Origin of the sequence: Plantibacter sp. T3, assembly GCF_902506515.1 — a bacterium.
GTDB lineage: Bacteria > Actinomycetota > Actinomycetes > Actinomycetales > Microbacteriaceae > Plantibacter > Plantibacter auratus.
Genome location: NZ_LR733287.1, coordinates 1 through 47,723, shown reverse-complemented (window position 1 = coordinate 47,723; position 47,723 = coordinate 1). Strand labels below are relative to the sequence as shown.

Annotated in this window: 52 protein-coding genes and 1 pseudogene; 26 read left to right on the top strand and 27 right to left on the bottom strand. The window is 66.3% G+C overall.

Translation table 11 applies throughout. The features are described from left to right. The first annotated feature begins 487 nt into the window (after positions 1-487). Together GV015_RS18925 and GV015_RS18920 are read left to right on the top strand one after the other, a co-directional pair. A pseudogene (locus tag GV015_RS18925) lies at positions 488-1,740 on the top strand (DDE-type integrase/transposase/recombinase). 57 nt (positions 1,741-1,797) lie between these two features. After that, entirely contained in the window at positions 1,798-2,097 is a 300-nt protein-coding gene (locus GV015_RS18920) for a hypothetical protein (RefSeq protein ID WP_159880524.1), read from the top strand. Positions 2,098-2,608: 511 nt separating this feature from the next. On the opposite strand, the gene GV015_RS18915 is transcribed toward GV015_RS18920, so the two are convergent. The 11 genes from GV015_RS18915 to GV015_RS18865 all read right to left on the bottom strand — a co-directional run bounded on the left by GV015_RS18915 (position 2,609) and on the right by GV015_RS18865 (position 10,858). Then, the gene (locus GV015_RS18915) at positions 2,609-3,418 is read right to left on the bottom strand and encodes an AAA family ATPase (RefSeq protein WP_159880522.1); all 810 of its coding nucleotides are present in this window, start codon (positions 3,416-3,418) and stop codon (positions 2,609-2,611) included. After that, entirely contained in the window at positions 3,418-4,800 is a 1,383-nt protein-coding gene (locus GV015_RS18910) for a Mu transposase C-terminal domain-containing protein (RefSeq protein WP_159880520.1), read from the bottom strand. Before GV015_RS18910 ends, GV015_RS18915 begins: the two co-directional genes overlap by 1 nt. 6 nt (positions 4,801-4,806) lie before the next feature. Further along, on the bottom strand, positions 4,807-5,403 hold the full coding sequence (locus GV015_RS18905) for a recombinase family protein (protein WP_159880518.1): 597 nt from the start codon (positions 5,401-5,403) through the stop codon (positions 4,807-4,809). Between the two features lie 211 nt (positions 5,404-5,614). Beyond that, positions 5,615-5,806 (bottom strand): hypothetical protein, encoded by a 192-nt coding sequence (locus GV015_RS18900; RefSeq protein WP_159880516.1) that lies wholly within the window; start codon positions 5,804-5,806, stop codon positions 5,615-5,617. Positions 5,807-6,387: 581 nt separating this feature from the next. Continuing rightward, positions 6,388-6,702, bottom strand: coding sequence for a metal-sensitive transcriptional regulator (locus tag GV015_RS18895; protein ID WP_159880514.1), 315 nt, complete (start codon positions 6,700-6,702; stop codon positions 6,388-6,390). Positions 6,703-6,853: 151 nt separating this feature from the next. Continuing rightward, positions 6,854-7,606 carry a sulfite exporter TauE/SafE family protein gene (locus GV015_RS18890; protein WP_159880512.1) on the bottom strand — a complete coding sequence of 251 codons (753 nt, stop codon included), beginning with the start codon at positions 7,604-7,606 and terminating at the stop codon, positions 6,854-6,856. After that, positions 7,603-7,944 carry a co-chaperone YbbN gene (locus GV015_RS18885; protein WP_159880510.1) on the bottom strand — a complete coding sequence of 114 codons (342 nt, stop codon included), beginning with the start codon at positions 7,942-7,944 and terminating at the stop codon, positions 7,603-7,605. The genes GV015_RS18890 and GV015_RS18885 overlap by 4 nt, the downstream gene beginning before the upstream one ends. A gap of 10 nt (positions 7,945-7,954) precedes the next feature. Next, positions 7,955-8,251, bottom strand: coding sequence for a rhodanese-like domain-containing protein (locus GV015_RS18880; protein ID WP_159880508.1), 297 nt, complete (start codon positions 8,249-8,251; stop codon positions 7,955-7,957). Positions 8,252-8,298: 47 nt separating this feature from the next. Continuing rightward, complete coding sequence (locus GV015_RS18875) at positions 8,299-8,628, bottom strand: rhodanese-like domain-containing protein (protein ID WP_159880506.1); 330 nt, start codon at positions 8,626-8,628, stop codon at positions 8,299-8,301. Beyond that, complete coding sequence (locus tag GV015_RS18870; protein ID WP_159880504.1) at positions 8,628-9,221, bottom strand: rhodanese-like domain-containing protein; 594 nt, start codon at positions 9,219-9,221, stop codon at positions 8,628-8,630. The genes GV015_RS18875 and GV015_RS18870 overlap by 1 nt, the downstream gene beginning before the upstream one ends. A 230-nt stretch (positions 9,222-9,451) precedes the next feature. Further along, a complete protein-coding gene (locus GV015_RS18865; RefSeq protein WP_159880502.1) occupies positions 9,452-10,858 on the bottom strand; it encodes a rhodanese-like domain-containing protein in 1,407 nt (468 codons plus the stop codon). A 173-nt stretch (positions 10,859-11,031) separates the two neighbouring features. Here GV015_RS18865 and GV015_RS18860 point away from each other — a divergent pair, with 173 nt between their 5' ends. From GV015_RS18860 to GV015_RS19070, 4 genes are all read left to right on the top strand, one after another. Further along, positions 11,032-11,766 carry a VIT1/CCC1 transporter family protein gene (locus GV015_RS18860; RefSeq protein WP_159880500.1) on the top strand — a complete coding sequence of 245 codons (735 nt, stop codon included), beginning with the start codon at positions 11,032-11,034 and terminating at the stop codon, positions 11,764-11,766. 132 nt (positions 11,767-11,898) lie between these two features. After that, the gene (locus GV015_RS18855) at positions 11,899-12,519 is read left to right on the top strand and encodes a recombinase family protein (RefSeq protein ID WP_159880498.1); all 621 of its coding nucleotides are present in this window, start codon (positions 11,899-11,901) and stop codon (positions 12,517-12,519) included. Between the two features lie 116 nt (positions 12,520-12,635). Then, positions 12,636-13,085, top strand: a complete 450-nt coding sequence (locus GV015_RS18850; RefSeq protein ID WP_159880496.1) for a hypothetical protein — start codon at positions 12,636-12,638, stop codon at positions 13,083-13,085. Positions 13,086-13,570: 485 nt separating this feature from the next. After that, positions 13,571-13,708: a hypothetical protein gene (locus GV015_RS19070; protein WP_201299446.1), complete on the top strand. Its 138-nt coding sequence runs from the start codon at positions 13,571-13,573 to the stop codon at positions 13,706-13,708. A gap of 84 nt (positions 13,709-13,792) precedes the next feature. Here the strand turns inward: GV015_RS19070 and GV015_RS18845 are convergent, their stop codons facing one another. The 10 genes from GV015_RS18845 to GV015_RS18800 all read right to left on the bottom strand — a co-directional run bounded on the left by GV015_RS18845 (position 13,793) and on the right by GV015_RS18800 (position 21,009). After that, entirely contained in the window at positions 13,793-14,005 is a 213-nt protein-coding gene (locus GV015_RS18845; protein WP_159880494.1) for an Lsr2 family protein, read from the bottom strand. 173 nt (positions 14,006-14,178) lie between these two features. Then, positions 14,179-14,574: a ParB family protein gene (locus GV015_RS18840; RefSeq protein ID WP_159880492.1), complete on the bottom strand. Its 396-nt coding sequence runs from the start codon at positions 14,572-14,574 to the stop codon at positions 14,179-14,181. Continuing rightward, positions 14,571-15,383 (bottom strand): ParA family protein, encoded by an 813-nt coding sequence (locus tag GV015_RS18835; protein WP_236555603.1) that lies wholly within the window; start codon positions 15,381-15,383, stop codon positions 14,571-14,573. Before GV015_RS18835 ends, GV015_RS18840 begins: the two co-directional genes overlap by 4 nt. Positions 15,384-15,443: 60 nt before the next feature. Continuing rightward, positions 15,444-15,884, bottom strand: coding sequence for a hypothetical protein (locus tag GV015_RS18830; protein ID WP_159880490.1), 441 nt, complete (start codon positions 15,882-15,884; stop codon positions 15,444-15,446). A 54-nt stretch (positions 15,885-15,938) separates the two neighbouring features. Then, positions 15,939-16,187, bottom strand: a complete 249-nt coding sequence (gene nrdH, locus GV015_RS18825) for a glutaredoxin-like protein NrdH (protein ID WP_159880488.1) — start codon at positions 16,185-16,187, stop codon at positions 15,939-15,941. An 86-nt stretch (positions 16,188-16,273) separates the two neighbouring features. Further along, positions 16,274-16,486 carry a hypothetical protein gene (locus GV015_RS18820; RefSeq protein WP_159880486.1) on the bottom strand — a complete coding sequence of 71 codons (213 nt, stop codon included), beginning with the start codon at positions 16,484-16,486 and terminating at the stop codon, positions 16,274-16,276. 76 nt (positions 16,487-16,562) lie between these two features. Beyond that, a complete protein-coding gene (locus GV015_RS18815) occupies positions 16,563-17,450 on the bottom strand; it encodes an ArdC-like ssDNA-binding domain-containing protein (protein ID WP_159880484.1) in 888 nt (295 codons plus the stop codon). A gap of 331 nt (positions 17,451-17,781) precedes the next feature. Further along, positions 17,782-18,330 (bottom strand): hypothetical protein, encoded by a 549-nt coding sequence (locus tag GV015_RS18810; RefSeq protein ID WP_159880482.1) that lies wholly within the window; start codon positions 18,328-18,330, stop codon positions 17,782-17,784. Positions 18,331-18,495: 165 nt separating this feature from the next. Then, on the bottom strand, positions 18,496-20,526 hold the full coding sequence (locus GV015_RS18805; RefSeq protein ID WP_236555602.1) for a hypothetical protein: 2,031 nt from the start codon (positions 20,524-20,526) through the stop codon (positions 18,496-18,498). A 231-nt stretch (positions 20,527-20,757) separates the two neighbouring features. Next, positions 20,758-21,009 (bottom strand): hypothetical protein, encoded by a 252-nt coding sequence (locus GV015_RS18800; protein ID WP_159880480.1) that lies wholly within the window; start codon positions 21,007-21,009, stop codon positions 20,758-20,760. Between the two features lie 276 nt (positions 21,010-21,285). Between GV015_RS18800 and GV015_RS18795 the strand changes: the two genes are divergently transcribed. Continuing rightward, the gene (locus GV015_RS18795; RefSeq protein WP_159880478.1) at positions 21,286-22,029 is read left to right on the top strand and encodes a hypothetical protein; all 744 of its coding nucleotides are present in this window, start codon (positions 21,286-21,288) and stop codon (positions 22,027-22,029) included. Here GV015_RS18795 and GV015_RS18790 read toward each other — a convergent pair. Together GV015_RS18790 and GV015_RS18785 are read right to left on the bottom strand one after the other, a co-directional pair. Then, complete coding sequence (locus GV015_RS18790) at positions 21,958-22,521, bottom strand: phosphatase PAP2 family protein (RefSeq protein WP_159880476.1); 564 nt, start codon at positions 22,519-22,521, stop codon at positions 21,958-21,960. The genes GV015_RS18795 and GV015_RS18790 overlap by 72 nt on opposite strands. 69 nt (positions 22,522-22,590) lie before the next feature. After that, the gene (locus tag GV015_RS18785) at positions 22,591-22,899 is read right to left on the bottom strand and encodes a helix-turn-helix domain-containing protein (RefSeq protein WP_159880474.1); all 309 of its coding nucleotides are present in this window, start codon (positions 22,897-22,899) and stop codon (positions 22,591-22,593) included. A 354-nt stretch (positions 22,900-23,253) separates the two neighbouring features. Here GV015_RS18785 and GV015_RS18780 point away from each other — a divergent pair, with 354 nt between their 5' ends. The 11 genes from GV015_RS18780 (at position 23,254) to GV015_RS18730 (ending at position 33,969) form a co-directional block, all read left to right on the top strand. Then, entirely contained in the window at positions 23,254-24,426 is a 1,173-nt protein-coding gene (locus GV015_RS18780; RefSeq protein WP_159880472.1) for a ParA family protein, read from the top strand. Between the two features lies 1 nt (position 24,427). Then, positions 24,428-25,099, top strand: coding sequence for a hypothetical protein (locus GV015_RS18775; RefSeq protein ID WP_159880470.1), 672 nt, complete (start codon positions 24,428-24,430; stop codon positions 25,097-25,099). A 95-nt stretch (positions 25,100-25,194) separates the two neighbouring features. Then, entirely contained in the window at positions 25,195-25,401 is a 207-nt protein-coding gene (locus GV015_RS18770; RefSeq protein ID WP_159880468.1) for a hypothetical protein, read from the top strand. Positions 25,402-25,430: 29 nt separating this feature from the next. After that, positions 25,431-26,132: a hypothetical protein gene (locus tag GV015_RS18765; RefSeq protein ID WP_159880466.1), complete on the top strand. Its 702-nt coding sequence runs from the start codon at positions 25,431-25,433 to the stop codon at positions 26,130-26,132. Then, positions 26,125-27,321 (top strand): hypothetical protein, encoded by a 1,197-nt coding sequence (locus GV015_RS18760; protein WP_159880464.1) that lies wholly within the window; start codon positions 26,125-26,127, stop codon positions 27,319-27,321. Before GV015_RS18765 ends, GV015_RS18760 begins: the two co-directional genes overlap by 8 nt. After that, positions 27,314-28,831, top strand: a complete 1,518-nt coding sequence (locus GV015_RS18755; RefSeq protein ID WP_159880462.1) for an SCO6880 family protein — start codon at positions 27,314-27,316, stop codon at positions 28,829-28,831. Before GV015_RS18760 ends, GV015_RS18755 begins: the two co-directional genes overlap by 8 nt. Further along, the gene (locus GV015_RS18750) at positions 28,828-30,390 is read left to right on the top strand and encodes an ATP-binding protein (RefSeq protein ID WP_159880460.1); all 1,563 of its coding nucleotides are present in this window, start codon (positions 28,828-28,830) and stop codon (positions 30,388-30,390) included. The genes GV015_RS18755 and GV015_RS18750 overlap by 4 nt, the downstream gene beginning before the upstream one ends. An 80-nt stretch (positions 30,391-30,470) precedes the next feature. After that, on the top strand, positions 30,471-32,099 hold the full coding sequence (locus GV015_RS18745; protein ID WP_159880458.1) for a type IV secretory system conjugative DNA transfer family protein: 1,629 nt from the start codon (positions 30,471-30,473) through the stop codon (positions 32,097-32,099). Beyond that, the gene (locus tag GV015_RS18740) at positions 32,096-32,335 is read left to right on the top strand and encodes a hypothetical protein (protein ID WP_159880456.1); all 240 of its coding nucleotides are present in this window, start codon (positions 32,096-32,098) and stop codon (positions 32,333-32,335) included. Before GV015_RS18745 ends, GV015_RS18740 begins: the two co-directional genes overlap by 4 nt. Continuing rightward, positions 32,325-32,663 carry a DUF4913 domain-containing protein gene (locus tag GV015_RS18735; protein ID WP_159880454.1) on the top strand — a complete coding sequence of 113 codons (339 nt, stop codon included), beginning with the start codon at positions 32,325-32,327 and terminating at the stop codon, positions 32,661-32,663. Before GV015_RS18740 ends, GV015_RS18735 begins: the two co-directional genes overlap by 11 nt. A 136-nt stretch (positions 32,664-32,799) precedes the next feature. Next, positions 32,800-33,969, top strand: a complete 1,170-nt coding sequence (locus tag GV015_RS18730; protein ID WP_159880452.1) for a hypothetical protein — start codon at positions 32,800-32,802, stop codon at positions 33,967-33,969. On the opposite strand, the gene mobF is transcribed toward GV015_RS18730, so the two are convergent. Next, complete coding sequence (mobF, locus tag GV015_RS18725) at positions 33,966-37,307, bottom strand: MobF family relaxase (protein ID WP_159880450.1); 3,342 nt, start codon at positions 37,305-37,307, stop codon at positions 33,966-33,968. The two genes, GV015_RS18730 and mobF, sit on opposite strands and share 4 nt — an antisense overlap. A 145-nt stretch (positions 37,308-37,452) precedes the next feature. On the opposite strand from mobF, the gene GV015_RS18720 reads away from it, so the two are divergent. The 3 genes from GV015_RS18720 to GV015_RS18710 are packed head-to-tail and all read left to right on the top strand — an operon-like array spanning position 37,453 to position 39,367. Continuing rightward, positions 37,453-37,725 (top strand): hypothetical protein, encoded by a 273-nt coding sequence (locus GV015_RS18720; RefSeq protein WP_159880448.1) that lies wholly within the window; start codon positions 37,453-37,455, stop codon positions 37,723-37,725. After that, positions 37,722-38,246 carry a hypothetical protein gene (locus GV015_RS18715; RefSeq protein ID WP_159880446.1) on the top strand — a complete coding sequence of 175 codons (525 nt, stop codon included), beginning with the start codon at positions 37,722-37,724 and terminating at the stop codon, positions 38,244-38,246. The genes GV015_RS18720 and GV015_RS18715 overlap by 4 nt, the downstream gene beginning before the upstream one ends. After that, on the top strand, positions 38,243-39,367 hold the full coding sequence (locus tag GV015_RS18710) for a hypothetical protein (RefSeq protein WP_159880444.1): 1,125 nt from the start codon (positions 38,243-38,245) through the stop codon (positions 39,365-39,367). Before GV015_RS18715 ends, GV015_RS18710 begins: the two co-directional genes overlap by 4 nt. A 46-nt stretch (positions 39,368-39,413) precedes the next feature. Here the strand turns inward: GV015_RS18710 and GV015_RS18705 are convergent, their stop codons facing one another. The 3 genes from GV015_RS18705 to GV015_RS18695 form a co-directional block, all read right to left on the bottom strand. Next, positions 39,414-40,511, bottom strand: a complete 1,098-nt coding sequence (locus tag GV015_RS18705; protein ID WP_159880442.1) for a hypothetical protein — start codon at positions 40,509-40,511, stop codon at positions 39,414-39,416. Positions 40,512-40,577: 66 nt separating this feature from the next. Further along, the gene (locus tag GV015_RS18700; RefSeq protein WP_159880440.1) at positions 40,578-41,015 is read right to left on the bottom strand and encodes a hypothetical protein; all 438 of its coding nucleotides are present in this window, start codon (positions 41,013-41,015) and stop codon (positions 40,578-40,580) included. An 11-nt stretch (positions 41,016-41,026) separates the two neighbouring features. Further along, positions 41,027-41,236 (bottom strand): type II toxin-antitoxin system HicA family toxin, encoded by a 210-nt coding sequence (locus GV015_RS18695; protein WP_159880438.1) that lies wholly within the window; start codon positions 41,234-41,236, stop codon positions 41,027-41,029. 663 nt (positions 41,237-41,899) lie between these two features. Between GV015_RS18695 and GV015_RS18690 the strand changes: the two genes are divergently transcribed. The 5 genes from GV015_RS18690 (at position 41,900) to GV015_RS18670 (ending at position 47,295) form a co-directional block, all read left to right on the top strand. Further along, on the top strand, positions 41,900-42,109 hold the full coding sequence (locus tag GV015_RS18690; RefSeq protein WP_159880436.1) for a heavy-metal-associated domain-containing protein: 210 nt from the start codon (positions 41,900-41,902) through the stop codon (positions 42,107-42,109). Between the two features lie 32 nt (positions 42,110-42,141). Then, the gene (locus GV015_RS18685) at positions 42,142-44,445 is read left to right on the top strand and encodes a cation-translocating P-type ATPase (protein WP_159880434.1); all 2,304 of its coding nucleotides are present in this window, start codon (positions 42,142-42,144) and stop codon (positions 44,443-44,445) included. Then, positions 44,442-44,693 carry a hypothetical protein gene (locus GV015_RS18680; protein ID WP_159880432.1) on the top strand — a complete coding sequence of 84 codons (252 nt, stop codon included), beginning with the start codon at positions 44,442-44,444 and terminating at the stop codon, positions 44,691-44,693. Before GV015_RS18685 ends, GV015_RS18680 begins: the two co-directional genes overlap by 4 nt. 72 nt (positions 44,694-44,765) lie before the next feature. Next, positions 44,766-46,934 (top strand): heavy metal translocating P-type ATPase, encoded by a 2,169-nt coding sequence (locus tag GV015_RS18675; protein WP_159880430.1) that lies wholly within the window; start codon positions 44,766-44,768, stop codon positions 46,932-46,934. A gap of 16 nt (positions 46,935-46,950) precedes the next feature. Beyond that, complete coding sequence (locus GV015_RS18670) at positions 46,951-47,295, top strand: metal-sensitive transcriptional regulator (RefSeq protein ID WP_159880428.1); 345 nt, start codon at positions 46,951-46,953, stop codon at positions 47,293-47,295. Positions 47,296-47,723 lie beyond the last annotated feature (428 nt).

Below are 47,723 nucleotides of genomic sequence, written 5' to 3'. Positions count from 1 at the left end.
ACCCTCACCGCAATCCGTCCAACTCGTGTGCGCCTGATCCGCTGCCGTTGCGGCCGGAGCCGGGGCATGGGTGTCGGCGTGTGTGGAGTGAGCCGATGCAGTCATCGGAGCAGCACTCGCGCTCGGGCTCCCGGCGTGCATGACAAACACGCCAATGAGGAGCGCTGCAAGCGCGACGAGAGAGAACAGCATCGACCTCAGACGCGGGGAAGGCATCGGACGAACAGGCGTTCGCGAAGTCGGGACCATTTCACCTCCACAGTCACGCAGTCGGACATATACCCCCACAGAGTACCCGAAGGGGTGCCGTTCCTCGCTGAGAGTGCTCTGACTCTGACCTCACCCACACCCGCACCTGGTCGGGGCCGGGGCAAGACGGCAATCGCTGATGACGGAGCATCTGCCACCACCTGCGCGACCGTATTCACCCGTGAAGGCTCGAGTGGTGACTCCCAACGAACCTATCGATCCTCGTGTCCGTCTCGCGATCGCGCAATGGCCCAGCGACGCACCGCGTGGTGCCGTCTCGACGTTCTGTGCCGAGCATGGCATTTCTCGCAAGTCCTTCTACCAACTTCGAAAGCGTGCCCGCGATGAGGGTCCGGCCGCGGTGCTTGAACCCAGGACCAGGCGACCGAGAGCAAGCCCGTCACAGATACCCGACGAGATCAAAGCGCGTTCCGTTCAGGTGCGTGCTTCACTCGAGGCCTCTGGGCTGGACCACGGGCCGATCAGCGTGCACGACAAGATGCGGACGATGGGGTTTGAGGCGGTGCCGTCGATTGCCTCGCTGGCCCGGATTTTCCGCGAGGCCGGTGTGGCCAGGCTGGAGCCGAAGAAGAAACCCCGATCAGCATGGCGGCGCTTCGTCTATCCGGCGCCGAACGCGTGTTGGCAGCTCGACGCCACCGAGTACGTCCTCATCGGTGGGCGCAAATGCGTGATCTTCCAGCTCATCGACGATCACTCCCGCTACGCGGTCGCGTCCCATGTCGCCTGGGGCGAGACCGCTGAGGCGGCTATCACGGTCTTTGACAAGGCGGTCGCCGCCAATGGGGTTCCTCAACGGCTCCTGTCCGACAACGGGGTCGCACTGAATCCCTCACGTCGCGGATTCCCCGGGCAACTCGTGACCCATGTTTCGGCGCTCGGCACCGAGGCGATCACAGGCAAGCCCTACAAGCCAACGACGCAGGGCAAGAACGAACGCTTCCATCAGACCTTGTTCCGCTACCTCGATAAACAGCCACTCGCCGACACCCTGATGACCCTGCAGACCCAAGTCGACGCGTTCGACCGCATCTACAACACCGAGCGCCCACGCCAAGGACTCCCCGGTCGCGTCACCCCCGAGACCGCCTGGAACGCCACCTCGAAGGCTGACCCTCCCCGCCCCAACCCCGAGCCGCAGCTCTTCGCCCGGACAGCCATCCGTCCCGACCTGACGCCGGCCGATCTGCCCACAGAAATCACTCTCAGGAGACTAAACAGCGCCGGCACCTTCACTCTCGCAAGAGTCATCTACATCGTCGGCGGACAGTATCGACTCCAGCAGGTGCTGGTCGTCGTCGACGGTGACAAGATCGCCGTCTCAAATCTCGACGGCGAAATCCTCATCGAACACATCCGCCCACCAGCCGGCGTGACCTACGTAGGAAACGGCCGCCCCCGCGGCCCGAGGCCCAAGAACATCGAAGCGCTACCGATGTCCTGATACACCGACTGTCACGGAAGTCCTGATGCAGATTCGTCACCGATGTCCTGAGACATCACAGTGCCCATCGTTACGCTTTGCGCATGGAACTCCCACGCTCGATCGCCGGCTCATTGTTCGCGGCCGCCGCACTTCTACAGCTCGCTGGCGTCCTCCTGATCCTGTTAGAGATGCAGACGGCGCGCCGCCTCGCAGGTAGCCCGAATCGGAACACGATCGACGGGGGTGGCGCAGACGGTGCATCGACGATGAACGACTCTGCCGGCGACGTAATCGCCTTCCTCCTCGACTCCCGAGCACGCCAACGAGGAGCGGTGATAGTGCTGGTCGCTGGAATCCTGATCGGTACCGCCGGCAACTTCGCTGCCCTCTGGGCTGCCTAATGAAGAAAACGCGGTCGGCCTGGGTTATCACTTGGTCACACACTCAGGGCCACGCCTCTTCAAACTGGCCCACGACGCCTCCCGGTTCGACACTCGCAGTATTCCCCCAGGACACGCCCGCAAAGGTGATCGAGGGGGCACTGCTCGGTCTCTATCAGGCCTTCACGAGCGAGTACCCCAGTGACCTCTTCCCGTACGTCCGCATAAAGGGCCACCCCGCCCCCTACCTGCCTCACTGGAACTGGAACGGGACCCACTGCTCCATCGGTCACGACATCGAAGTGATGGCCCATCGAGTGAAAGACTTCGAGCTGGATCCCGAGGGCGCGGGCGCCCTTCGATGGTCAGTCACCCCCGCTGGCACGCCGCCGGTCATCAACGGGTAGCCATTCCGGTAGCCGATCGTTCACCGGAACACCTAGCCATCGAGTCTTCGACCGCGTGGCGACGTTCTCGTATGTGGAGTTGCCCGCTCGGTGGCGGTGTTCTGTGATCGCTCCATGTCGCTGAGTCAGTTGCCGATGACGAGAACACTGGCGGCGGCTTCGATGACGTCGTCGGTGATCGTCTCGAGCTCGTTGATCTTGAGGACGCGGCTGATCTGAGGGAACAGTCGCTCGAGGAGGCGGAAGTTGCCTCGGGTGATGCGTTCGATGGCAGCGATGGCTTGGGCGTCGGTGAAGTCGTCTGGGTTGAGGGTGCGTCCGAGGTGTTTCCAGTGTCGGTCGAGGACGAAGAGGAGTTCGTCGCGGCCGAGGGCCCGGTAGCGGTGGGAGAAGCCGAGTCGGCTGTAGAGCTGGGGGTAGTGGCGGAAGCGTTGGTCGATGCCGGGCATGCCGATGAGGATCATCGCGAGGTGGGTGCGGTCGTGTTCGTCGCGGAGCAGCTCGAGCGCGGTCGGCGTCAGGCGCTCGGCCTCGTCGAGGATGAGCAGCTCGACCCGTCGGTACGCGTCTCCGTTGTGCACGCCAGCGACTTTCCCGATCGTGCGGAGGTGCTCGTCGATGCAGATGCCGAGGTCGATCTGCCACTTGCCGATCTCCCGCATGAGGTCCTTGGGGCGTGGGAGTACTTCGGGCGTGTAGAAGACGGTGCGGGAGCGGTTGGCGAGTGCGTTGTGTTTCGCGTCGTCTTCGCTGCGCGGGCCCCTTGCGGTGACGTAGGGCTCGAGGACGTCCCAGTTGGCGTAGCGGCGGGCGGAGTTGGTCTTCCCGACGCCGGCGTCGCCGTGGCAGATGCCGATGGTGCGTTCCTTCTTGACGGCGTTCGCGAACTCGGCGAACCGGCGGTGTTCCTTGGTGACGATGAAGCTCTGGCTCATCACTCCTCCTCGTAGGTGCGGAGACGTCTCTTGCGCGGGGTGGGGTCCGTGAGGTGGGGTTCTTCGCGGTGGGCGACGGTGGGGATGCGGTCATGGATCGCGCGGCGGAGTTCCTGGCGGCGGGCGCGTCGGGCGGCTTCGATGTCGCGGAGGCTGAGGCGGATGTTGGGGTGGGCTTCGTCGACGGCGACGCAGAGGAAGGTGTCGTGGTCGTAGACGCGGATCTCGGAGACGTCGCGGGGGTCGTAGCGGATGGTGACGGTGTGTCCGACGAACGGGGCGAGGGTGGGCGCGAGATAGCGCTGGCCCTGAAAGTGGATGCCGTCTCGTTGCACAGTGCGATGGGTCGGGACGGTGAGTAGCAGGCCGTCGAGCTCGTCGAGGGTGTCGGGCATGCGGGGTATCCAGCCGTCCGCGACCCACGCGTCGCGCGGGGAAATACCGAGCTCCTGATGGGTGCGCTGGTTGTAGGTGGCGATGAAGGCGCCGATCGCCCGGTCCACGCCCGGGAGATCGAGCGCGGGCTGCGGGCTGCGGTTCCCGGGGCCGAGGTGGCCGGGGAGGGTCGGGAGGACTTCGGTGTTGATGGTGCCAAAGAAGCGCTCGATCTTGCCGCGCCCCTGGGGTCGGCCGACGGTCGAGAAGATGAGCCGGAGGTGCAGCTCGACGGCGGTGCGTTCGAGGTGGTGGCTGGTGAAGTCGGAGCCGTGGTCGACGTGCAGCACGTCGGGGATCCCGCACATCGCCCACGCGGGGTCGGTCTTCCGCCAGATCGCCTGCCGCAGCGCGAGAGCGGTGTTCAGCGAAGAGGGTGCTCCGGTGAAGAGCATGTAGCCGCAGATCGCGCGGGAGTGATCATCCATGACGGTCGTCAGCCAGGGGCGGTCGGGCTTGCCGTTCGCGCCGACGATGAGGATGTCGAGTTCGGTGTGGTCGGCCTGCCAAATCTGGTTAGGCCGCTCCGCCCGGCGCCGGAACACCAGCTCGTGCCGGTCGCGATAGGAAGCAGGACCCTCCAACGCGAGAGTGACGAGCGCGGGGTCGAGGGCCTGCACGATCTGCCGGACGGTCGCGTAGCTCGGCGCCGGCCTGCCGTCGCGCAGGCACCCCTCGACGGTGAGGCGATGCAACGTCGCGATCGACGGACGAGGCCGAGTCAGGGCGAGCCCCTCTATGGCGGCGACGGTCGCCGGATCCGTGCGCCGACCGCCCTTGTCCGTCCTCGCAGTGTCGTCGAGCCCGGCGAGCCCGTCTCTCTTATAAAGCTGATGCCAGCGCTGCAGCGTCCGCGTGCCGATGCCGCTCTCGCGGGCGAGGGCCGCGAGAGAGACCTGATCTTCGACGTGAAGTCGAAGGATCCGCCACCGCTCGAGGCCGTCCATCAGTCGCTACATCTCTGCACTCTCGCGGGCCGCATGAGCCTGCTGGTGGCGATAGAGCGTCGCGCGACTCCACCCGACTAGACGAGCAGCGTCCTCAGCGGTGCGACCGCGCGCTCGCGCATCTGCGGCGATCGCGAGCTTGTCCGCGATCACGACCGGATCCGACAGAGGCCTACCGAACCGGGTGCCGTTCGCGCGGGCGGCCGCGATGCCGGCGTTGACCCGCTCCACGATGAGCTCTCGCTCGTACTCCGCAAGCGTGGCCAGCATGTTCAACATCAGCCGGCCCGTCGATGTCGATGGGTCGATCCCGTCGGAGATCGACCGCACCTGGACTCCACGCTCACGCAGCAAGTTCACCGTATTGAGAACGTCGATCAGGGAGCGGCCAAGGCGGTCGACTCGCCACACGACCACGGTGTCCCCGTCCTCGGCGTACTCGAGCAGCTTCTTCATCCCGGTCCGCTCGATCGCGGTCTTACTCCCCGAGGTGACGTCCGCGAAGACGTCGCGCTTCTGCACGCCGGCGGCGACGAGCGCGTCGAGCTGCAGCTGCGCGTCCTGACTCGACGTACTCACACGCGTATAACCCAGAAGCCTCACGAGCCCATTCTGACTCGGAAACACCCTTTGCGACCCCTCCTGAGACGAAACACGGCAAGACGGCTTTCCGAGACAGACTCGCGCCCGAGATCTCAGCTCCAGCGGACCTCGAGTCGCATCTTGATCAGGTGTCTCGAAAAGCTACTGTTTATTGAGGCGATAGAGGACAGAGCTCTCCCCTCCGCAGAGGAGGAGTGCTTTTTCGAGTTCGCTACGCCTGAGGCGGGCGACGGAGACGTCTGGCAATCTTCGCGACACGCTTCGCGGGAGCGTCGTTCTTGCCAAGCACGACTTTGTAGACGAGCGGGGCGAAGACGACGATCGCGAACAGCTCGGGGAGCTGCTCCGCGATTGCGGTCAAGAAGGTCACCTCCTCCGGTGTCTCGGGAAGCAGGATCGACATGACGAACCTCTCCGCGGGGACGCGCATGCGCATCCAGATGGCACCGAGCCGGACGACTCGGTTCTACTCCTTACAAGCAGCCATTCGGGCGCTTGCAGGAGAGGAGTGGGCCAGGAGAGCGTGGGCTGCTCAGATCCTGGGCATGAAAAAAGCCGGCTCGAGGCCGGCTGGGCAGGCGACGGATCGAGTGCCCATCATCAACGTACGAGGTGACATCGTTCCGCTGAAAATAGCAGGGCCGCGGCGTGGCACCGCGACTGAGGAGCGTCGAGGGCCTGCTCGAGGCGCGGACCGCCCGTTAACGCAGAAAGCCAGCCGGGTGGCTGGCCTCGGGCGCACGTGTATCCATGCGTTATCAGTATGGCTTGAAACGAGGGGGATGGCAATGTCTGCTCACCGATCGGAGCCACGTCGCGGCCTAGCACGAGCCTACCGATTTCAGTTCTTGTCGGAAGTCAAGGACTCGGCATGGCGTCTAACGCCGATCAGCCGGGTCGGCGCCGCTCGATGAGGATCATGTGGAAGCCGACGCGGCACCGAACGAGCGTTGTGTGTTCACTCCGTCGTGGTGCTGTGCCGCCTCAGGCGAGGGTGAGGAAGAGCTTCTCGAGCTCTTCCACGGTGAGCTTGCGCGGAGGGGCGTCAGCTGCGTCGTCGCCGGCGGAGTCGGTGTCGTCTGTGATGAGGCACTGACGCATGGCGGTGGAGATGATCGCGAAGCCGGCCCGATCAAGAGCGCTGGAGACGGCGGAGAGCTGGGTGACGACGTCTCGGCAGTCGCCGCCGTTCTCGACCGCACTGATTACCGCGGTGAGCTGCCCCTGGGCGCGCTTGAGGCGGTTCGCGATCTTCCGGACGGCGTCCGTGTCGTGGAGTTGGCCGGCGGTGTCGGTCATGCTCGTTCTTCCTGTTCGCGGCGCGAGGTGTGCGTCGAGTGCTCTGATGCTGCGGGTGCGCAGCGGCATGGGGATCAGATTACCCCTGGGGGTATCAGGGTGGAGGGCTGGGGCATGATTCTCGATCGCCCGCCATCTCGTTGCGAGAGGGTCAGCGGGTGAGTAGTCCCGTGATGCTGACGGACGCGACGAACAGGGCGACGAGGAGCACCAGTACGGCGAACACAATTTTGACGGTTCTGTCTGGGAGGCGGGAGGCGTAGCGGGAGGCGATGAGGGACCCGGCGATAGCGGCACCGCTGAACAGGAGGATGACGGGCCAGTCGAGGGTGGCGCCGGGGAGGTGGGCGCTGAGGCCTGCGACGGAGTTGATCACGATGATGACCAGCGAGGTGCCGACCGCGGTGCCGGCGGATAGGCCGAGAAGGAGGATGAGAGCGGGGGTGATGAGGAATCCCCCGCCGATGCCGAGCAGGCCCGTGAGGAATCCGACGACCAGGCCGACTCCGATCGCGCGGAGCGCGTAGAGGCGGACCCGGTGATCGTGTCCGGTAGGTGGGGCGGTGAGCATGCGGATGCCGGCAGCGACCATGAGGGCGGCGAAGAGCAGCATCAGCACGTCCGGGTCGAGGACCTCGTTGACCTGGGAGCCGACCCACGCGGCAGGGATTCCTGCGGCGCCGACGAGAACGGCGGTGCGCCAGTCGATCGCGCGTCGCAGTCGAGGGATCACGGCGGAGAGCGCGGCCAGTCCGACCACGATCAGGGACGCGGGGACGGCCTCGTCGGTCGACAGTCCGACGCCGTAGACGAGGGCGGGGACGGCGATGATCGAGCCGCCGGCGCCGACTAGGCCGAGGACTGCTCCGATGAGGAGGCCGAGAGGGAGGGAGATGAGGCTCATGCGCTCTTCCGGATTGTCGGGTCGGTGAGGGCGCTCTCGGCGAGGTCGGCGAGGGCCGCGGCGGCGAGGACGCCGGAGTGGCGGCGCACCGCCTCGCCGCGGCGCAGGAGGAGGACTGTCGGGATGGACTTGATTCCGGCTGCTCGAGCGAGAAGCGGTTCGGCTTCGATGTCCACGGTGGCGAAGAGGATTGCCGGGTAGTGCTCGGAGAGGCTCTCGAACACGGGCGCGAAGGCGCGACAGGGACCGCACCAGCTCGCCCCGTAGCTGATGAGAGCGACGTCGTGCGCTGTCGTCTCGGTGTCGAACGTGTCAGTGGTGAGGGTGTGGACGGTCATCGATCCGAGGTCAGGTGGTGGGGAGGCCGGCGAGGGTCCAGGCGTCCATCCCGCCGGCCATCGTGTCGGCGGTGAAGCCGGCGCCGGCGAGTGCTGCCGCGGCGGCGGCGCTGCGGCGGCCGCTGCGGCATACGACGATGATCGGCTGGGTGGGCGAGAGCTCGGAGAGGCGCTGCCCCAGCTGTCCCATCGGCACGTGCAGGGCGCCGGGGATCATGCCGGTGGCGACCTCGTCGTTCTCGCGGACGTCGAGGATCTGGCTCGTCGGACGACGACGGTCGGCTTCGGTGACGGTGATCTCGTTCATCGGTTCTCCTTCAAGTGGTGAGCGGGGTGATGCCTCACTGGGAGGGGTCAGCGGAGGGGTTCGCCGGCGGAGCGCCAGGCGGTGATCCCGCCGCGCAGGGAGTGGGTGCTGTAGCCGCGGTTGGCGAGAAGGCGTGCCGCGGATGCGGAGCGGACGCCGGACTGGCACATGAGCACCACGGGACGGTCCTTCCGGATTCCTGCGCTCGTGCTCTGCAGCGTGTCCAGCGGCACGTGCTTCGCTCCTGCGGCGTGGCCGGTGCGCCACTCCTGTGTGGTGCGCACGTCGACCAGGGTGGCGCCGAAGAGCACGAGCTCCTTCGCCTGCGCGACGGAGACAGTGCGGGACGAGCGGAACAGGCGGTCGAGAAGACCCATCAGGCTGCGCTCCGGACCGGGATTTGGGTGATGGCGCCTGTGGCTGTCGGCTCGACGGCGGCCTTGTTCCACGGCAGTCGTCCGAGGACGGAGGCCATCGGGCAGCTGTTCACGGCGGCCGAGAACGTCAGGCCCGCTCCGATCGCGCCGGACAGCAGCCGCAGCGGGGAGGCGATGACGCGTCCGCCGACAAGGCCCAGGAGCACGAGGACGCCGGCGGCGAAGCGGACCTGGCGGTCCATTGCCCATCGCTCAGCGCCGCGGACGACATCGCCGCCGGCGGCGGCGTAGCCGGGCACTCCGTCGGTCAGGACGTAGGCGCCGGTGAGGCCGGTCGCGGCCAGGCGCAGTCGAGCCTGCTCCGCGCGAACTCCGGACTGGCAGGCCAGCACGACGCGGCTTCCGAGGCGCTCGGCGAGCTGGTCGGTGTGCTCGGACAGCAGTGGCAGGGGCACGTTGAAGGAGCCGCGGATGTGCAGCGATTCGAACTCAGCTGCGGAGCGTACGTCGATGACGAGCAGGTCCTCGTGCTCGCTGACCCACTCCTGGAGGGTGCTCGAGTCGACGGTGAGAGGGGAAGAGGTGGTCGTCATGGTTGCCCTTTCGAGAGCGCGGCGACACCGCGAACGGGTGCCGCCGGTGATCGGAAGCGAGGAGATGGCCGCAGTCGGCACGGGTGAGAGACCGAGCGGCGAGGGCCGGCGGCCCGGCGCGAGAAGACTCACGCTCGGGCTGGTGTCCGCCCGCCGCGCCCGAGTTCGGGCGCGTGAGGAGGACGCGCCGGGGTTGGGCGCGGCGGGCGGGTAGCCGTGAGGAGGGTGCGTCAGGCGGTGGGTGCGTCGGCGGTCTGCTGAGCGCGGGAGTAGCCGAGGTAGCTGCCCTCGATCTCGATGACGGGGAACCCGGCTCGGCGCAGCGCCTGGCTGGCGATGATGTTGCGGGCGCCGCTCTGGCAGTAGCTGATGATCGTGCGATCCTTCGGGAGCCGGTCGGTCTCCCACAGCACGCGTCCTGCGCCGATCCGGGTCGCTCCGGGGACGTGGCCGGCGGCGTACTCGCTCGCTTCGCGCACGTCCAGCACGAAGGCGTCCTCGATGTCCTCGACCTTGTCGGGGGCGATGGTGGCGGAGGGGCGCGTCTCGAGCCCGTCGAGGGTGGTGAGGTAGCCGGCGTAGGAGTCGATTCCGACGCGGATCAGGTGATCGCGCACGTGATCGGCCTGCTCCGGCCCATCGACCAAGAGAAGGAGGGGGCGCTTCTCCTGCTCCGGGTCCACTGCCCAGGCACCCCACGCGGCGGTCTTCCCCGTCGCGGGGATCGCCAGGGCACCGGGCACCGAGCCGGCGCGCACGTCGGCCGGGGGGCGGGTGTCCACCAGGACCACGTCGTCGTCACGGAGAAGCTCGGCTGCGTCCTCGGACGTCACCGCCGCCAGCTCGGGCAAGGGTCCGAGCACGGCGGGGCCGTCGCGGTTCTCGCGCTTCATGCGGGCGAAGTAGGCGTGCGCGTCGGGCTGCCCGTCGAGCAGCTCGTGGACGAATCCGTCCCGGTCATCCGCCGCGAGGTAAGGACCCCACCAGGTGTAGAGGCGTTCGTATCCGACGGTGGTCGACGCGATCGCTCCGAGCGCCTTGCCGCAGGCGCTGCCCGAGCCGTGCGCGGGGTGGATCTGCACGTGGTCGGGAAGGGTGAGGAGGACGCGCTTGAGGCTGTCGAAGAGGTCCTGCGCGCCCTGGAATCGCGTGTCCTTCCCGCCCGCCGCTTCATCCAGCAGATCGGGGCGGCCGAGGTCGCCGACGAACACGAAGTCGCCGGAGAGCAGGTAGCCGGGATCGTGAGTGAGGGCGCCGTCGGTGACGAGGAACACGAGGTGCTCCGGAGTGTGACCGGGGGTATGCCGGGTCTGCAGGCGAAGGTTGCCGATGGGGATGACGTCGCCGTCGTGCAGCCGGGTCGCGTCGAAGCCGTACTGCCAGTCGACGCCGCCCTCCCCCGACACGAAGATCTCGGCGTCGGTGGCACGCGCGAGCTCGCGCGTGCCGGAGAGGTAATCGGCGTGGATGTGGGTCTCGGTCACCGCGACGATGCGCATCCCGTTGCGGGCGGCGGTATCGAGGTAGATCTGGACGTCCCGTCGCGGGTCCACGACCACCGCGTCTCCCGTGGCCTGGCAGCCGATGAGGTAGCTCGCCTGGGCGAGATCGTCGTCGTAAAAGCGTTCGAGCAGCATCACTTCCCCTTTCAGTAGGAACAAGCGACAAACTTATACCCCCGGGGGTATTTTGTCGAGTGTGGCCGCCCGGCGGCGTTCCGGACCCTCCGAGCGCGATCAGGGCATGCTGCGTCAGTTGGGCACCCTGTCCTGGCTGGCAATCCGAGGGCCGCGGTGCTTGCATGACCCCCATGTCGACCGCCTCAGCACCTCCGCCCTCCTCTCCCCGCGCGGAGCCGCACGACAGTGCCATCTCGGGGCGACTGAACTGGTTGCGGGCGGGCGTGCTCGGCGCGAACGACGGCATCATCTCGGTCGCCGCTCTCGTCGTGGGTGTCGCCGGAGCGACGACCGCGACGGCGCCGATCCTGACGGCAGGTGTCGCGGGCGTGGTCGGCGGGGCGATCTCGATGGCGCTCGGCGAGTACGTGTCGGTGAGCAGCCAGAGCGACAGCCAACGTGCGCTGATCGCGAAGGAGCGCGTCGAGTTGGCGGAGGATCCTGCCGGGGAGCTCGAGGAGCTCGCCTGGCTGTACCAGGCGCGCGGCCTGACCCCGGAGACAGCGCATCAGGTCGCCCGCGAGCTGACCGAGAACGACGCTCTGACCGCACACCTGGAAGCGGAACTCGGGTTGGACGAGGAAGCGGTCGCCAGTCCGCTCGCCGCCGCCGGCGCCTCAGCGCTGGCGTTCTTCCTCGGCGCCGCGCTGCCGCTGCTGGCGATCCTGCTCCCTCCGCCGGAGCTGAGGGTTCCGGTGACCTTCGTGGTGGTGCTGATCGCTCTCGCCGCGACCGGATACATCAGCGCACGGGTCGGCGGCAGCCCGGCTCTGCGCCCGGTGATCCGCATCCTCGTCGGCGGCGCTCTGGCTCTCGCTGCCACATTCCTGATCGGATCGCTGCTCGGCACCTCTGGCGCCGTGTAGAACCGATTCACGACCACTGCGACGCCAATAAGCGATGCAAAACGCCGCCACGAAGCGCTGTCAATCACAGTTCTCGTATGACCCGTTCCGGTAATACTTCCGGTGATGGTTCCCCAAACGGAAGGTTTCAGTATGCCCGGAGTGCTCGTCGGATACGCTCGCGTGTCCACCGATCGACAGGACGCGACGATGCAGCGGGATGCTCTCGCAGCTGCCGGCGTCGCTCCTGGCGTCCTCTACGTGGACGAGGGGCTGACGGGATCAACACGGGCCCGTCCTGCGCTCAGGGAGGCAATGGCGGCGTGCCGCGCCGGAGACACTCTCATGGTCACCCGCCTCGACCGGTTGGCGCGATCGGTGCCGGATGCACGTGACCTGATCGACGAACTGACACAGAAAGGCGTCCGGCTGCGAATCGGGGACAGCGTGCATGATCCTCAGGATCCGACCGGTCGACTGCTGTTCAACGCGCTGGCGATGGTGGCGGAGTTCGAGGCGGACCTAATCCGCGCTCGTACACGCGAGGGGATGCGGGTCGCGAAGGCGAAGGGCCGGCTTCGCGGACGCGCCCCGAAGCTCACGCCGGCCACAGAAGGCCACCTTGTGGCCGAGTTTCACTCCGGTGACTACTCGGTGCACGAGCTGGCGCGGCGATACGCGGTTGGTGTCGCAACGGTCTATCGAGCGGTTGAGCGAGCGAGGCTGAAGGGCGACCCCATCACACCCGCGCTTCCGACCGTCGACAACACCTGATGTCACGCACTCGCAGCACGCTCCGTCGACTGTTCGGACGGAGGTCGATAGCGTCAGCACCGCGAGAGAACTCCAACACCCTCGAACAGAGCACGGCGCTCGATGAAGCCCTGCGGATGGACATCCCGAAAACTACCGGCGTGCACGTAGTACTCTCGCTGGCCCCCGCGTGGTTGGTCATTGTTGCTCTCTGGCTGGTCAATGCTCTGGCCGGAAACCTCTTCTCGCCCCGCGCCCTCAATGGGATACCAGTGATCGTGACCGCATTCGGGTCGTTTTGGGTCGCCAGCTCCTTGCTCCTCCGGCCTCAGGTCGACAAGCTCCGACGCGTGGTCGACACCGCCGAGTCCTACGGCCGCGCTCTGATCGAACCCCCGCCGAACGCTCTCCCCGCGCGGGAGCGTCGGTACAACCTGAAGGCCGAGAAGGCCACCGACGCGATCAAGTTCTCCAAACGGCAGCTAGGCGAGTGGAAGGCGGCGATCGTCGGGCTCGAACGATCCGGTGCGGCACTGCTTGCGCTCGGCGCGCTCGGCGCATTCGCCGTCTGGCTCCTACTCCCCTAGAGCGCCGAGCGACGCCACGAACGCGTCTGCGGGCGCGTCTCAAATCACTTTGCGGGGAGCAACCTCGACTATGCCCACAAGGAAAACCCTGGTCAAGGCATAAAAAAATCCCAGCCTACAGCCGACGACAAATAACCCCTTGCGCGGGGTGCCGCCACGGGTGTAGACTGGGAGGGTGCAACAACCTGTCCAGGTCGGGCAGGAGGTAACCCAAACGATAACATGTGGTGTGTAGAAGACTATACGAGTTTGACTCTGAACTGTCAACTTTTTCCTCCGTGGATAGGTTGAACGTTCTATCGCAGGGGTTATTACGAAGGCACAGAGAGGCAGGTACCGATGAAGATCATTCGACGTCGGACCATCCGAATTCGGATCCGGCCCCGCCGCTAGACGCGGCGGGTGATCCCCTCCGGTTGGCCACGAGTGTTCTCGTAGCTCGTGGCCAACCACCCCTCGCAACCCCAACGATTGGAATCAGAATCATGGCTCGAAACAGCAAGCAGACCTCCTCGAAGGTCGCCAAGGTCGCCAGCGGCATCCTCCGCAACCCGCGTTCATCCGCGGCAGCAAAGAAGGTCGCCGGCAGCGCGCTCTCGCAGAAGGGCAAGGGCAAGAAGTAGCAGCCGAGAAGTGCGGGGTTGCTCTAGGAGTGGCCCCGCACTTCTGCGTGCCGGAATCTGCTGCGCCGTGGGGCTACTCGCGCCCTACCTGCGGCGACGGGAGCGGACCGCCACACTCCGTCGACCGGCCTCCGTGTACGGCTGCAGCGTCTCACGGAGCGCTGCAGCGTTGTCGGTGCTGAGGTCGATCTCGTATATACGGCCGTCGACACCGAACCGGATAGTCTCGCCAGATCCTCGCTCGAGTTCTGTCCCGTCAAGATCGTCGACGAGCGTGGTGATCGTTCGCTGTGCCATGGCCCCATCGTGCCAGCTGCGCGCAGAACGGCTCCTAGCCAACACGCGGGGGAACTTGCGCGTCGACCAGGAGCCTGCGACAGGAGGGGGGTCCCATCGCCGCCCAGCGTAGCTCTCGCAGAGGACACCGGGCCGCCTGGTGACGCGTGGTTGTGATTCGCGAGCTGAGGGAGCTACTCCCCCATGGGGCGCCCCTGGGGCAGCTCACGCGCTCCAATGGCAGGGAACGGCTGTCCGCCGTTGTACTTCGCTTCAAGTGCGGCGACCTTCTCCATCACGGCATCGTCGATGAACTTCGACAACGACCGTGAACCCTCCTGCACCTGAGTGTGCAGGATCGCACCGCGAACGCGGTCGGTGTCGGCAGGGTCTTGGTAGAAGCTCACCTTGGGGCGGTACTTCTTCCCCTCGACAGGCCCTGCCGCCGGCTTCGATGCAGGCTTGCTCTGCGCCTTCTCCACGAGGGCCGGCGGCGCAGCCACCTCGGCCGGTTCGGTCGCCGCGGCTACAGGTGGGGCGATGGGGTTCGATCCGGTCAGGCTGGACTTGCGGGGCGCTGGGCGGTTCATGAGGACTCTCCTTCGATGCTGGCGAGATGGTCGGCGTAGAGCGTTCCGAGCGCGGTCGCCTCGGCACTCCCCCACTCGTCGAGGCCACGTGAGGCCTCGGTGGCGTCGGAGATTACGACGCGCTTCGGGATCGGCGGGGAGAGCAGCGGCAGGCCGCGAGCCTCGGCCACGCCTTCGAGGTCGGTAAGCCACTGCTGGGCCCCTACCGTGCGCTCTTCGTACTGGTTGACGACGATCCCGGCGACACGCAGTGCGGGGTTGTAGTAGCTCCTGACGCTGTCGATGGTGTCGAGGAGCTGCGACAGCCCATCCAAGCTCCACTTCTTCGCGTGGGTGACCACCACGACGCTCTGAGCGGCCGTCAGGGCGTTAATCGTGAGCTGGTCGAGCGATGGGGCACAATCGATAAGAATCAGGTCGTAGTCGTCCGCGACGGTAGCCAGAGCCTCGCGCAGACGAACCTCTCGACCTGCTCCGGCGATCGTGAGCTCGTCGCGGACAGCGCCGAGTGTGACGCCGCTCGTGGGTACGACGTCGAGGCCAGACCAGACACCCGACACGATCACGTCGCGGAGGGTCTCGGGGGCTCGATTACTGAGTGCATCCGCTAGGCCCGCCTGGTCCCCCTCGACGGGCTCTGCGGTGGCGTTGCTGGTGAGGTTGCCCTGCGGGTCAAGGTCGACGGCGAGGACACGGAGCCCGGCGAGCACGGCGCGGCGCGCATGCTGGAACACAGTCGTGCTCTTGCCGACGCCGCCTTTCTGGTTGCAGTAGGCGCGAATCTGAGCGGTCATGGGTATTGCCTCCAATAGGGTTAATAGTACCGTTAGGGTCGCATTTTGCAAGCGACCCTAACAGTACTATTAGTGTCAATTCGTCAGATGAGGGTGCAGCTCCTCGGCTACTGCTCTGACACTGGCCCAGCGCTGGTCTGCATCGGCTCGGTCTTCGGCGCTGTAGTCGCCATAGCTCGCCTGGTGCTCGAAGTCGGCACGGCCTCGCTCGGCCAGGCGCAGCAACTCCTCCAGGCCCGCCACGGTGTCCTCGTCGAGCACGAGCACACGTCCGTGGTCCGTGGCGACGACAAGCGGGTCGCTGAGGCTGTCGACGTGCAACACGTTGGACTCCCCCTCCCGGGCCATGTATGCCGTGGCGATCGTGCACGAGGCGTCGTCCTCGAAGTCCACACGGCCGTAGTCGTCGGCCGAGGCCGGGCGTGGGCTTTCGTTGCCGGTAATCCCGTCGCGAACCCAGACGAACGGTTCCAGTCGAGCGCCGGTGTCATAGGGGGTTGGTTCGTGGTTTGTCATACTGATTCCCTTCGACTCTGTTAGTACTAATAGTACTATTATCATTATGCCGCGTCAAGTCTGGATCAGCTTGCCGACGCGCTCGATCTGGTCAGGCCGGAAGCCGGACCAGTGGTCCTCGTCGTCGACAACGACAATCGGCGCTTGTTGATAACCCAGCTCCTTGACGTACTCAACGGCAGCCGGGCTCTCGCTCAGATCGACGATGCGATAGGGGATGCCGCCGTTGTCGAGCGCTCGATAGGTGGCCGTGCACTGCACACACCCCGGCTTCGAGTAGACCACCAGCTCCTTGTCGATCATGTCGCCCATTGTGTCCTGACCCCTCCCTATATCCACAGCACTATTGGTACTATAAGTACTATTACCACCGTCGCGATATTGCCCTGTCATCCGAACGCCTCTTCCCAGCAGCTAGGGTGCGTGCCTGAAATCAGCAGCTCGCGGGTGGCTGGCGCGACGTCGGGCAGCACGTCCTGGATCGGCGTGCGAGCCTCAACGGCGGCGGCCTGCTCAGGCGTCAGCTCGACGTCACTCGTCCGGCGGCAGAACATGCACGGACGGGTAGTAATGGTCACGGTCTCGGCGGTGCGGTTCGTCATGGTGGCACCCTTTCTGTGGCTACCCCTAATAGCACTATTACCGCAGCTCGAAAGCAACGGTAATAGTACTATTGAGCTAGGCGGCGGTGGCGTCTTCGTCGGTCTCGGTGAGTGCGTCGGCCAGGGTGTGCGCGGTGCGGAGCACGTTCGAGGCGGTGGCCTTGATGGTCTCGGCTTCGCAGTTACTCCACCCGGCGACGTAGCCCACGCTGTAGTCGCTGGTGTCGAGTCCGAGAATCCCGGCGACGATGTAGGCGACGCTCTCGGCTTCGGTCTCCTTGATGCCGCGGTGCGCTACGTACTCGCCGGGCTCGTCGTCGGAGTGCAGCAACACATGGGCAGCCTCGTGAAGCGCGGTCTTGGCGGCCTGGGTGGGGGAGAGATCCGCGTCGACCACGACGCGCTGCGTCCCGTCCATGACGGTGTAGCCGTTGACGTCTCCGGCGATGGGCTCGCGGTCGACGGTCCAGCCCTTGCCGGTGAGGTAGTCCGTCACGGCGTGGAAGATGCCTGCCGGATCGTCTCCGGCGAGTGTATGGGCGATGTTGCTCGGGTCGCCTTCGTCCTCATCGATCAGGTCGGTCTGTCCCAGCTCGAACACGGAGACCGCGAAGAATCGCACGCGGCGCTGTTCCTCCTCCTCGCCGGTCTTCTCGTTCTCGACCGTCTCGCGGACGTCACGCCCGCCGAAAATGCGGATGCCAGCCTCTCCCTTGCGCACCTGGCGGTTGAGCTTCTGCCATGTCCGGTATCCGGCGACGTAAGACGCTTCGGGGCACTGGGCGAAGATCAGCAGGAGGTTACCCAGGCTGTAGCGGTGGAACGACTGGGCGAACGTCAGGAACCGCGCCCACACCTCGGACTCGCGCAGCTCCTCGACCTGCTCCGCGATAGTGGCTTGCAGCGCCTCGGCCTCGGCGCGACGCTCTTCGGGGCTCTTGGTGTTCTTGACCTTGCGGACCATCTCACTACCTCCAACGGTATTAGTACTATTGGGGCCACCATCCCGACCCCCCTCCACGTTTTTTTGCCGTGAAGGCGGTTTATCCGCCGCTAGGGAGCGCCTGGTGGAGTGCAACCCAAAGGGCGGGGGAGGAGAGAGTTTCTGGCCGAAATAAGGAGCGCAGCGACGCGGCGGGAAAGTCTCGGGGGAGCCGGCGGCGTAGCCGCTTGCATGGAGCCTGGCCGACCGTATGCTGCCGAAGGCTTCACGGTAAAAGAACGAGCGCCGCAGGCGCGACAGGAGCCGGCCGCGCAGCGGCTGTCGAGCACGGCCCTCGGCCGCCCCTGTGCTACTACTTCATCCGTGAGTCAGAGGCCACGAACGGCAAGACTTTCTGAGTGAGGAGCATGTAGATCTTGGCTTGCTGACGACGATTGATGGCGTCCTTGTCACGCTTGTTGAACATCTTCAACAGGAACTCGTAGTCGCCTTCGCCGTCGTGGTTGTTCCATTGATCGGGAGTGAACACGTCCTGAAACCAGAAGTACTCGAGCATCGCTCGTGAGAAGTGGTCGGCGGTGAGTTCGATCGACTTTCCGTCGCGGAGGGTCTTCCGCAGCGCCAACAGGTCGCCGAGAAGGTCAACCTGCCGATTCAGATCGTTGCGGCCGAACTGATTGACGCACGTGCTGCCGATTGGGTAGAGAACTGCCTGGTTGTTGACGTTCTCGATCGTGAACAGTTGGACGAGATTCTGCTGACCACAGACACAGACTCCCCGGCCGGCTGGGTCTTCCTCGACCTCAATGACTTCCCATTCCTGGACCGCCGTGGCCCAGGCGTTGGACACGGACGCATCAGTGACCGCCCGCACTAGCGTGTCGAAACTCTGGGATGTCATCTATGCCCCCTCGGTTGACTGTATCGAACCGGATTGGGCGCTGTCCGTCCCCACTGTGTGCAGGCCAGCCCTGCGATAGCTGGGCTGTGCACATTGGGGGCGGGGAGACCTGATGAGCGGGCTCGGTCACGAAAAGGTGTCAGGGATCTTGCGCATCTTTTTGCGTCAGGCGATCCGTACGGCTCCGAGTAGGTCGCTGAGCATCTGCTCGGTGGCGTCGAGGGGCTCGGTGCGGTCGAACACCGGAGCACGCTGGGCGACCCCTCCGCGTTCGTCCTGGACGACGCGGCGCGCTTCTCGCCAGTCCAACCGACCGTCGCCGCGACGAGGGTGCGGGCCGTAGGCGTTGGTGCCGTCCTCGGGCACGAGGGCGAGCTGTCCGCGGCCTGGTCGACGCTTCGAGCTGGTGCGCCGTGGTGCGCGCATCCAGGTGTCCTCGGCACGCCACCAGGCCCACAGTTCGCGCTCGATGCTGTAGCGCTCGGCTCGCTGGGCCAGGCTGCCGTCGACCCCGGCTCGGACGGCAGCGGCTCGACGCCGGTCGACGGCGGTCCTGCGCCAGCCCTGTGCGGTTCGCACGAGCACGCCGGCCGACGTCAGCCGGTCGAGGGTAAGAGCGGTTCGGGTGAAGCTGGCTCCGGTGGCACGGCTGAGGTCATCGAGGGTCTGAGGTTCGGAGCTGGTTCGGGCGTAGGTGTTCCCGGCGTGGTGGCCAAGGGCAGGACGTCCCAGCGTGAAGAGGTCATGTGCAGCGGCAGTCGTCCGGTCAGTGAGAGTTGCGAGGAGGGACGTACGTTCGGCGGCACCAGTAGTCATCGGGGGGAGTTGATCTTGCGGCCCCGGCCCCTGCGGGGCGCGGGTCCGCTTGTGACCGACGTCTGACTGGGAGTTGGGGATAACCTGCGCGGGGTCGATCGTCCAGTGCGCGCCGTGCGGTCCATCGGCTGCGCGGACGTGAGCGATCCATCCGTCATCAGAGAGACGCAGGAGCGCCGTGCGCGCCGTCTCGCGCCCCACTCCGGCCAACAGGGCCAGGCGGCGGGTGTCGGCCTCCACAGCGGCGCTGAGGGCTTGCAGGGTGATGAGGCAGAGGACGTCGAGGATGCGGCGATCGGCAGGGCCGCCTCCGCGGGTCCAGCGGCCGGCTGAGGCATCAGCGCGGGCTTGCAGCTCGCGCACGTGAGCGGCGATCGCGCCGGCCCGGCGGTCGAATGTGGGATCGTCCCCGATCTGTCGATCGGTCGTGGCCACGAACTTCACGGCCTTGTCCCACTGGCGGCGCAGTACTCGGGCGGCGTCGGTGCGGCCGCGTGTGCGGCGGGTGCCGCCGTCGCGGTAGCTGCGTACGTGCTCCAGGCCGGGCGCGGTGTCGACAAGGGCGGCGACGTCGGCGTGCCGCCACCTGGCGGCCACGGCTCCGATGAGCACCCGCCAAAGGATTGCCGAGGCGTCGCCGTGGGCGGCATCCTCTCGCAGCGCGGCCGCGCTCACGGCCGCGAGCTCACGACGTGGGCCGGGCAGGAACAGCCGGGAGTGATCGTCGAGTGGCAGGGGTTTGTGGGGGTCAATCGTGTGGGCGGGCTCGGCGTCGTCGACGAGGCGTGCGAGGCGCTGCGTGAGGGCGCGAACCTGCGCCACGGTGCCCGTGGGTTCAGTGAGCGTGCGCAGCTCGCCGCTGAGGACGGTGGAGTGACCACCGGCACGGTGCGGCGCCCCTGGCGGCCGTACGCATCCGGTGGCTGCGTTGTTGAGCTGCGACGTGTCGAGGGTCGGGCAGACGTGCTTCGCGAAGCGAGCCAGCTCGGCCGCGGCGCGCTCGTCGACGCCTTCGGCTAGGGCGGCCCAGACATGGCGGCCGCCGGACGGGCCGGAGGCGCAGACGACGGGCTGTAGGCCGACGTCGACGAGGAGGCCAGCGAGCACGTCGGCGTCGCGAGCAGCTGCGGCGGCCGCGCCGGGAGTCTTGGCGTCGAGGTCGAAGCAGAGCAGACGGAACAGCCCATCGCGGCCGGCGAGGTAGACCGCCCACGGGCGGGCGGGCTCGGTCCCGGTGATGCGCTGCCAGCCGGTGTAGGTGTTCAGGACGTCGCCGTAGGCGTCGACGGCAGCCACGCGGACGGTCGGCCGGGGGCTCAGAGCGCCGGTGAGGGTCCACGACTCGGCGGAGGCACCGTGGCGAGTGCTCGGGTTCAGCATTTGCGCACCCTGGCGATGGACACGCCGGGCGCAGGGTTCAGAAAGACGGACACAACCGTGTCCTCGTGCGTTACTATGGCTCCATCACCTCCAGTGGGTGGGTACGGAAAAGCCTCCGGGCGGATCCGGATCTGTTTCTAGGGGATTAGCTCGAACCGAAACTTTGGTCGGTGCAGGTTCTGAGCTACGAATCTTTGAGGGGCCCGGTGCGAAAGCACCGGGCTTCTTCGTTTAAGCGGCGGCTGAGTCGGTGGCCTCCGTCACTTCAAGCGTGGGCGAGAACACGGGCAGGCTCCCGTGTTCAGCTCGGACCAGGGCGAGCAGCTGCTCCAGGTAGAGCGAGCGGGAGACGTTGCCGGACGCTGTGCACACGGCGGACAGCTCCGCATCGGTCGTCGGGTCGAGGTAGACCTTGCGAGTCTTCGCCGTCGTGCCGGTAGCGAGACGGTTACGCTTCACACCTGCGTTGGTCCCCTGAGTCATGGACACATGATCCCGCGTTAAGGGACCGCTTAACAGTCGCCCTCGCGGCGTGTCGGATTCCGTGTTGCGGACGTGCGCGCGGCCGGCGGAGCCGGCGGTCGCCACGATCGTCCCATTCATGCGGGCCACGATACTGGATTCTCTACGTCAATAGTGACGGTCACAGTCAAATCTGACAGCCGGACGAGAAATTGGGATAAGTGATTACCCCCGCAGGGCCGCCTGGGGTGGTGAACCCGTTGTGTACTAGTGAGTACCCACTAGGAGGCCACTCAATTGACGATCATCACTGCGCTGTTCGCCGTGGGCTGCGTTGTGCTCGTGACCAAGCTGCCTCGGCTGCTCCGAGGCGAGGGCACGAACGCGTTCGTCGCGACGCTCTTGCTCACGCTCTCGATCGGCCTCGCGATCCCACAGCCATACCTCGTGATCGACCGGCTGCTGGGTGGCCACAACGTCGCCAACCTGATCTTGCACTTGATGCTGACCGCAGCGTTCTTCTTCATCGGTCTGGGCCTGGCTGACGCCCACCTTGGCGAGCGGGCTCGACGGCTCATCAAGGGCCCGGTGGGCCTGGTGGTTCTTGCTCTCGTGCTCGGGCTCACGATTCTGTTCTTTGCCCTGAGCGACACATCGGACAGTGCGAGCGGCATGTCCGCGGTAGATCGCCAGTGGACGATCACCGCTTACGGCACGATGGGCCGGGTGTACCCGGCTTTCATCGCGTTGGCGATCATTCCACCGATGGCTGCCGCCGTCGCGAATCAGAAGCGTTCTCGGTCGCTGCGCGTCGTTTCGGCGCTACAGGTCGCTGCGTTCTCGATCACGGTGCTGACGCTCCCGATCCAGGCGCTCGAACTGATCCCGGGCGTCAACGTCGGAGGGATCTACACCGTTCCGACGTGGATCGCGGTCGGGTTCTTCCTCGCGGGGGCTGTGGGGCTCGAGCTAGCTCGTTACCAGGGCCAGGATCGGCAGGTAGCAGAGGAAGACGGCAACGCCGCTGCCGTACCCAGCTAGGACCTGGAGGGGAGTGTGTGCGCTCTCCCTGACGCGGGCCCAGCCGACTGCGACTGGGACGAGCAGCAACACGCCCGCGATGAGGGGCGGCAGATAGGTGAACTGCAGGACGCCGACGAACGCGGCTATGGCTGCGTGGATCGAGAGCTTCCACACGAGGTTCACGGCTGTCACAACCAGGAGCCCGAGTATCGAGGCGATCCCGACTGCGAGGAGCTGAGCGCCGGCACCGAGCCAGATCAGCAGCGATACCCCGACGATGACTGACACCAGCACGCAGGCCAGAATCGGCCCGCGCTGGCGTCGTTCGGAGACGAATCGCCCGCTCACCCGGCCCGAACGGGCGAGGAGAATGAGCGCGGCGTAGGGCAGTACGGCGATCAACAGCGATCCGAGCAGCGCGGTCCAGATGCCGCGCGCCCCGGTTTGCGCCCCAGCTTGGACGAGGGCGAACGTCAGGAGGGGTGCCGGCCCGAACATCTCTGACAGCACCTGGGCGACACGGAGGCTACTGCGCGGGCTCGAAGAAGGTTGCACCCAAAGACAGTAGTGCCAGCCGCTCTAGAGGTTGCGGCGAAGCCGGTCGTCTATCTCCTGCGCGTCCGACACGTCGTCAGCCTCCGCGACTGCTGCGCGCTCGATCGCGTCGGAGAGCAGTGCCTCGTGCGGAAGATCCAGACCGCTGCACAGGGCGAGGAACTCGTAGACCGTTGCCGGGCGTCGCCCTCGCAAGATCCGCAGGACGGTCTGCGGGTTGAGACCGACCCGCCGAGCGAGCACGGTCGGAGTGACGTCAGCCGCGGCCGTGTGCGAGCGAAGCACCAGCGCTAGGGCGCGCTGTAAGTAGGTTTCGCTCGGAAATGCGGGCATCTGTCAATCGTAGAGGGAAGGAGCTTCACCTCACGCAGCGCAAACCGGTGATTTCCCTCGTTTGAGCCTCAAATTTGATAGTCTGAATCTGTTTAGAACGTACATATCCAGATTTGACGCCGTCGTGTCGGTTGTTTGGGGGACTAATTGCCCCTCAGGTCGCCTGGTTCCGGCCACCCGTCCGCGGTAACGAGCGCAGAACTAGAGGGGGCCACAGTGTGGCGTGATTTTGTCAGCGAAGCTGACGGCACAGTCCGAGTCGATGGGGAACAGGTACACGCAGCCGACGGGGGCAGTGCATACGGCGCAGCTATTGCCCTGTTCGCCGCAGCAGCGGGGGAGCAGGGCGCTCCTGTGCTCGTGCGCAGCTCTGGTGAGGGCGGGGAGACCTGGTTCACCGTGAGCGCGGAGGGCACGATCGCCGTCGCCGCTCACCCGGACGAAGCGTCGAAGGAAGTACCCACGACGACGGGGGAACGCCCGCGGGCGACGTCGGCCGAATCAAGGGCCACCAGCCACGCCGTGCCGGCCGTGCCGGTCGAGGTTGATACCAACACCCCAGAAACGCGCCGGAAGCCCTCAGCGGCCGATTTTGGGTCGCACAGGGCCGAACGCGCCCCCGGGCCGGCCGAAGAGGGTTGGCGGGGTGTCGTCAACGAGATGAGCGGTCACGCGTTCCGCCTGCCGCCGAGCTGCGCGGAGTTGCAGCGACGCGCCTGGCGTGCGGCCGCGCAGCGGGGACTGTCCGGGCACAAAACGATCGTGTTCGTGAACCTGAAGGGCGGCGCGACGAAGACCACGGCGACGTTCCTGGTCGGCGCGACGCTGGGCCGGGTGCGCGGCGGGAACGTGCTGGCGTGGGACAACAACGAGAACCAGGGCACCCTAGAGCAGCTGTCCATGGCGGCGTCGCACGACAACACCGCGACGGACCTCCTGGCCAACATCGACCGGTTCGCGATCCCGTCGAACTCGCCCGAGTTGACGAACTACATGCGGCCGCAGGGTGAGAACCGGTTCCACGCGCTCGTCTCGCAGAACGAGGCGTCGAACCAGGAAGTGATCGACGGTTCCGCGTTCGTGCAGCTGCACGGGATGCTGCGGCAGTTCTACCACCTGATCCTCGTGGACACCGGCAACGCCGCCACGGCGAGCACCTGGCAGGCTGCGGTGGAAATCGCTGACGAAATCGTGCTCGTCGCGCTGAACAAGCGCGACTCCACGAAGAAGCTCGCCGCGACCGTGGACATTCTGATCGCGCAGGGCTTGGAGTCCAAGCTCGCCCGCGGCGTGCTGATCCTCACCGAGCCGGCCGCGCCGGCACGCAAGGGCAGTAACCGCGACAAAGCAAGCGACGAGCGACGCGGATACATCGCGGAGCACTTCGGTCACTACGTCCGCGACGTCGTGAACGTGCCCTACGACGAAGCGCTGTCAGAGGGCGACGAAATCGTCTACGAGAACCTGGCACCGGCCACGCAGCGCGCGTACCTCGCAGCGACGGCGGCAATCGTCGATGGGCTCTGACATGTCGATAGTCACCCTCGCGCAGCTGAACGGGCCGATGTGGGCCGTTGACGGTCGAACCGTCGAGGTCCCGGCCGGCCAGCACCCCGCCCGAACCGTACTCGAGGCGGTGCCTGCGGCCGGCGGAACAGTCGTCGAGCTCAACGTGCGCCCGACCGGTCAAGAGCCCTTCACGCTCACCCTGGGCGCGGACGGAGCGGTCACGACGAACGCCCTCACCGACCCGCGTATCCTGCACTGGCTGCGGCCGGCGCAGGCGCGGCCGGCGACCGGCGGGGGAGCGGCCGAACCGGGTTGGCACCTGTTCGGCGCTCACCACGGCTCCGGCGTGAGCACCTGGACGGAACTGCTCGATGGTGTCGAGCTGGCCGACCCGGGCAGCTACAGCGGCCGGCTGCTCGTCGTCGCTCGGACCACCTTGCAGGGCGTCGAGGCGGCTAAGAAGCTCACGCACCGGGCCGGTGCAGTGCTCATGGTCCCTGACGCCCCCGGCGCCCTACCTGCGGACGTTCGGCGGGGCATCAAGGTGCTCTCCGGCGTCGCTCCGATCGTCCGTGCCCCGTGGATTCCCGCGCTCCGCGGGACGCTCACCGTTTCACACACCCCAGCCGTGGCAAAAGCCGCAGCGAAAACCGCTGCGGGCATCCGCAGCACCTGGAAGGACACACCATGATTGAAGTTCTCGACGCGGTATCGACCTCGATTGTCGCCGCCCCGTACTGCATGCCGGAAGCAGCGCAGAATGCTCTGGACACAGGGGTGTTCTGGATGAGGATCGTCGCGGTCTCGCTCGGCGTCATCGCGTTGATCATGATCGGCATCGGCATGTTCTACTCGGCCCGCCGCGGCGACGGTGGCGAAATGCTCAGCAAGCTCGGTTGGTTCATCGCCGGCCTGATCGTCGTCTCCGCTGCGGCCGGCATCGTCTCGATCTTCCTCGCCACGCCGACCGGCTGCACCCCTGGGGGTGTCTGATGGACCGCCGACGGACGAACCAAGTCACCATGTGGGCCGCGATCGTCTTCCTGGTGTTCGTGCTGATCGCCGTGCTGGTGATCTTCCTCGTTCCGAACGGGGAACCCGACGCGGCCAACACGTCGAGCCCGGCCAACACCAAGCCGGCCCCGAGTGCAACGCCGACGGAAGTGGCTGGGATCGGCTGCGAGGCACCGCCCAGCGACAACCGGAAGGTGCCGGCCGACTTGCGCTGGGAAGTCTCAACGGTAAGCGGCGTCACCTGGCCGGTGTCGGACACCGTTGGACCGACCGAGACGACCGAGGGATTCGCCTCGTGCTTCGAGCACTCGCCGGTCGGTGCAGCTCTCGCCGCTGTCGCGATCAACTTCTCGACCACCGATCGGACACAGCTCGACGTGGCCAAGTTCTACCTGGCTGACTCCCCGGGCCGCGACTACGTGCTGGCCAACACCGCACCGGATGCGTACTCTCCAATCGCCCGGCAGATGCAGGAGAACGGATTCTCGCTCGTCGGCTTCCGTGTTGAACAGTACGACGGCGATAGCGCGTCGATTCGCCTCGTCCTCCGAGCCCCTGGCAGCACCACGGGCTACCGGGGCATTCCTGCGCCGATGGTGTGGGCTGACGGTGACTGGAAGTTGAAGCCGCTGGACAACGGCTCGACCGGTCAGCCGACCGACGAGCGCGACGGCGACTTCACCGATTGGACGGCTGCCGGCAATGGCTGACGACTGCGGTCTAATCGACGTCTCCTGCGGCGTCTCGAACCTCGTCGGCGGCGAGCTGGAGAAGTTCGCGAAGGACGTCCTGGCCGGCGCGAATGACCTGTGGAACGGGTTCTTCACATCCTGGATCAACTCGGGTCTAGACGGCGTTGTCGGCGGTTCCACAGCGGACTGGTTCGCCACTATCGCTCTGCCAATTCAGGCTGTCCTGCTGACGCTGGGGCTCATGGTCGCCGGCATCCGCACGATGCTCTCGGCGCGGGGTGACCACCTCGGAGATGCCGCCAAAAGAACGTTCCGCGCCCTGGGAATCATTTTCGCCGGCACGACCCTGTTCGGCATTCTGCAGGTGGGGTCGAACGCCCTGGCCAAGTCGATCCTGGACGCGGCGACGGAGGGCACTCCGGCGGTCCTCTGGGACGCGGCGACATTCAGTTCCAACGTGGCCATGGGTCTGATCTTCGGAATCTTCGGGCTGCTGGCCGTGGGGATTCAGTGGATCATCATGATTCTCCGGGCGATCGCCGTTTCTGTGCTCCTGCCGTTCTGGCCGATCGCGGCTTCTGGGGCGCTGTTCGAGAAGCACGAAGCAATGTGGGAGAAGACCACCGGGTGGCTGCTGGCGTTCCTGCTGTACACACCGGTTGCCGCCGCGATCTACGGCCTCGCGATCAAGTTTCGCGACGGGAAAGACGGCGCTGAGGCGTCGATGTACGGCATTGCCGTGTTCATCCTCGCGATCTTCGCGCTGGCGGCCATCATGCGCCTGGTCGTCCCGATCACCTCTGCGATGGGCCGAGCGAGTGCCGGCGCTATGGCGATGGGTGCCGCGAAGACGGCCGTTGTCGCGACGGTTGCTGCGGGTTCCGCCGTGGCCACGGCGGGCGCTGCGGCTCCTGCCGCTGCGGCCGCGGCCAAGGGCGGTAGCAGCGCGGCCACAGCCGCTGGGTCCGCCGCAAGTGCCGGCGGATCGGGCGCTGCCGGCAGTGCGGGCGCGCCTGGTGCCACGGGCAGCGCAGGACAGGCCGGCGGCTCTGGCTCAAAGGGTGGAGCCGGTACGGCCGGCGGGTCCGGTTCGTCTGGTAGTTCGGGATCCTCGGGCTCTGGGCGGTCAGGTTGGGACGCCGCCCGTGATCTTGGAAACGCGATGCCCGGCGGGAGCCGGGGAGTGGGGGACATGATCGATGAGTGAGCAAACAGAAGCTCCGCAGCGGGTCCGGTTCGGCGTATGGCTGCCGACAACCCGCATGACCCTCGGCGGGCTGACAGTGCCCGGCTGGGCGGTGCTGATCGGGTCGCTGGTGGTCGGCGCGATGATCTCGACCCGCGGCCTGTTCTTGGAGGGCGTGATCCTGGTCGGCGCTGCGCTGCTGTTCGAGCTGGTGTTCGTCATCCGCTTCGGGGGAGACGCGACCGGCCGCACCATCGCGGACCGTGTGATGACCGCGCTGTCCGGCGTAATGCGCGCCGACCGTGGTGAGACGAGGTTCAACTCTGGCCTGTTCTCTACCCTGCCGGCGGACGCGATCACCTCGCTGCCGGGCATCCTCGCGAACCTTCGCGAAATCGACGGCACCGATGGCCTCGGCCGGCCGTTCACGCTGCTGCACAACCCGCGGACCAAGACGCTGACGGCGGTGCTGTCCTGCAACGCCGACGGCACCGACATGCAGACACAGCAGATGATCGACCGGGACGTCGTTGCCTACGGCGGCTGGATCGCCTCGCTGTCCGCCGATGAAGCGCTGGCCGGGGCGACGGTCGTCGTTGAGTCGGCACTGCGTGACAAGGGGCCCCTGATCGAGCGCATCGTGTCCGACATCGACCCCGACGCCCCTGAGGTCGCCCGTCGTCACAGCTTGGAAGCCGGCGAGGAACTGCCGGCGAAATACTCCGAGGTAGCGACGTGGGTCACGCTGTCCTGGTCGATCCCGTCTCTGGCGGCTTCCGTCGAGGACGCCGTGGCCGAGGTCGCGTCCAAACTGCCGTATCAAGTCGATGCGCTCCGCAACGCTGGCGGCGGAGCCGTCACCATTGCCACCAGCGAACTCCTGGCCGAGGGGCTGCGTGTCGCCTACGACCCCGAGCGCTCGGCCGAGTTCGCGAGTGACGCGCTGCGCGGGCAGCACTCCGGTCTCCGGGTGACGCAGGCTGGCCCCGACTACTTCGATGACGAGGCCAAGCGCATCTGCCTGCACGACGGCGTTGCGTCGATGACAGCACTCGTGCTGGCCCCGCCGAAACTGCACATCACCGAGGACACCATGTCGGCGTTGTTCCGCCCGTCAGAGCGGTTCTTGCGGAAGCGGGTCGCGATCTTCTACCGGGCGGTTTCGCCGGAGAAGACCGTGCAAATGGTCGAGCGATTGGGCGCGAGCGCATCGACCGCGGCGACCGCCAAAGCTCGCCTGACGGCGCACGACAAGGCGATGATGGCGAAGGCCGGGAAGCTGGAATCCGAGGTCACGGAAGGGGCTTCGGTGACACGGTTCGCGATCGCTGTTACGGCCACGTTCGAGGCCGACGAGCGGGCGTATCGGGAGGCGCTGGTGAAGATGAAGTCGCTGCTGTCACAGTCGGCGCTCTCGTACCGGTTCTGCGACTACGACTCAGGCCCGGCGTTCCACACCACGCTCCCGCTCGGCGTGCTGCCCTGGCTGCACGAGTCGCAGGTCGAAACGATCATGAAGGGCATGTCATGAAGCGTCTGCCGGCGTGGGCGCGCTCACGCCCCCGCGCGCTCACCCGCGCCGGGTTCGCCGGCCACGGCGGTGGCCGGTGGGGACGCATTCCGGCCGCGCCGCTCTGGTACGGGTCCTCCGTTCAGGCGAACGGCATCTACCCATTCACTGCGGGCACGGCCCGTCCGGTTTCCGGTGCGCCTTCTGGGACCGATCTGCTGACTCACACGGCCGTTGCAATCGATCATGAGGCGCTCTACCGGGAGGGCATCATCTCGTCGCCGTCCATGATGTTGTTCGGCATCAACGGCGTTGGAAAGTCCACTAGTGCTCAGACGATCATCCTCGGCCAGATGGGCCGCGGGCTGGTCCCGGCGGTGTTCAACCCGTTGAAGCGCAACGAGCACACCCCGCTGGTCGAGCAGGCCGGCGGGGCGGTGTTCGACTTCGGTCCGAACGCCCGCCACCAACTGAACCTCCTGTCGCTCGGCCCACTGGGTCAGGCGGCTGCGCGTATCGGTGGGGCCACCGGCGCAGAGCTGCGGGAGCTGGCGGTGTGGAAGGTCATCAAGCAAGCGCAGCTCGCCCTCCGGGTGAGCCGTGGCCACGCCCTCCGGGACTCGGAGGACGCTGTGGTGCAGGCGCTCGTGCAGTCGATCTTGGACCGCGACGACACCCCCGTTACCGGTGACCTCGCTCGAGCATTCGCAGCCCCTTCTGAGCGGGTGTTGTCCGTTGCACGGCAGCGCTCGGCTGAGGGGTTCGAAGAGAAATACACGGCGCTGGGCGACTCGATCGGGGCGCTGCTCTCCGGTGACCTCGGCCGGCTGCTTGGTGGTACGGAGTCGGTCGAGATTGACCCGGGCAACCGGGGAGGGTTCTGCTTCGATACGTCCTCGATCCCGGAGAACGCTACGACGTTGCTGTCCACGGCGATGCTCGTTTCGTGGTCGCTCGGTATGGACGCGATCGACGCTCACTGGGAGTTGGCCAAGCACGAAACCGCCCGCGCTGCGGAGGCAGCGGAGGCCGGTGACTTCTACGTGCCGGCGGTCAAATGGACCGGATACACGACGCTCATGGATGAGTTCTGGCACCCGATGCGAGCGGCCAAGGGCATCGTTGACCGAGTGGACGCGCTGTCGCGCACGAACCGCTCAAAGGGCACTGCGGAGATGAAAATCACCCACTCACCCAAGGACATGATGTCGCTCCCCGACCCGGAGGACCGTGAGAAGGCGCGCGGGCTTGCAGAGCGCTCCGGCCTGCTGGGGCTCATGGCGCTGACGACTGATGACCTGCACGAGCTGTCGAAGGTGAAGCCACTGACCGACAAAGAGATTCAGCTCGTGTCGAGCTTCAACGCCGCGTCTGCGTGGGGCAAGCCGCCCCGCAGATCGCAGGACGTGGGCGACGCGAGCGAGGCCCCTCCGGGTGCCGGAAAGATCTTGTTCAAGGTCGAGGGCCGGCCGGGGGTACCGGTGCAGATGGTGCAGACACCGACACAGAGAAACCTTCACATCACCGATGAGCGCTTCCGCGAACAGCGGCGCGCTGACCTGATCCGCCGGGGGGCGTAGCCATGTCCGCAGTCACACGCAGAACCGAATCCGCCGCTCCCGTCATCGCGCTCCTATGCGCGGTGGCGGTTGCTGCCGGCGTGGCGTCCATCTGGACGATCGCAGCTTGGTTGTCGGGGGCCGGCCTGGGGTTCGTTGATCCGATCGGAGCGATCCGTCGCGGCGACCCGTGGACAGGCGCTCACACCGCGGCCGCGGTGTTCATCGGCGCCATTTTCCTGATCGTTGCGGTGCTGGCGATCATCGCCGCGGCGCGGGCGGCGAAGAACCGCACGCCGGCCGACCGGGCGGCTCCGAAGATGGGAACCGGACGCGCGATCGCGCCGCTGCTGCCGGCGGCACTGCGCAAGCGCCACGCCCGGATGGGTATCCCGGCCGAGTTCGTCGGCGTGACCGTCGGCTACACCGTCGCCGGAAAGGTGCCCGTCCGCGCCTCCTACGAAGACACCGTGACGCTGATCGCAGGACCCCGGCGCAACAAGTCCGCAGCGACCGTGATTCCCAACGTGCTCGCAGCACCCGGGACGTGCCTCATCACGTCGATGAAGCCCGACATCCTCGCCGACACCCTCGCTGCGCGGTCCGCGCTCGGGACGGTGCACGTCCTCGACCCGCAGCGCCTTGCCTCCGCACACCGCGGATACGACACCTGGTGGAACCCACTGGCGAAGGTCCGCACGACGGAGGACGCCGCGGCCCTCGCCGCGGTGTTCGCAGCCGCGACCTACGGCGCGGCCGGCAACGACGACCCGTTTTTCTCTTCGAACGGACGGACGCTCATGTCGGACTACCTGTTCGCTGCGGCCGTGTCGGGTGAGTACCTGCCAACGGTCCTCGAATGGCTGAACCACCCGGAGAACCCGATCCCGCAGCTCGCGTTGAAGGATGACTATCCGCACCTCGCGTCGCGCATCAAGGCGATGGTGGACCTGACCGAACGCACGCGGTCCGGTGTCTACGCCTACGCCCGCGAAGCGCTGAGCTTCCTCGCGTCCGACTCGATTCGGGCGTGGGTTCAGCCAATCCCCGGCGCTCCCGAGTTCGACCCGGAGGCGTTCGTCGTGGCCGAGGCCGACACGCTCTACCTGTTCAGCGAGGAAGGACCCGGCTCAGCCGGCCCCCTCGTCGCCGCGCTCACCAAGGCGGTCCTGACGGCCGCGGAGAACGCCGCGAAGGCTGAACCCTCCGGCCGTATGCGGGTGCCGTTCATGGCGATTCTCGATGAAGCCGGCAACATCTGCCGCATCCCGGACCTGCCCGACAAGTACAGCCACTACGGCTCCCGCGGCATCATCGTGATCACCATCCTGCAATCGCAGGAGCAGGGCGAAAACGTCTGGGGTGTGACCGGCTTCGGGCAGCTCTGGGCATCCTCCACCGTCCGGGTGTTCGGTGGCGGCAACGCCTCGAACGCGTTCCTGCGCGACCTCTCCGAGCTGATCGGAGACTACGAGTACAACGAGTCGTCCGCCAGCACGAGCAACGGTCAGCGCACCGTCAGCCGGTCCCGCCGCTCCGAGCGGATCATGGACGTGGCCGACCTCGCTTCCCTCTCGCTCGGCCGAATGGTCGTGTTCGCGTCCGGGTGCCGGCCGGCACTCGTGCGGGCGGTCCCGTGGTGGGAGGACAAAGCGCTGGTGAAGCTCCACACCGCGGCCGCAGCGACGTCCGCGAACGACGACGCCGAGGTTCTGGAGGACGCCGCATGACCACCGAGAACTACCCCACGCTGACAGTGGAGATCCCGTTGGTGACTGCCGATGACTTCTACGCCCACATTGCTGCTGTGGAGCGGATCGAGGACGGCGCAGCGCCGATCGCACTCCGTGAGCTCGGCACTCGACTACTTGCCGCCGACCCTCGCTACACCACCGAAACCGACGAGCACGGGCACCTGATCCAAGCCACGCTCAACACCCCGGAAGGCTCTACCGATGCTGTCTGAACACCTGCCCCTGACCGACGTCCCCGTCGGCCTCGCTGAGTTCGTCGACGGCGTGCTCCTGGCGCGCCTGACCACCCTCGGCAAGAACGAAGTGTGGTGCGCCAGCTGGCGCGAGCACCCCGATGCCGTGCACCGCCTCGCGGCGATCCAGGACGAATGGCAACGGATGATCGCTGGTGAAGACGCGGAGCTGCACGCGTTCATCCGCGACGTCCTTGACTACCATCTACCGCGTCTGGTCGCTCGGCACGACGGCGGCGTCTTCGCTTCATGCGAGTTCAGACACATCGAGCCCGCTCGCCTCGATTCGGTCGTGCAACCGGGCTGAACTGACGATACATCCGGCAAAATGTGTCGAGATGAATGACTTTTTTGACCACGTTCCGTACCCACGAGTAATCGCGGAAGGCTTCACCGACGAAGAACTAGCGGCTGTCCGACCTCTCTGCGGAAACCTGGTGCGGATGACCCGCTCGTGGCACCACGAGGAACACGATGTGCTGTTGGATGCCAGCAACGACATTCTCACCCCCTCGCCTGTCCCGTTCCGGATCGTCTTCATGTCGCCACCGGCCAAGACTTCCGAAGGCAGCTTTATAACTCCCTTCTCAGTTGCCTACACCCAATTCAATCCCGCGAGAAATCTAGAAGTCATGCCGCATGCTGCTGCGGAGAAGATCGAAACGCTCGTTCGAAACAGCTGTGTACCAGATCCTGGTGCCAACTACAGGGGAATCATGCTTCCGGTTTCACTGTCCCTCACTGGGACGCCCCTCCTGCGCGAATCGCTAAGTGGTCCGCGGGTTCTCGCGGCGATCTTCGAGAGCAACGCTCGGCCAGACAAAGCCGACGAATACAGTTCAACCCTGTGGCTCCCGGCATCCGCTCGTCCTTATTTGGCGGACTGGGTTCGATACGCAATTTCGCGCTGGCGACAGTTCCGCCCTGACCTGTTCCCTGAATCCGCCGAGTGGCGATCGGGCGATGAGTGGGCTTCTTCGAGCGAGCTTCGCGTGCGCGCGACCCTCGTAGAATTCGACCAGAAGGAAGCTGAGAGGGTGTCCGAGGCCGCGGTGGAGCGAGACGCGCTGGTGAAGCACGTAGAACTTGCTCAGACAGAAGGAGACGAACATCGCCGCCTCCTAGAGTCAACTGGCGAAGAGCTTGTGACCCGCGTGCTCGGTGTCCTAGTAGACCTCGGATTCGAGGTGGTCGATGCCGACCAGCTCCCACAGCACAAAGGCAAGAAACGTGAAGATCTTCGGATCAGCGATGGTGATTGGACCGCGGTGGCTGAGGTGAAGGGCTACACGGGAGCTGCGAAATCGAACGACCTGATGCAGGTTCAACAGGCCATGATGACGTACACGGCGACTGAGGGAAAACTCCCGGACGCGGGTTGGTACATCATCAACGCTCATCGAGAAATGGACCCGTCGCAGCGCCCGGAACCGTTGTCGCAGCGCCCGGACGACGTTGCACTCTTCGCGAATAACAGCGAGGGAAGCGTGCTGGACGTCCGAGAGCTTTTCAGGTTGGGGCGCGCTGTCACTTCGGCTCAGCTGAGTGCAGACTCGGCGCGGGCCATGCTGCGACAGAACAGGGGCTACTTCAGATGCCCTCCGCTGAGCTAGCGCTCGGCTGTAGGCGACTTGTCCGGGACGCTCTGCTGACGCTCACGCGCCAGCCGAGCGTCCCGCTGCTGTTCCCGCCCGGTGACGCGCTGACGCTCCGCGTAGGCGTCGTCTTTCGACTTCTCCTGTGCCGGCGTGCCCGGCTGCGGTGCGGCCGGCTGCTTCGCGGCCGGGGCTGGGTCGCGGCGCAGCCCGTTGTGGTGCGCGATCGCGCGCTGCTCTGCGGCCCGCGCAGCACCCAACTTGCCGCCTGCGCCGGCAGCGACCGCAGCGCGCGCCCATGCCTGCCGCTGCGCCTCCGACGGCCGCGGCGTCGGCGCAACCCGGTGCCGGTCCTCGAACGCCCTGCGCGCCGCCTCGGCCTCCTTCTGCGCGGCCGCGCGCCGGAACACCGACGCTGACGCTGCGGCGCTCTCTGCCCGCTCTACGGCCGCGTAGTCGGTCACCCACTGCTGCTCCCCCGCGGCGACGGCCTCGCTCGAGGTATCCCCTTCGAGCTGCGCCCGGTGCTGGGTGGCTGCGTCCGCCTCGTGGCCGGCGGATTGCACCGCAGCTGCGTAGTCGTCCACAGGTGTCTCCGGGTGGCGGCTCTGCCATTGCTCGCGGGCGCTCTCCCACGCCCGGACCTCCGCGCGGTGCACTCGTTCTTCTGCGGCCAGGCGCGCGGCGCGCAGCTCACGGTTGTAGCTGTCTGGCAACACCACTCCTTCCACGTCGCGCTCGACGGTCGCGATTGCGGCCGCGGTGCCCCGGTCGCCGGCCTCGCGCCCCATCGCCGTGACGAACAGGTCGCGGGCGTCGGCGCGATCGCCGGCAACGATGTGCAGGGCGTTGTGGGCGCGGCCGCGGGTCGCGGCAACGTACACGGCCTGAGCGGATGAACCGTCGCTGACGACGCCATGCCCGTAGTCCACCGTCGCGCCCTGCACGCCGTACTCCGTCGAGGCGTAGGCCAGGTGCGTGTGTTCCTCGACGTACTCGCGCGGGAGCCGCGCTGTGCGCGCGCCGGCCTTGACCTGGACGGACCCGTCCTCGTGCACCCGATCCACCGTCCAGGTGTCCCGGTTCGCGACGCCCAGCTCGCTGTTGTTCTGCCGGGTCATGAGGCGGTCACCGATCCGCAGGGTGAGGCTGTCACTGCCGGCCACCTCGACCGCCGGGGTGCGCGTGCGGCCTGCGCGCTCGTGGGCGGCTTGCACCAGTGCGTTGACCTCTGCGGCCTGCTCGTTCGTGGCCACGGCCACGGCCACGGTCGCGCCGGCCTCGGCCTTCGCGGCGACGTCGCTCGTGATCGCCGCCCACGCTGCTTCGTCGGTGTCGTGAATGACGATGTTGCCGCGCTCGTGCAGCTTGTCGAACAGCGCGCCGGGTGCCTCGCGATCGCGCATCTGCAACGTCAGCTCGGCATACCCTTCCTCGCGGAACCGGTACAGCTCCGACAGGTCGAGCGGCCGCGGTGAAGCCGCGACGGCCATGTCGAGGACCCCACCGCGACCGATCGCCGGCAGCTGCGCCCGGTCACCGATGAGCGCGAGACTCGCGTCGCCCTCGTCTGCGACGGTCATCACCGCGTGCATGAGGTCCTGATCCAACATGCCGGCCTCATCGATCACCAGACGGGTGTCGGCATCGACGGTGAATGCCTCGGACGGTCCCTCGTACAGGACACCGCTCACGGGATCGACGTCGCCTACTTCGAGGCGCGTCCAACGGCCGTCGTCGTCCCAGCGGAACCCGTGCTCGTGGACGAGCTTGTGCGCGCTCGACGCGGCCGCGCCGATCGACGCCGCGGCTTCGTTCGCGGCGCGCAGCGTCGGCGCGAGGACGACGAACCGGGTTGCCTCGGACGCTCCGACCTCGCGTGCGGCCAGCTCCTTCGCCGCGGCGAGCATCGTCGTTTTGCCGGACCCCGCTGCGCCCTCGATGACGACGAGCGGTGCCCGGGTCGCCAGCGCCCGGGCGGCGAGTGACTGCTCCGCGTTCAGGCCCTTCAACGGCTTGGCGTTGGCGTCGAGCGCGAGCCCGGATTCGAGGCCGCGGGCGGCGAACCCCTCGCGGAGTTCCCGCTCGATCCGCTGCACGTGCTCGCTGGTGTAGTGCCGCACCCAGTTCGGCAGCTGGCCGGTCACTTCGACGGGCAGCGACGGCAAGCTCCCCGCTATTTCTTTGGCCATGTTGCGGGCGTAGTCCACGACCCGCTCAGGCTCAGCGGTGACGCCGGCTGCACCGATGAAAACGCCGATGTGGCCTTCAAGGTCGGCCAGCGACCATGCCGACGATCGAGCGCCCGCGACGGTGACAACGTGCTCCGCGATCGCCGCACGGTCGAGCTGGTTGAGGGTGGTCGATGCCGGCAGCTCGACGGGCTCGAACCCATCGACTTGCAGGCCGGCGTCGCGCAGCTCGGTGAGCCACTTGCTCTCCGCACTCTCGGTCGCTTGCACCTTCTGCGGCCGCTCGAACGCCCATGCCTGTTGGTCCCAACGGCGCAGCACTGCGGCGTCCGGCTCTTGCCCTGGGTGCTGCTCGCGCCATGCCGCTTCGAACCGGGCAAGGTTGCTCTGAATCTGGTTCGCCCGCTTCGACATCGTGCGCGCCTGCTGTTCGAGGTTCGTGACCTTCCCGGTGCTCGGGTCGAACGTGAACCCGGCCGCTGCGAGGGCTTCTTGCAGGCCGTCGTGGGAGTGGATCGCGGCCTCACCGACGCCACGCAATGCGCCCTGCTGCTTCAACGTCGCAGCGGTGTGCATGCCCCGCCACTTGCCCTCCGCGAACACGCGCGTATTCCACTGAACGTGAACGTGACGATGCGGGTCGCCGGCACGCGAAGAACGGTGCACAACCGACACCGATTCGAGCCGTTCCACGGGCACGAGCTTCTGCTCTCCACGCGGTCCTGTCCGCGTCACGGTGTTCTGCGCCATGTACTTGTTCATGGCCTCGGCCGCTGCGGCCTGTGCCTCGTCTAGCGCTGCCGAAACCGCCGGGTTGAGTGCCGCTGCGACTGACAGGCTCTTGTCGCAGTTGACGGTCATCTCAACGAATCGCGGTGACGCCGGGTTGACCACGACTTCACCGTCCTTGGTGACGCGGGTCTCTTCTCGCGGCCGTCCACGGCTCGCGCCGCTCTCCGGCTCTTTCCAGTCAACCCACGCCTGATAGTCGGTCCCTGAGAGGGTCGCTTCAGCCGTCAGCAGGCCCCTGCTGTCCCACGCCGTCCACTGGGCAACTGCTCCTGCGTCGGCCAAGTAGTACTCGTCGGCGTGCGAGTGGTCCGATTCGAGGTAGGCGCGCGCAGCGGCTCCCGCCCCTCGAAAGAACACCAGTCCGCCGCGCATACCGGCAGACTACTACGGCGCAAAGCCCGTAGCATACGTGCATCCGTTTATGAAGCTTTTCAGGTTCGAACGCAGTTCGACACCTGGGGAGCTGAGTCAAAACGGATCTTTGCCTTGGTCTGTGGGTGCACGTACTCTGAGGTACATGACCAAATCAGTGCAGGAACTCGTCCACGAACAGGTTGCAGCGAAGATCGCTGCGGGAGAAGCGTTGGAAGCCGCGGTCGCAGAGGTCGGCCGGGTTCAGGACGCACTCACTTCGGCCGAAGCTGAGGCCAGCAAGCACCGCAGGGCTGCGCTCAAAGCGGGATGGACCGAAGCTGAGCTAAAGAGTCTTGGTCTTGCTCCGCGGCCGCGCACGCGCCGTCGCGCCGCATCGGCTCCGACCGCCGCCCCTGAGAGCGGAACAGGCGAATGATCCGGGCAGCGCGTGCCGGGGGCGTCCTCGCGCTGCTCACCCTCGGAACCATCACTCTGACCGGGTGCGTCGGTGCAACTGAACCCGACCCCACCCGCTCACCTTCCTCGACGCCGAGTGCGTCGGGTAACCCCTTCGGGACGCCTGGTCCCGGGACGATCGCGCCGACCGGCGGGGCCTCCGACGACGAAGCCGCACCGGACCCGAACGCGGCGACCGACGCCTCTCGTGCTGCGTTCGATGCGCTCACCGCGTACTGCCGGCCGACGCTGCCAAAGTCGCAGTGGATCGCGGAGCTATCGCCGCTCCTGACCGCCCGCGGCGTCACCGCATACGAGACGGTGGACCCGGCCGTCGTACCGTGCACGGCTGTCACGGGTGAACCTGCCGTGCGCGACGGCGACGACTCGTTCACGTTCCGCATCAACGTTCCCACCGATGCCGGCATGTATGAGGTGTACGTCACCCGCTCGTACACGACGGCCCCATGGTTGGCCGAACGAATGTCACCCGCCGAATGAACCAGCGCGGATTTGCCGGTGTCATCACCGCCGCGATCGCAGCGCCGGCCGCGCTCATCCTCGGCCTGGTGCTCGCCGTGGCGTCCCTCGGGAGCCCGGCGAACGCCTGCGCCGCAGCAACCGGCGTCGTGGACGCGACGAAGATTCCCACTGACGCGAACGTCGCCGGCTTCTCCCAATCACAGCTCGCGAACGCGGCCGCGATCGTCAACGCCGCATCCGCGCTGGGCCTCCCGCCGGCCGCGCAGACCATCGGCGTGCAGGCCGCGATCGGGGAGTCCTCGCTCGTGAACATCGGCTACGGCGACGAAGGCGACGGCGTGACCAACCCCGACGGCTCCCCCACCTGTTCACTGGGCCTGTTCCAACAGCAATGGTGCCTCGGAGACTGGGGCACCAAAGAACAAGTGATGGACCCGACCCACGCAGCGACCGCGTTCTACCAGCGGCTCGTCGGCGTGGCCGGCTGGGAGGGCCTGGAACCATCGTTCGCGATCAACGCCGTGCAGATCAACGCCGACCCGTACCACTACACGAAGTTCCGCGCCGCGGCCGTGGAAGTGACCGCGTACCTCGCAGAGCTTGGCGGTGGTTCCGCCGGCGGCGGGTGCAGCGTCTCAGGCGACGCCCAGCAGCTCGCGCAGGGCCTCCAAACGGCGATGGACAACGGCACACTGACGTTGCTCGAATCGCGCTACGCAGAGCAGATCACAAACATGGCCAACGGGACGGCCGTCGAGGGCTGCAAGCTCGACGTCCGCACGTTGCAGTTCATCACCCTGGCACTCGACAAGTTCGGCAGCATCGGCCTGTCCGACCTCAACAGACAGTGCACCGGCTCGCTGCTCGGTGCCGGTGAAGGATCGTCCCACTGGGTCAAGGGCGGCGGGATGGGCGTGGACTTCACCGTCGTAAGCGGGACAGCCCTCGACGGTCGCAACTCGGAGAGCCTCGCGCTCATCGACCTGTTGTCATCGGTCGCGCCGGACGGAACACGAGTCGGACAGATCCAGTGCCGCAGCGGGCAGGCCTGGCCCCACCTGACCGAAATCGAGGACTCGTGCAACCACGTGCACATCGACTTCGCCTACACCGATCAACCACTCAACATCACAAGCTGAGGGGCAGGTTCATTCGCCTGCGACGCAATCCCTGTGTACCACGCATCTATACTCCTGGTTCTTCATGAAGAATCCCGTCGGGAGTGTTGACAGATCCGCCTGTTTTGAGCGTCATGACTCCATAGGCCAGAGTCCCGTGCGCGCTGATCATCGCGCCTTCCAGTGACACGTGACCGTCGGCGCAGACCGTCGTGCCGCTAATAGTCACGACTGCGCCGTCTTTGACCTTCAGGTCTCGGAGTTCCACGTACCCCCCAACGACCTTCAAGTTTTCAAGATCCACGAATCCGCTGACCGTCATGTCCCTGAAAGCGAGGATCCCATCGTTGCTGATCGTGGCATTGTGGAGATCGAAGTATGCACCTTCGTCGATGTCGCAGTTCCGCAGATTGACCATGAAATCGATGTGTGAGCCGTCGAGATTGAGCGGTCGTTCGCACCAATTGGATGGATTTTCCCTCTTCAGGTGGTCTTTGATGACTGAGTAGCCAGCTTGTTTTACGGCGATCTCCTGGGGCGTTGTGCGCTGAGCCTCTCGTCGCTCAGTAGCGTCGAGCTGCGCGTGTTCCTCTTCGGTCAGTGGAAGGAGCATGTCGTCAGAACGGGGGGCTCGCAGGTATCCGGTGAGCACTTCAATACACACCTGAACCTCGTCTCGCTTGCCGAATGCACTCCAATCATCAGCGAGAGCGCCGAGTGCGAAGATTGCCGCTTGACGATTGACCGGCGATGGATCGCTTAGAAGATTCACTGTGGTAACGAAGCGATCCCGCAGTGCGCGTTCTGTTTCCGTGCCGCGTTGAATTTCTGCTTCCTGACGCCGCGACTGTTCGCGCTCCTGGTCGTTGCGCAGACGTACACGATCGCGCGCTGCCGCTTCAAGCTCCTGGCGGTGACGAGAGAGACTGAGCCCGACACCGACGAGGGCAATCGTGCCTCCGAGGGCGAACAGGACCGCATTCGTTGCAGGGCCGAGGAACGCGGCTCGCTCCTTCGAGGAGAGGTCCGGGAACCAATTCGCCAGCAGTTGGTCGGGGACTTTCGCTAGCGCGACGCCCCCGACGATGACGTAGAGAATCACGCCGAGGGTGACGTACCAGCCAAACTGTTTCCACAGTGGTGGCGTTTCGCCGCGCTGGGTCATGTTCCTATGATCCCAGCAGCCGCGCCACGAAGTCGTGGCCGTCTCGGAGCTCGACGACGCTCACACTCACGCTGATTCCTTCATGAGACGGGTTGAGGGGCCTGCGAGCTGCTGAACGCGCTGGTAGCTCACGCCGAGAATGGCGCCGGCCGCTTCCATCGGGTAGCCCTCTTCGCGGAGCTTGCGTGCTGCCTCGCGGCGCAGGGTGTCGGCGCGCTCGATCGCAGCTTTGCCGGCCGCGTTGGCGTCGTTGCTCTCGGTGACGAGCTGGACAATCGCGCTGGGCGCGTCGACCATAACCGTCACCTCGAGTTCTGTGGGTTCGATGTCGAGCCACACCGCGGCGAGATCCGAAGCCGCCTTCTTCACACCTCGGAACGTGAGTGCGGAACCGGTAGCGACGATCGTCGCCCCGCTGGGCGCGGCCGACGTAAGTTCCGGGATCGTGATCGTCCAGGTGCCGTCCTCGTCGCGGGTGGCGTGCGCTGTGAGCTGCGTTGTCATGGCTGTTCCTTTCAGTTCCAGTTGCTCGGGGTGTTGTTGAAGGCGTCCTGCACCTGGCGAACGATGCCGACTTTCACCGTGTCACCGTGGACCGGGATCGAGATTTTCGAGGTGCCGTCCGCGGATGACCAGATGTGGTGACTCCCTCGCGTTCGGATGTGCTCCCACCCCTGCGAACGGAGGAACTTGCTCACGTCCCGGTACTTCTGCGGCTTCGTCATGACTCTATACTAGCAGCACTTGTATTGGCGATACAAGTTACATTTGTAGTTTATTGGCGACGCTTGGTCACAGCTGACCGCCACACCCATGCCTCCTGGAACCCGCCGCCGAGAATTGGGAATCGGACCAGCACGGCGCGCTCATTGAAGGCCACCGCCTCTCCCTCGACCTGGACGGCACTCTCGGGATAGCGAACCCAAGCGAGCACCTTTTCAGGGCGCTCGGGCAGCTCCACGCCGGCCCCGGAAGCCTGGCGCTCCTGTTCAGTGAGCGAGACGGGGCGCGGGCGCGTCACGGCCGCGTTCACAGCCTCCCGCGACACGTCCGAGCCGTAGCGACGATTGCCTCCCATGGAACAAGATTAGAACACATGTTCGAATGCGCTCGAGGTGCCCATCGTTACGCTGTCATGTCGCAGGACATCGGTGGCGAATCTGCATCAGGACATCGGTGACAGCCAGGGTCATTCTGGTGGTGACACTCCGGTTGGGCAGGAGGTGCCACGTGCGGTTTTGACGCGGCGGCTGGGTTCGGCGCAGTTTCGTGGCGCGCGCGTGCTGCAGTGCGCCGTCCCGCTCCTTGACGGAATACCAGCGGGGGGTATGATGTTCCCCTGAGAGTACCCCTATGGGGTATCTGGATTTGAGAGAAGGAGAACAGCCATGAGCACGACCGAGTACGCGGTGACCGGGATGACCTGCAGTCACTGTGAGCAGTCCGTCACCGAAGAGGTTTCGCAGATCCCCGGCGTCAGCGCCGTTGATGTCTCTGCCGCTTCCGGGCGTCTGGTGATCACGAGCAAGGCCCCGGTGGAGGATGCCGCGGTGCTGGCTGCGGTGGACGAGGCCGGCTACGCCGCGACTCGCGCCTAGCCACCCACACTTCCCTGACGTTCGGAGACCTGATGCCTCACCCTGATGCGACCGCTGACCGTGGCGTGGAACTCGAAATCGGCGGCATGACGTGCGCGTCGTGCGCGATGCGAATCGAGAAGAAGCTGAACCGGCTCGATGGGGTGACAGCGACGGTGAACTACGCGACTGAGAAAGCGCGCGTGACCGTCCCGGCCGGGTACGACGAGCAGCTGCTCATCAGCGAGATCGAGAAGACCGGGTACACCGCAGCTCGGCCGTCTGCGCCGGCCGAGCCGGCCGGCGCAGAAGCGCCTGATGCGGAGTTGACGAGCTTGCGGAACCGCTTGATCGGTAGCGTGATCCTCACGGTGCCGGTGATCGTGCTCGCGATGATCCCGGTTCTGCAGTTCACGTACTGGCAGTGGCTGTCGTTGACGCTCGCGGCTCCGGTGATCGTGTGGGCGGGCTGGCCCTTCCACAAGGCCGCATTCACGAACCTGCGTCATGGTGCCGCGACGATGGACACGCTGGTGTCGGTTGGCACGTTGGCGGCGTTCGCCTGGTCGCTGTACGCACTGTTCTTCGGCATGGCAGGCATGCCCGGCATGACGCACGGATTCGAGTTCACCGCTGACCCGCTGGGCGGATCGAGCAACATCTACCTTGAGGTCGCTGCCGGGGTGACCATGTTCGTGCTCGCCGGGCGCTACTTCGAGAAGCGCTCCAAACGACAAGCCGGTGCTGCATTGCGGGCGCTGCTGCAGCTCGGCGCGAAAGAGGTCGCCGTCCTCCGCCAGGGGCGTGAGCTGCTGATCCCGATCGAAGAGTTATCGGTCGGTGATGAGTTCATGGTGCGGCCGGGTGAGAAAATCGCGACCGACGGCGTCGTGGTCGACGGGCGCAGTGCCGTGGACGCGTCGATGTTGACGGGCGAGTCGGTGCCGGCCGAGGTCTCCGAAGGGGACGCGGTTGCTGGAGCGACGGTAAACGCCGGGGGCAGGCTGGTTGTGCGTGCAACGAAGGTCGGCGCGCAGACTCAATTGGCACGGATGGCGCAGCTGGTCGAGGACGCCCAATCGGGCAAGGCTGACGTGCAGCGGCTCGCCGACCGCCTGTCAGGAATATTCGTCCCGATCGTGTTCGCGCTGGCGGTCATCACCTTCGCCGGCTGGCTGCTCGCCGGGTGGCCGCTCGAGGCGGCCTTCACCTCGGCGGTCGCGGTGTTGATCATCGCCTGCCCGTGCGCGCTCGGACTCGCGACACCGACGGCGCTGCTGGTCGGCACCGGCCGTGGAGCTCAGCTCGGCATCCTCATCAAGGGTCCTGAAGTACTCGAGTCCACTCGCCGTATCGACACCATCGTGCTGGACAAGACTGGAACGGTCACCACTGGGCGGATGAGCGTCCGCCAGGTGCTCCCGGCCGTTGGCACGTCGGCCGAGGAGCTGCTGCGGATCGCGGGCGCTGTGGAGCACGCTTCCGAGCACCCCATCGCTCGTGCCATCGCCGCTGAGGCCGCCACTCATGGCCAACTCCCACCGGTTGAGTCCTTCCAGAACCGGGAAGGACTGGGCGTCGAGGCGATCGTCGAGCGGCACTCGGTGATCGTCGGACGCGAAAGCCTGCTGGCCGATTGGTCACTGGAGCTGCCCGCGGAGCTCGCCGAGCAGAAGGCAGCTGCCGAAGCCGACGGGGCGACCGCCGTGGCCGTCGCCTGGGACGGTCTGGTGCGTGGCATCATCACCGTCGCGGACGCGGTCAAGCCCAGCAGCGCCGAAGCCATCGCCGAACTGCGCCGACTCGGTCTCGATCCGATCCTGCTCACCGGCGACAACCGGTCCGTCGCGGACCGAATTGCCAGTGAGGTCGGCATCAGCACGGTCATCGCGGAGGTCCTACCCGAGGGAAAGGTTGACGTGATCCGTCGCCTGCAGGCAGAGGGTCGAAGCGTGGCGATGGTCGGCGACGGCGTGAACGATGCCGCAGCCCTTGCCACCGCTGATCTGGGGTTGGCGATGGGCACGGGAACGGACGCTGCTATCGAAGCAGCCGATCTGACCCTCGTGCGCGGAGATCTGCGCGTCGCGGGTGATGCCATCCGTCTGGCCAGGCGTACCCTCGGCACCATCAAAGGCAACCTGTTTTGGGCGTTCGCGTACAACGTTGCAGCGATCCCCCTGGCAGCGTTCGGTCTGCTGAACCCGATGATCGCCGGCGCGGCGATGGCCTTCTCCAGCGTCTTCGTCGTCGGCAACAGCCTCCGACTGCGCAGCTTCTCCAGCCGCATCACAACCTCACCGTCACCGACGGCACGCCGAGACACCACGTCCGCAACCGAAAGGATCGCCGCATGAGCGACAACTGCTGCACCCCCACCCACCAGCACACTGCCGCATCCGCCCCAGCAGGCCGTGATCTGCTCGCCGGAACCCCCACCGCAGACGTCGCGGAATGTCCCGTGATGAAGGGCCGCACGGTGGTGAAAGCCACCGCTGAAGCGGCTGGCCTCGTCCGCGACTACGACGGCAACCAGTACTGGCTGTGCTGCGCCGGATGCGGGCCGGCGTTCGACGCCGACCCAGCCCGCTACGCCACGGCCTAACCAAGCCAGCCTCACCCGCTGACGCACCCCCACAGAGCACGTCCCCGAACATCCACCGGCAGAGGAACCACCATGACTGACCACACCGGGCACCACACCCCGACACCACCGCAGGTGCCCACCGAGCACTCACCAGCACCGCACGGGGAGCACACGGGACACGCCGGCCACGGCGAGCACCCCGACAACGCTCACGCCGGGCACGGCGGGCACGCCGGCCACGGGGACCACGTCGGTCAGTTCCGGCGCCTGTTCTGGATCATGCTCGTCCTCGCGGTCCCCGTCGTGGGGTTCTCGCCGATGTTCGCGATGATCCTCGGCTATCCGCTGCCCGACGCGGCATGGGTGGCGTGGATCTCGCCGGTGCTGGGCACTGTCATGTATGTGTGGGGAGGGCGACCATTCCTCACCGGGGCTGTCGGCGAACTGCGCACCCTGAAGCCGGGGATGATGCTGCTGATCGCGTTGGCGATCACGGTCGCGTTCCTTGCCTCCTGGGGCGCATCGCTCGGGCTGCTGGACCATGAACTCGACTTCTGGTGGGAACTCGCCCTGCTGATCGTGATTATGCTGCTCGGACACTGGATCGAGATGCGCTCCCTCGCGCAGACAAGCTCAGCGCTCGACTCTCTGGCGGCACTGCTGCCGGATGAGGCGGAGCGGGTCGAAGGCGATACCACGGTGAGCGTCGCGCCCGCTGATCTGCGCCTTGATGATGTGGTCGTCGTGCGGCCGGGTGGGCGTGTGCCGTCGGATGGGCAGATCGTGTCCGGCTCGGCGAGCATGGACGAGTCGATGATCACCGGCGAGTCCAAGACCGTGCGTCGCAGCGAGGGCGACCAGGTCGTCGCTGGCACCGTGGCCACCGACTCCGGCCTGCGGGTGCGGATCACCGCGGTCGGTGAGGACACAACCCTGGCTGGCATCCAGCGCCTCGTCACCGAAGCGCAGAACTCCACCTCCCGGGCGCAACGGATCGCGGATGTCGCGGCACGGTGGCTGTTCTGGTTCGCGCTAGGCGCCGGCATCATCACGATGATCGTCTGGAACCTGATCGGGTTGCCCGACGAAGCCGTCGTGCGCACGATCACCGTCCTCGTGATCGCGTGCCCGCATGCACTCGGATTGGCCATTCCGCTGGTTGTCTCGATCGCCACCGAGCGGGCAGCACGCGGCGGTGTCCTGATCAAGGACCGGCTGGCGTTGGAGAGCATGCGCACCGTCGACACGGTGCTGTTCGACAAGACCGGCACACTCACCAAGGGTGAACCCACCGTGACCGCGATCGAACCGGCCGGCGACCTGACGGCAGACGACGTCCTCGCCCTGGCTGCCGCAGCCGAGACGGACTCGGAGCACCCGTTGGCGCGCGCCATCGTGACCGCCGCAACCCACCGACGTCTGACGGTGCCTCGAGCCACCGAATTCTCCTCCTCGCCCGCGGTCGGCGTGTCCGCGACCGTCGACCGAGCTCGTGTGCAGGTGGGCGGGCCGAACCTGCTCGAACAAGCGCACCGAGCCGAGCTGCAGGTCGCCGACGAGTGGAGGCAGGACGGCGCGATCATCCTGCACGTGCTCCGCGATGGTGACGTCGTTGGTGCACTGAAACTCGCTGACGAGATCCGCGAGGAGTCCCGGCAGGCCGTCGACGCACTCCACGCGAGCAACGTGCAGGTCGTGATGATCACGGGCGACGCGGAAGCCGTCGCGAGGTCCGTCGCCACCGAACTCGGCATCGACCGCTACTTCGCGGGCGTCCGGCCCGAGGACAAGGCCGACAAGGTGAAGGAGCTGCAGAGCGAGCACCGCCGGGTGGCGATGGTCGGCGACGGCGTCAACGACGCTCCGGCTCTCGCACAAGCCGATGTCGGCATCGCGATCGGTGCCGGCACCGACGTCGCGATCGCATCCGCAGGCGTCATCCTTGCTTCATCCGACCCGCGTTCCGTGTTGAGTGTCATCGAACTCTCCCGGGCAAGCTACCGGAAGATGCGGCAGAACCTGTGGTGGGCCGCAGGCTACAACCTCATCTCCGTGCCGCTCGCCGCTGGCGTGCTGGCCCCGATCGGGTTCGTGCTCCCCATGTCTGTCGGTGCGGTCCTGATGTCACTGTCTACGATTGTCGTAGCGTTGAACGCGCAACTGCTGCGTCGCCTGCAGCTCGACCCCGAGACGAGTGCCCGCACCGCTCTGGCCCAGAGCACCCACGACGCCCGAACACCCGCCACTGCCACCAGGTGATCGAAGGAAAACTGACATGACCGACACCGCCCCAGTCCAGGACGCTGCACCCGCTGCGGATGCTTCGTCCGAGAAACCGCATCACGGGTACATCACCGACAAAGACCGCTACCTCACCCGGTTGAAGCGCATCGAGGGGCAGGCGCGTGGCATCTACAGAATGGTCGATCAGGAACAGTACTGCATCGACAACCTCACCCAGGTCTCCGCGCTCACATCCGCGTTGGAGAGCGTCGCACTCGGGCTGCTGGACGACCACCTCAAACACTGCGTCGTCGACGCCGTCAAGCTTGGCGGTGACGAGGGCGAAGCGAAGATCAAGGAAGCCTCAGACGCCATCGCGCGCCTGGTCCGCGCCTAACGCACGTCGGCGCTCCTCTATCGGCGACGCCTGGCCGACGTCGCAGACCGCGCCTGAAGGATCTGGCTATTTCTCAGCCACTCGCGCCTCGCCGCCGGTACTCTCAGGGGGTATACGTAGTCGGCCGCAGCCGGCGCGTTCCAATATGGCCGCACGTGTCTGGAGGTGACATGGCTTCGTTCATCCGAGCATCAGCTCAACAGCCACGTCGTCGTGGCCTTCGTCTGATGCTCCTCGGAGCTCTCGCGCTCGGGGCGCTCCTACTGAGTGTGATAGTCATGCATTCAGGAGCAACGTCGCTCTCGACACCCGCGTCCGCCGCCCTCCCAGCAGCCGCAGGCGATACAACCATGCTCACCGGTGCCGTCGACAGCACAACGCTCGCACCAGCTCCCACCCTTGCGGCGTCGATGACCTGCGGGCAATTC

Bases quoted from the DNA above. Each gene is read 5' to 3' on its own strand.
- GV015_RS18920 (WP_159880524.1), top strand. From the start codon at position 1,798: ATGGAACTCCCACGCTCGATCGCCGGCTCATTGTTCGCGGCCGCCGCA.
- GV015_RS18915 (WP_159880522.1), bottom strand. From the start codon at position 3,418: ATGAGCCAGAGCTTCATCGTCACCAAGGAACACCGCCGGTTCGCCGAG.
- GV015_RS18910 (WP_159880520.1), bottom strand. From the start codon at position 4,800: ATGGACGGCCTCGAGCGGTGGCGGATCCTTCGACTTCACGTCGAAGAT.
- GV015_RS18900 (WP_159880516.1), bottom strand. From the start codon at position 5,806: ATGTCGATCCTGCTTCCCGAGACACCGGAGGAGGTGACCTTCTTGACC.
- GV015_RS18895 (WP_159880514.1), bottom strand. From the start codon at position 6,702: ATGACCGACACCGCCGGCCAACTCCACGACACGGACGCCGTCCGGAAG.
- GV015_RS18890 (WP_159880512.1), bottom strand. From the start codon at position 7,606: ATGAGCCTCATCTCCCTCCCTCTCGGCCTCCTCATCGGAGCAGTCCTC.
- GV015_RS18885 (WP_159880510.1), bottom strand. From the start codon at position 7,944: ATGACCGTCCACACCCTCACCACTGACACGTTCGACACCGAGACGACA.
- GV015_RS18880 (WP_159880508.1), bottom strand. From the start codon at position 8,251: ATGAACGAGATCACCGTCACCGAAGCCGACCGTCGTCGTCCGACGAGC.
- GV015_RS18875 (WP_159880506.1), bottom strand. From the start codon at position 8,628: ATGGGTCTTCTCGACCGCCTGTTCCGCTCGTCCCGCACTGTCTCCGTC.
- GV015_RS18870 (WP_159880504.1), bottom strand. From the start codon at position 9,221: ATGACGACCACCTCTTCCCCTCTCACCGTCGACTCGAGCACCCTCCAG.
- GV015_RS18865 (WP_159880502.1), bottom strand. From the start codon at position 10,858: ATGCTGCTCGAACGCTTTTACGACGACGATCTCGCCCAGGCGAGCTAC.
- GV015_RS18860 (WP_159880500.1), top strand. From the start codon at position 11,032: ATGTCGACCGCCTCAGCACCTCCGCCCTCCTCTCCCCGCGCGGAGCCG.
- GV015_RS18855 (WP_159880498.1), top strand. From the start codon at position 11,899: ATGCCCGGAGTGCTCGTCGGATACGCTCGCGTGTCCACCGATCGACAG.
- GV015_RS18850 (WP_159880496.1), top strand. From the start codon at position 12,636: ATGGACATCCCGAAAACTACCGGCGTGCACGTAGTACTCTCGCTGGCC.
- GV015_RS19070 (WP_201299446.1), top strand. From the start codon at position 13,571: ATGGCTCGAAACAGCAAGCAGACCTCCTCGAAGGTCGCCAAGGTCGCC.
- GV015_RS18845 (WP_159880494.1), bottom strand. From the start codon at position 14,005: ATGGCACAGCGAACGATCACCACGCTCGTCGACGATCTTGACGGGACA.
- GV015_RS18840 (WP_159880492.1), bottom strand. From the start codon at position 14,574: ATGAACCGCCCAGCGCCCCGCAAGTCCAGCCTGACCGGATCGAACCCC.
- GV015_RS18830 (WP_159880490.1), bottom strand. From the start codon at position 15,884: ATGACAAACCACGAACCAACCCCCTATGACACCGGCGCTCGACTGGAA.
- nrdH (WP_159880488.1), bottom strand. From the start codon at position 16,187: ATGATCGACAAGGAGCTGGTGGTCTACTCGAAGCCGGGGTGTGTGCAG.
- GV015_RS18820 (WP_159880486.1), bottom strand. From the start codon at position 16,486: ATGACGAACCGCACCGCCGAGACCGTGACCATTACTACCCGTCCGTGC.
- GV015_RS18815 (WP_159880484.1), bottom strand. From the start codon at position 17,450: ATGGTCCGCAAGGTCAAGAACACCAAGAGCCCCGAAGAGCGTCGCGCC.
- GV015_RS18810 (WP_159880482.1), bottom strand. From the start codon at position 18,330: ATGACATCCCAGAGTTTCGACACGCTAGTGCGGGCGGTCACTGATGCG.
- GV015_RS18805 (WP_236555602.1), bottom strand. From the start codon at position 20,526: ATGCTGAACCCGAGCACTCGCCACGGTGCCTCCGCCGAGTCGTGGACC.
- GV015_RS18800 (WP_159880480.1), bottom strand. From the start codon at position 21,009: ATGACTCAGGGGACCAACGCAGGTGTGAAGCGTAACCGTCTCGCTACC.
- GV015_RS18785 (WP_159880474.1), bottom strand. From the start codon at position 22,899: ATGCCCGCATTTCCGAGCGAAACCTACTTACAGCGCGCCCTAGCGCTG.
- GV015_RS18775 (WP_159880470.1), top strand. From the start codon at position 24,428: ATGTCGATAGTCACCCTCGCGCAGCTGAACGGGCCGATGTGGGCCGTT.
- GV015_RS18770 (WP_159880468.1), top strand. From the start codon at position 25,195: ATGAGGATCGTCGCGGTCTCGCTCGGCGTCATCGCGTTGATCATGATC.
- GV015_RS18765 (WP_159880466.1), top strand. From the start codon at position 25,431: ATGTGGGCCGCGATCGTCTTCCTGGTGTTCGTGCTGATCGCCGTGCTG.
- GV015_RS18760 (WP_159880464.1), top strand. From the start codon at position 26,125: ATGGCTGACGACTGCGGTCTAATCGACGTCTCCTGCGGCGTCTCGAAC.
- GV015_RS18755 (WP_159880462.1), top strand. From the start codon at position 27,314: ATGAGTGAGCAAACAGAAGCTCCGCAGCGGGTCCGGTTCGGCGTATGG.
- GV015_RS18750 (WP_159880460.1), top strand. From the start codon at position 28,828: ATGAAGCGTCTGCCGGCGTGGGCGCGCTCACGCCCCCGCGCGCTCACC.
- GV015_RS18740 (WP_159880456.1), top strand. From the start codon at position 32,096: ATGACCACCGAGAACTACCCCACGCTGACAGTGGAGATCCCGTTGGTG.
- GV015_RS18735 (WP_159880454.1), top strand. From the start codon at position 32,325: ATGCTGTCTGAACACCTGCCCCTGACCGACGTCCCCGTCGGCCTCGCT.
- GV015_RS18730 (WP_159880452.1), top strand. From the start codon at position 32,800: ATGACCCGCTCGTGGCACCACGAGGAACACGATGTGCTGTTGGATGCC.
- mobF (WP_159880450.1), bottom strand. From the start codon at position 37,307: ATGCGCGGCGGACTGGTGTTCTTTCGAGGGGCGGGAGCCGCTGCGCGC.
- GV015_RS18720 (WP_159880448.1), top strand. From the start codon at position 37,453: ATGACCAAATCAGTGCAGGAACTCGTCCACGAACAGGTTGCAGCGAAG.
- GV015_RS18715 (WP_159880446.1), top strand. From the start codon at position 37,722: ATGATCCGGGCAGCGCGTGCCGGGGGCGTCCTCGCGCTGCTCACCCTC.
- GV015_RS18710 (WP_159880444.1), top strand. From the start codon at position 38,243: ATGAACCAGCGCGGATTTGCCGGTGTCATCACCGCCGCGATCGCAGCG.
- GV015_RS18705 (WP_159880442.1), bottom strand. From the start codon at position 40,511: ATGACCCAGCGCGGCGAAACGCCACCACTGTGGAAACAGTTTGGCTGG.
- GV015_RS18700 (WP_159880440.1), bottom strand. From the start codon at position 41,015: ATGACAACGCAGCTCACAGCGCACGCCACCCGCGACGAGGACGGCACC.
- GV015_RS18695 (WP_159880438.1), bottom strand. From the start codon at position 41,236: ATGACGAAGCCGCAGAAGTACCGGGACGTGAGCAAGTTCCTCCGTTCG.
- GV015_RS18690 (WP_159880436.1), top strand. From the start codon at position 41,900: ATGAGCACGACCGAGTACGCGGTGACCGGGATGACCTGCAGTCACTGT.
- GV015_RS18685 (WP_159880434.1), top strand. From the start codon at position 42,142: ATGCCTCACCCTGATGCGACCGCTGACCGTGGCGTGGAACTCGAAATC.
- GV015_RS18680 (WP_159880432.1), top strand. From the start codon at position 44,442: ATGAGCGACAACTGCTGCACCCCCACCCACCAGCACACTGCCGCATCC.
- GV015_RS18675 (WP_159880430.1), top strand. From the start codon at position 44,766: ATGACTGACCACACCGGGCACCACACCCCGACACCACCGCAGGTGCCC.
- GV015_RS18670 (WP_159880428.1), top strand. From the start codon at position 46,951: ATGACCGACACCGCCCCAGTCCAGGACGCTGCACCCGCTGCGGATGCT.